A 55877-nucleotide genomic window follows, 5' to 3' on the forward strand; every position below is an offset into this window, starting at 1 on the left:
GACGGCGGGCCGCCACATCATCCTTAAGGAAAGGTTAACCGGCCGCGCCCGGCGAGGCGTTTGCGCATGGCCATTCGCTGCGGGATTCCATTGGAATCGTACGGAAATTCCGCGTCACGTGGCATATTCGGCAGGTGATTCGGCCACTCCCGGCCTGCTCTTTGCCTCGCTCATGACGCTACTCTCGACCGCCCAGCATCTCGCCCGCGACACCCGGCGCAATCCGCGCGCGCATCTCGTTCCGATCATCGCCTCGGCAGTCATCGCGGCCGGTGCGATTGCGCTCGTCGCCTATCTGCTGTGGCCGACCTATACGACCGTCCCGCCGAGCGATCCGTCGCGGCTGCCGGTGAGCGTCGGCGGCACGCTGTTCAACGTGCCGACCATGGCCGTGCGAATGAAGATCCAGCGCCACTCCGGGCCGCAGGAGCGCGTCGATCTGAGCTTCCTCTATCCGTCGCTGGCGGCGCCTGCCGCGCCGAAGCACTACAGCGCCGATACGGTCGAGGACAAGGTGCAGCCGATCGACAGGATCTTCGTGTCGATCGCGGCACATCACGATTCACTCGCGCCGGACATGCGGCTGCGCACGATCTATCCGCGCTATCTCGACGAGCGTGCGAACACCGATGACGGCCTGACGGCACGCGCGTTCCGCGACGGCACGCCCTATGGCGGCGAGGACCTGTTCACCGCGAGCGAGCCGCAGCTGATCGCACGCTGCACGCGCGATACCTCGACGCCCGGCATGTGCCTGAGTGAGCAGCGCATCGAGGGCGCCGACCTGACCTTCCGCTTTCCACGCAGCTGGCTTGCGCAATGGCGCGACATCGCCACCGCGATGAACCGCCTCTCCGCGCAGATGCACAGCGCGAAGGGGTAACGCCGTCATTGCGCCGGAGCGACGCCCGCTCCGCGGGTTCCTCGCAATGACGGCCTTAAGGCCGTTCAGCCCTGCTCGCCCAGATCTTCTTCCAGGATCGCCATCTGGAACTGGAACGAGCGATCATCGTCCTCGTCGTCGACGAACAGCACGCCGATGAACTCCTCGCCGATATAGACCTCGGCCGAGTCGTCCTTCTTGGGCCGCGGCACCACGCGGATCTTGGGATTGCTGAACACGCGTTTGAGATACGCGTCGAGCTTCCTGACTTCCTGTACGTCCACAGCCGTCTCCAATCGGGTCGATGATTTTCGGGGGAGTTTTAGGACGAGACGGCAAAGATCGCCAGAGCCTTTTCAGGCTTTGGCGACGTGATGTTGCGCACACGCTAAAGCGCGGTACCGATCAGAAAGCGAGTGAAATCAAAGCCCGATCGCATTGAGCATCTGGTCCATGGTGCGCGACGGCTCGGCACAGCCGGCCTCGCCGACGATTTTCGCCGGCACGCCCGCGACCGTGACGTTGTGCGGCACGGGCTTGACCACGACTGAGCCCGCCGCGATCCGCGCGCAATGACCGATCTCGATATTGCCGAGGATCTTGGCGCCGGCGCCGATCAGCACGCCGTGGCGGATCTTCGGATGGCGATCCTCGTTCTCCTTGCCGGTGCCGCCGAGCGTAACGCCATGCAGGATCGAGACATCGTCGTCGATGACGGCGGTCTCGCCGCAGACGAAACCGGTGGCGTGATCGAGGAAGATGCCGCGGCCGATCCTGGCCGCCGGATTGATGTCGGTCTGGAACACCGCCGACGAGCGGCTCTGCAGGTAGAAGGCAAAATCCTTGCGGCCCTTCTGATAGAGCCAGTGCGCGAGACGATGGGTCTGCAGCGCGTGGAAGCCCTTGAAGTAGAGCAAGGGATCGATGAAGCGCGAGGTCGCGGGATCGCGGTCATAGACGGCGACGAGATCGGCGCGGAAGGCGTTGCCGATATCGGGCTCATCGCGCAATGCCTCACCATAAGTCTGGCGGATCAGGTCGCCCGACAGCGCGGCGTGGTCGAGCCGATCGGCAATGCGATGGACCACGGAATCTTCCAGGCGCTCATGATGCAACACGGTCGCATAGATGAAGGATGCGAGCTCCGGCTCGCGGCGCAGGATGTCTTCCGCCTCGCCGCGGATTCGATCCCAGATCGGATCGAGTGCCGCGAGCTTCGCCCCCTGCGGATTGACCTGATGAACTGCCATAGCTGCTCTCGCAATTCGGTTGTTCTGATGTGCGTTATAGCACGGTGAACCCAGCGCGTCCCGGGAAGGCTCGGTACGGTAAACCCCAGCCGAACGCCCCCGGGCCGACGTCTAGGGGAGTTGGTCGGGATTTTGCCGAAATCAAGCCGTGCTTCTGCAACTATTGGCGGATTTCGTCCCGAGTGTGGTTTTGGGCATGGTCGGCCCCAATAAAAGGGGGAAATACCATCAATACCCGGACGTTACGTGGGCGCCTGACCGATGCACGGTCGGTCTGGATCGCCACCATTGCCATTCCCCTCCTGCTGCTCGCGCCTGCCATCTGGAACGGCTATCCACTGCTCCAATGGGATACCGGCGGCTATCTGGCACGCTGGTACGAGGGCTACCTGGTGCCGAGCCGGTCCACGGTGTTCGGCATCTACCTCCATGTCGGTGAGACATCGGGCTTCTGGCTCAACCTCGGCATCCAGACCCTGGCGACGCTGTGGATCCTGCAACTGACCCTACGCATGCTCGAGCTCGCCCGGCCGGCCCGGCTGATCGCGATCAGCCTCGCACTGATCGCCACCACCGCCCTGCCCTGGCTCGCCAGCATGCTGCTGACCGACATCTTTGCCGGCCTCTCGGTGCTCGCGCTCTTTATCCTCGTCCTGCACGGCGAGCGGATTTCGACGCTCGAGAAGGCGGTGCTGTTCGGTTTCATCGCGTTTTCCGCCGCCACGCACAGCGCGACGCTCGCGGTGCTGCTCGGTCTGTGCTGCGTCGGCTGGATGCTGCGTCCGTGGCTCGGCCGCCGCGTCCCGGTCGCGGGGCTCATGCAAGGCAGCCTGACCATCGTCACCGCCGCCGTGATGCTGCTGGCGGCGAACTTCGCGCTGTCGGGTCAGCTTGCCTGGACACCCGGCGGCTATGGCGTCGCCTTCGGCCGCATGCTGCAGGATGGCATCGTCGCGCAATATCTGCGCGATCATTGCGCCAAGGAGAACCTGAAGCTGTGTCCCTATCGCGACAAGTTGCCGCCGACCGCCGACGACTTCCTGTGGGGTCACAGCATGTTCAACACGCTCGGCCGCTTTCAGGGACTGAATGACGAGATGGGCCACATCGTGGTGCGTTCGCTGGCCGAATATCCGACATGGCAGGCCAGGGCGGCGCTGACGGCAACCGCCGACCAGCTGTTGGATGTCGCGACCGGCGAAGGCTCCTCGGGCTGGATCCCGCATACCTACGGCATCATCGAGCGCTATATTCCCAAGCAGGTCGCGCCGATGCGCGCCGCGCGGCAACAACAATGGGCCCTCGACTTCACCGCGATCAATCGCATCCACGTGCCGGTCGCGCTGGCCTCGATGCTCCTGGTCGTGATCCTGTTCGGCCGCGGACTGTGGCAGCGGCGGCTCGACGATTTGACGCTGCTGGCGGGCACGGTGACGCTCGCTTTGCTCGGCAATGCCGCCGTCTGTGGCGTGATCTCGGGGCCGCACGACCGCTATGGCGCGCGCATGGTGTGGGTCGCGACCTTCGTGGTGCTGATCGCGGCGGCGCGCGCCTTCGCCAAGGACGATGCCGAGAACGATGCCGACGAGCTATTTTCGCCGCGACAGGAAGTCGATGACGCCGGTCTTGTAGACCTTGTCACCGACCGCCCGCATGTGGTCGCGGTTCGGAATGTCGAGCACCTGCGAACCCGGAATGATCCGGCCAAGCGCTGACGCCGAGCCTGCGATCTCATCGTTGGTGCCGACCGCGATCAGGACCGGCACGCGGATCCCGGCGGCCTCCTCGCGCGTCATCAGGCGGCGCGAGCCGCGCAGGCAGGCGGCGAGCGCGCGGCGGTCGGAACGGGTCTGATCGGCGAAGGCGCGGAAGGTGCGGCCGACCGGATCGGTGACATCGTCGAGCGACGGCGCCTCCAGCGCCAGCGCGACGGCCTCGCCGGGGCCGCCGCCCTCGATCAGCCCGATACCGATGCCGCCGAGGATCGCCGAACGCACCCGATCGGAATTTTCACGCGCCAGGATCGCCGTCATCCGCGAGCCCAGCGAATAGCCCATGATGTCGGCGCGCGCGATTCCGAGATGATCCATCAGCGCGATCACGTCGCTTGCCATGGTCGCGATCTCGTACTGCGCGACATCGTAGAGCTTGGCGGATTCACCGTGGCCGCGATTGTCGAGCGCGATGACGCGGCGGCCGGCCTTGACGAGCTCCGACACCCAGGTCGGATAGATCCAGTTGACGTTCTTGCTCGACGCAAAGCCGTGCACGAGCACGATCGGCTCGCCCGCGCCTTCGTCGATATAGGCAATCTCAACATCGCCGTGATGGAAACTCGGCATCTTCGATTCCGTTTTTTCTTGGGACTTAGGATTTGGGATTTGCGATCGACCGGCGACCGCAAGCTTAGCGTGAAACCTGGCCTTGGGCGGGCATACTCGCCAGCGCGGCCTGCGCGGTCATCTGCCGCTTCAGCCGCAGCGCCTTGCTGCGTCTGAGCCACCACGCCGTGGTTCGCTCGGTGGTGGCCTTGATCGACGACAGGAAGCCGAACAGTGCGAACAGCGCGCCAAACAGCCACATGGTGAGATTGAATGTGCCGGCCACGAGCAGCAGCGCGCCGCGGCCGAGCAGTTTGATGATCGCGCGGGTCTGGCCGCCCTTCACGTCCGCGAGGCGGGCCGCGCGCGCGATCTCCTGCGGGTTTTCCGCGACCTTCAGCGTGTCCCGCGCGGCACGAACCCCGGCCGCCTCGCCGATGCGCCCGACGTCCTTGGCGACGCGCACCAGCGCGCCGGCCTTCTCGGCGCGGAATGCCGCGCGGATCGCGGTTGCAGTTTCCGCCGGCCGCAGCACCGAGCCGGACGCGACCGCCTCACGCAGCGCCGGCTGATCGACCACCTCGCGGGTCGAGCGCCCGGCCCATTCGATCATCCCCTCACTCAGCCGTCCGGCCTTGCGCGTATCCTTGACCAGCGTCAATCCGGCGCGCAGCGGCGCGGCGCCGCCGACCGACACATAGGTAGCCGCAGTCACGGCGAGCCCGGCGGCCGCGAGGCCAAGCACCAATCGGTCGGTGTCCTCGCCCATCACGAGATGCTTGCCCTCGCGCACGACGTCCCTGACGTCACCGAACACGAACAGATCGCCCGCGACCGTGCCGGACAGGCTTGCGACATCGTCGGCATTGCCGGTCACGAGGCCGGTGGCAAATCCCTTGGCGAAATGTGCGGTGGACGATTGCTCGGCGCGCGCGTCGTCGACGCGCTTTGTGAGTTCATCACTGAGCGCGATGTTCTTCTCGCTTGCGAGCGCGACAAAGCTCGCCGCAAGATCGGCATCTCCGGAGGCGAGCGCCGCCTCGATATTGTCCGATATCAACGCCGGGTTGTTGCGCAGGACGGAATTGAGCCTGAGATCGACAAGCACAGCCGGATCGTTCCGCGCTGACAGCACCGTTCCGGCGTCGCGGGCGTGCGGCCAAATGGCCGCACCCACGGCAGCGCTCGCTGCCAGGCCGGCCACCGCCAAACTGAGGCGCACCCCGTTCATTCCGCTTGAAACCTCAAGTTTAATTCGCCTTGTTCAGCTCGCCTTGGAAATAGTGTGCCGTTTTTGCGACACAACGGCTCCGACCAAAGAAGGGCTTCTCTGGGACGACAAGATTGTGTCGAATTTGCATGAGCAAATGAGCCATCGGGGCTCTAGGAATCAACTGTTCCCGCCAGTATGGTGCGCGGCATTTCGCGATGTCGCATGCTGTTGATTGCGTCTGCCCATCGTTGCCACCAAGGTGAGAATATGTCCGACCACGTCGTCCCGCACTTCCATAACGATGCCGGTGTCTCGGTGATCGAGATCGGGTCGCAGGAGTTCATGTGCGTGGGCGCCAACCCTCCGTTCGACCATCCGCACGTGTTCCTCGACCTCGGCAACGACAGCGAGATCATCTGCCCGTACTGTTCGACACTCTATCGCTTCGCGTCCGACCTCGCTGCCGGCGAAGCACGGCCGCCGGAATGCGTGCTGAAAGACAAGGTCGCCTGACCGCTCCGTGGCGCTGACGCGAACCGTCATCGTTGCCGGCGCCGGGATCGGAGGACTGACGGCGTCGCTGACCCTGGCGGCACAGGGCTTTCGCGTCGTCGTGCTGGAAAAGGCCGAGCGGCTCGAGGAAGCCGGCGCCGGCATCCAGCTCTCTCCCAATGCCAGCCGCATCCTGGTCGAGCTCGGGCTCAAGGAACCGCTGGCGCGGCGCGCGGTCACGCCGGAATCCGTCAACATCCTGAGCGCGCGGGCCGGTAGCGAGATTGCGCGGATGCCGCTCGGCCGGGCCGCCGAGTTCCGCGCCGGTGCCCCCTATTGGGTGATCCACCGCGCGGATCTGCAGGCCGCGTTGCAGGCCGCCGTCAACGACCATCCCGATATCGATCTGCGGCTCGGCTGCCAGTTCGAGGACGTGACCAAGCACGCCAAGGGGCTGACGGTGGTGCAGCGCCGCGACAACGCACGGCATGAGGAATTGGCGGTTGCGCTGATCGGCGCGGACGGCATCTGGTCGTCGGTCCGCGGACATTTGTTTCCGGATGTACAACCGCAATTCTCCGGCCTGATCGCCTGGCGCGGCACGCTGGACGCGACCGCCCTGCCGCGTGAATACACCGCGCCGCGCGTGCAGCTGTGGATGGGGCCGGACGCGCATCTCGTGGCCTATCCGATCTCGGCCGGCCGTCAGGTCAACGTGGTCGCGATCGTGTCGGGCACCTGGAACCGGCCGGGCTGGAGCGCGCCCGGCGACATCAACGAGATCAAGGGCGCGTTCGCTACCGCGCGCTGGCCCGCCACGGCGCGGATGCTGATCGGCGCGGTCGACGGCTGGCGCAAGTGGGCGCTGTTCACCCTGCCCGACATCGGCCGCTGGAGCGAAGGCGCAGTGACGCTGCTCGGCGACGCCGCGCATGCGATGCTGCCGTTTGCCGCGCAAGGCGCCGGCATGGCGATCGAGGATGCGGCTGTGCTCGCCAAGGCGTTGGCCGACTGCACCGGCGAAAACACCGCAGGCATTCCCGCCGCGTTGAAGCGCTACGCCGAGATGCGGCGCGGGCGCGTGCTGAAGGTGCAGCGCATGGCGCGGCAGCAGGGCCGCATCTATCATTTGAGCGGACCCTTAGCGATCGCGCGCGATCTTGCGATCCGCGCCATCGGTCCGCAGCGCATGCTGGCGCGGCAGGACTGGATCTACGACTGGCGCGCCTGAGCCGAGCGCGCCTGCCCGCACACCGCTACCGGCTCTTCCGGAAACGCTGACTTTAGTGAACGAGGCCTCGCGGCGCGCGCGGGCCGTTTGCCCCCGCCGCAGGCGCCACAGGTGCGGCCGCCGCCGGCGTGTCTGGCGGGCTCTCATGGCACTTGTTGGCGCGCCAGGCCTGATCCGCAAGCCTCTGCTGGGCGTGGATCGAGATCAGCTCGTTGCGATAGACCATCTCGGAGACCACGGTACCGCCGACGCCGGTCTCCGCCTTGGCCATCAACTTTTCCTGATCCGTCGCGCGAGACGTGAGATTCTTGCGCTCGGTTTCGAGCTGCTTGCAATCATACAAATCGTATTTGGCGGGATCGGCGAATGCCGACGGCACGCTGTCGCCGATCTGCGCGCAGCCGGAAACGCCCGCAGCCGAGGCGAGCAGCGCAACGATGGCTGCCGCGCGCGACAGATTTGGGCGGCGTGGGAGACGAACAGACATTCAGCTTTCTTAGTCCGACAGTGTTGAGATTGCCTAAAGCAGCCGCCGGTGTCCGGATTGAGGCTCAATCGCGGCGGCGCGCTGCTTATCCCAATGCTCGGCTGCCGAGGCAAATGGAATTGCAAGCCGCAGGTTAAGCCTTTGAAAGCGCGCGTGGTAGTAGCGGATAGCGGAGCTAGGCCAAGAAGACGAGCGCCCCGTATTTTCGAAAGTTGCTCGCGCGCGGATCGGCACTAACGTCGTTCACTCAGCCGGCCCGCGACCGAAGGCGAGATCGCCGACGTGCTCCTCGACAGAAGGAAGCCCGCGCGGCGCAAGCTTGATGACCTGCCCGGCCGAAAGCAGCCGGCAGATCTCTAGGCCGCCGGTTGCGTGGATTTCCTGACGACCAGCTCAGGAGGAAGTACGACGTGCCGGATCTCGGCCGACCCGCTCTGGAGCATTTCGATCAGCATTCTGGCGGCGATCCGCCCCATCTCGCGGTGCTCGATGCGCACGGTGGTGAGGGGGGGCGAGACGACATCCATGAGTGGCATGTCGTTGTGACCGACGAGCGAGAGATCCTCCGGGCACCGCAGGAGCCGCTCCTTCAGGGCGTCGAGGGCACCGATCGCCAGCAGGTCGTTCGCGGCAACGATCGCAGTCACCTGATGCGGCCCGCCGACGAGACGCGTCGCCGCCAGCGCGCCCCCTTCGCGCGTGTATCCCGCGGCTTCACGTATGACACCGGTCAATCCGTGCCGTGCCATCGCGCGCTCAAAGCCATCACGCCGCAGCGCGCCGGTTGATGTCGACAGCGGCCCTGCGATATGCGCAATGCGGCGGTGTCCGATATCGACGAGATGATCGACAGCGAGGCGCATTCCCATTTCGTCGTCCGAGACGACTGAGGAGACGCGATCGCGCGCTTCGGATCGGTTGACGAGGATCACGGGAACGCCGCGCCGGATACAGAAACCGACGAGTTCGTCATCCTGCGAAACCGTCGCTAGGATCAGGCCGTCGACCCGCTGGCTGAGCAGTCTCTCGGCAAAGAAGATCTGCTGCGACGATACATTGCCGGCGTCCGCAACGATCGGTGCGTAGCCTTCCGTAGAGAGAACCTCCGTAATGCCGCCAAGGATCGGAGCGAACACCGGATTGGTGATGTCGGGCAGCAGCACACCGACGAGATCGGATCGACCCAGTCGCAGGTTGGCGGCCAGCCGGTTCGGTTGATAGCCCAGCGCCTCCGCCTGGGCGGAGATCCTGTTGGCGACGTCGTCCGCGACCAAATGCCGTTTCTTGGGATCGAGGGCCCGCGACACGGTCGAAGGATGAACGCCGGCGGCGGCCGCGATCTGCTTGATTGTCGTGACAGGTCGATTCACCCAGCGATTCCTGTTGCTTAGCTCATTCGCGCGAAATGAGCATAGCGCGTCCCTTGACTTATTGCAATCGATTGCAATATCAACTGCAAACGATTGCATTCATGAGCGCAACCGTTTGCACAGGAGCACACCGATGTCTCACGGCATTATCGAGAAGCTCGAGGACGTAACGCCGACCGTGTTGCGGGCGATGGCGTCGACCGACAACGCGCGGCTCCGAACGGTGATGGAAGCCTTCGTCAGGCACCTCCACGCCTTCGCCCGCGAGGTGAAACTCACCGAAGCGGAATATGATCTCGGCATCGATTTCCTGAACCGGATCGGACAGGCCACCCACGACAGCCACAACGAGGGCATCCTCTTCGCGGATGCGACCGGCTTCTCGACGCTGGTCTGCCTGCTGAACAACGGCAACGCCGGTGCGACCGAAACCGCGGCAGCATTGCTGGGCCCATTCTGGCGGGCCAATTCTCCCCGAACGCAGAACGGAGCATCGATCGTTCGTTCTGCGACACCCGGCCCCGAACTCTTCGTCGCGTGCGAGGTCGTCGACATCGCGGGCAAGCCCCTCGCCAATGTCGAGGTCGACGTCTGGCAATCCTCACCGGTCGGCCTCTACGAGAACCAGGACGAAACGCAGGCAGACATGAACCTGCGCGGCAAGTTCACCACCGACGCCTCGGGTCGGTTTTCATTCAGATCGGTCAAGCCCGCCGGCTATCCCGTGCCGACCGATGGCCCGGTCGGCGACATGCTGCGCGCCCAGAACAGGCATCCCTACCGGCCGGCACACATGCACTTCCTGGGCTTCAAGCCCGGCTACAAGACGCTGATCACGCAGGTCTTCGTCGACCACGACAAACACCTGGACAGCGACGTGGTGTTCGGAGTGACGCGCGCGCTGGTCGGCGATTATCGCCGGCATGACGACGGCGACCCACCGGCGCCCGGGGTCCGCGCGCCCTGGTACACGCTGAACTATCGTTTCACCATGGAAAACGGTGAAGCGATCCTCCCCAAGCCGCCGATCAAGTGAGGCACACGATGAATCAATCCGTGAAGGACAAGGTCGTGCTCGTCGTAGGTGGCGCCGGCAGCATCGGGGCCGTGTCCGCCAAGCGCTTCGCCGAACTCGGTGCCCGCATCGCAATCAGCCACCGCGACGTTCCGGACGAAGCGGCCGCCGCGGCAACGGTGGTGCAATCCCTGCATGGAGACGGCCACGCCGCGTTGATCGCCGACGTCGCGCAGACGGCAACCCTGAAAGCACTGCGCGCCGAGATCGAGCGGCGCTTCGGCCGGCTCGATATCCTCGTCAACGCCGCCGGCTTTACCAAGCCGGTGCCTCACGCCGATCTCGACGCGCTGGACGACGACCTGATTGACCGGATGTTCGCGGTCAACTGGCGCGGACAATTTGCGGCGATCCGCACCTTCGCTCCGCTCCTGAAGGCATCCGGCGACGGCCTCGTCGTTTCGATATCATCGATCGCGGGCACCAACGGGATCGGGTCCTCGATTGCCTATTGTGCCGTCAAGGCCGGCATCGACGTCATGACGAAATCGCTCGCCCGCGTGCTGGCCCCCGAGGTGCGGGTGCTCGCGGTCGCACCCGGCGTGGTCGACACCGGCTTCGTTCCGGGGCGCGGCGCGGACTTCAACGCCAAGACCGCGACGACGACACCGCTGAAGCGGATCGCGACTGCAGAGGACATCGCCTCGGCCATTCTCGCCTGCGCAACCCAACTCGGCTTCGCGACCGGAACGACTTTCGTGGTCGACGGCGGCCGCTCGCTTTGAAAGAACAAGTCTATGCGATCCCCCCGCGAAAAGGTCATCATCACCTGCGCCGTGACCGGCAACCTGACGACACCCGAGCAGACCCCCCATCTTCCCATCACGCCGGCGCAGATCGCTGACGCCTGTCTCTACGCCGCCGATGCGGGCGCCGCCATCGTCCACATCCACGTTCGGGACCCGCTTACCGGCCGTCCCTCGATGCTGCTCGACCACTATGTCGACGTCGTCGAGCGCATTCGCGCGCGCAACCCCGCGTTGATCCTCAACATTACGACAGGACCGGGCGGACGCTTTGTTCCATCCAGGGACGATCCGAAGGTGGCCGCCGAGGGCACGACCCTGATGGCGCCGGAGAAGCGGGTCGAGCACGTCACCGTGCTGCGACCGGACATTTGCACGCTCGATCTCAACACCATGAACTCCGGAGGCGAGGTCGTGATCAATACGCCGGCGAACGTTCGCCGGATGGCGAAAGTGATCGCGGACGCCGGCGTCAAACCGGAGATCGAGCTGTTCGATTCCGGCGATATCGCGCTGATGCGCGATCTGCTGGCCGACGGCTCTCTGCAAGGGCCAGTCCTGTGTTCCTTCGTGATGGGCGTTCGTTACGGCTTTCAGCCTGCCCCGGAAACCGTATTGTACGCGCGCGGCCTGCTGCCGTCGGACGCGGAGTTCACCGCGGTCGGCATCGGCAAGGCCGCATTCACGACGGTCGCACAATCCTATCTTGCGGGCGGTCACGTGCGGATCGGCCTGGAAGATGCGGTCTATCTCACGCGCGGCCAGTTCGCGACCTCCAACGCGGAAATGGTCACAAAGGCGCGCCGCATCGTCGAGGATCTCGGAGGCGCCGTCGCGACGATCGAGGACAGCCGGCGGATCGTCGGCCTGCCCTCGCCCACGAAGACAATCAAGGCTTAGGAGCGAACTATGAATGCCATCACCAGATCGGGGACCGATGTCGTCGTCGAGGCGACCTGCGTGCGGCTCAATGCCAAAGCCGCCGATGCGGCGGCGATCGCGCCGTCCATCGAGAAACACTCGCTCACGCGGCAACCACACGAAGTCGTGGTTGCGATCGAAGCCGCGGGCGTCAACCCGTCGGACGTCAAGGCCGCCACGGGATTGATGCCCTATGCGGTGTTCCCAAGAACCCCGGGCCGTGATTTTTCCGGGCGGGTGGTCGAAGGGCCGGACGCATTGATCGGAAAAGCCGTGTTCGGTTCGTCGGGCGACCTCGGAATCCGCCGCGACGGTACGCACGCCAGCCATGTCGTCGTCGAGGCCGCGGCCCTGGTCGAAAAGCCGGACGGCATTTCCATGGATGAGGCTGCAGGGATCGGCGTACCGTTCGTGACAGCCATCGAAGGCTTTCGGCGAGCCGGCGCGCCGAAACCCGGTGAACATGTCCTCATCATGGGCGTCAACGGCAAGGTCGGGCAGGCTGCGGTCCAGCTTGCGACCTGGCAAGGCGCCAGGGTGATCGGCGTGGTGCGCAAGGACGAACCCTACGAAGGCCACGCCAACGCCCCGATCCAAATCATCAATTCCTCGACGGCCGACGTCGCGGAGCGTGTGCGCGAACTGACCGACGGCCACGGAGCCGATATCGTCTTCAACACGGTCGGTGACCCCTATTTCGACGATGCGCATCATTCGCTTGCAAGGGCCGGGCGGCAGATCCTGATTGCCACGACCAACCAGACGGTCAAATTCAACATCCTGGAATTCTATCGCGGACGGCACACTTACCTCGGCGTCGACACGCTTGCGTTTTCCACGATCGAGAGCGCAGAGCTGCTGCGCAGCGTGCTACCAGGGTTTTCCGGCGGCTTCCTGCGCCCCTATCCGATCATCCCGTCCTCGATCTACCCGCTCACTGAGACGAAGGCGGCCTACACCGCAGTGATCGGATCATCGCGCAACCGCGTCGTACTGCGACCGGGAGCCTGATCATGAATGTCGTTCGCTTCGTCAGGGAATGCGGCGCTCGTGCTGGTCGACCACCAGGTCGGGCTCATTGACGCAATCCGAAACGTATTGCGATCATGATCGCCGATCATCCACAGTTCGGAACGCATAGTCGGCCACTACACCCGCGATGTCGCCCGGGAGGACGACGTCATCCGGACGTTTGCTCGGCTGACGACGAAGAGCTAGAAGGTGCGCCGCCGGGGTTTTGCCGGAGCAGAACGAAGCCAGATTGGAAAACCGCCAAGGGATCTTGGAAAACTCCTTGGTCTAGACTACGAAAAGATCAACAAAATCAATATGCGGACGTGGCGGAACTGGTAGACGCAAGGGACTTAAAATCCCTCGACGGCAACGTCATGTGGGTTCGAGTCCCACCGCCCGCACCAGTCTGTTGCGCACCGCTCTTACTTCTTGGCCTTGGCCTTTTTTGGCTTGGCCTTCTTCGTCGTCCTGGCCTTGGTTTTCTTTGCCTCTGCGGCCTTAGCCGGCTTCCTCGCCTTCTTCGCCGATTTCTTGGCTGACGTCTTGGCGACTTTCTTGGCCGATGTCTTCGTGGCTTTCTTCGTGGCTTTCTTGGGCACTTTCTTGACGGCTGTCTTCGTCGACACCCCGCCAGCCACACTGGACTGTTGCGCCGCGCCGCCACCGCCTCCGCTGCCCGTCGGACGGGGCGGCACCGGCTCCTCCATCCAGAAATCCAGCTCCTGCTCCTTGCCGCCGCCGGGCTTCCAGCCGTCGAGCGAATAAATCTGATCCGGATTGCCGCCGCTGCCGAGATAGCCGCGCCAGGAATAGTGGTCGTAGACGCCGTTGATGTGCAGCGCATAGGCTTGGGCAAGCTGCTTGTTGCCGCGGATGATCACGAGATTCTCGTCGTTCTTCTCCGAAGCGGCGACCGAGAAATTGTGCGATCCGGTGATGACGGCGCAATTGTCGGAGAACGGATCGATCACGATGGTCTTGGAGTGAACGATCGCGATCATCCCGGCGTTGCGGATCTGCTGGACGCTGAACTCGACGTCGGCCCATGAGGGTTCGTTGGTCGCGCTCACACCATGCGGCAGCTGGACGTCGTCATGGAAGGATTGCTTCGGTGCGCCCGATTTGACGACCTCCCCTCCGACCGAAACGATGTCGCCGTTCTTGCTGGCCATCATGGTCGACACCACGCCACGGACATAGATGTCGTTCTGCTGTGCGCGGACCAGCAGGGCATCCAGCAACGGCGATTGACCCGGCATGAACATCAGGAAGAGCGCGCCGTCCTTGGCGTTCTTGATGAGGTCCAGCACCGGCTTGAACTCCGCCTCGCCGTTGGTCGCGGCGAAGAAGACCGAAATGTTGCTGTCGCTGGTCGGACTGGAATTCGACGTCTTGAGCGCGGGCGGCATGGCATTGCCCGCGGCGACCAGCTTGCCCCACTGATCGAGGTAGCGCTTGGCGATCACCGCATTCTCGATGATCAGCACGTTGTTGAGCTGCGTGCACAGCCCGGTGGTGGTCCAGTTGGTGCTGCCGGTGAGCACGCGGATCGCGTTGCCATGCGCGTCGCTCTCGACCACGAACTTGTTGTGGACGCTCGGTGACGACCTGCCCGCATTCGACAGATCGCGATGCTTGACCGTCAGGCCGGCGCCACTGAGCTCGCCCGCGATGTTCGGCTTGGTCGCACTGCCATTGCCGAGCAGAACGTTGCCGCGGCTGCCGAACGGTTTCAGCGCGCCGACCAACTCCTCGTCATTCATCTCGTAGATGGCGGCATGGATCTGGCTGCCGCGGAGATCGGCATCGTGCAAGAAGGCCAGGATCTCGTGCAGGGCGTCGCCTGAAAGGTAGCGGCGCGCCTGGTTGGCCGGGTCGGACAGGCCCTTGACGAAATTGCGCAGCGCGTCGTCGGACGTATCGCCCTGCACGAAGCGGCTGACGATCTGCGACATCAGGGTGCCGCGGTTGAAATAAGCCGACAAGCCGCCGCCCGCATCGCCCGAAGCAACCGTCGGCGTCGTCCAGGCCGTCACCGTGGCCGCATCGGGCGTGAAAGTCCCGTTCGCGCCGCCCTTCATTGCGGTGACGCGATACGAGACATTCTCCGTATCGACGACGCTGTGATCGGCCCAGATGCAGCGCCGGAACGGCGATTGCGTCGAGGATATGCCGGCGTCCGCGACCGGTTTCTCGCCGGGCTTCGGCGGAATGCGGTTGGACAGCACGGTCGTCTGTTGCGTGATGTTGTTGCGCCGCTCGAGCTGGAAGCCGACCCAGTCGTTGGACCAGGTGTCCGGCTGCCAGGCGATCAGGATATCATCGGCGTTCGCGTAGGCCTTGACATTGATGGTCATCGCAATTTCCCCGAGGCTGGGTATCGGCCCGGCGGACAATACTCCGCAAACCTTGGGTAGTTTGTGAAATAGACGACAACTGTTCGTGCAAATCGGCGCGGCGCGGCGCGCCGGGCGTCGAGCCTTACTCGAACGCCAGTCCCAGCCGCTTCTGCTTCTTCCATACGATGCGGGACGGCCACCGCTGGCCGTCGACGCCGAGGGTGAAGCGGTCGGGAAACCACAGCGGCGAGTTCACTTCGATGCAGGCGCCCTGAGGCGAGAGATTCCGCACCGTGCAGGCGATCACTTCATTGCCGAACTCGATCGCTCCCGACTTGAGGACGCGGCGGCGTGCGCCGGAACGGCGCTTCTCGGTCGGCATTGGCTGTTGCGCGCTGGCCGGTGCGGGCCCGCTATGGTCGTCGGCCATGGGCCCGTCGCGGTAGGTACACAAGTCGGCGGTCAGACTACGACACAATACTGACGGGAACCTTAAGGCCGCCGCTATCCAAATTGGTATGCCACCCACGGCCTGAGCAGGCGGCGTCACGATGCCTGCATCACCTGATCGTGTTTTGAGGGTGTGGCAGGGTTCACATGCCGCGATCGCCACGTGATGTAGTGTCGGCGCATTGGAAATTCCGGCCGCACATTTCGCGGCCCTCAGATTTCGAGATCAATGTGTTGGAGATAGGCGATGACGATTGCGGATCGCAATCAGATTGTCGGCAATGCCGCGCCCGATCACGGTGCTTCCATCCTCGAACACGGCGACGACGCGGCTCACTGCAGCAACGGGCTTAACGCACAGAGATTCCTCGATGCGACGCCCAACGAGCGCGCGATCTACCGGCGATGGATTCGCAGCGCGATCGCGGCGTGCGGATTGTTGGCGTTCGCCGCGGGCGTAATGGTCTGGATGAACGGCGCCGGCGTCGGACAGACCCAGCTCACGAGCCTGTCGAGCACGAGCAACGCTAAATCGGGCCACTAGATTAGCCGCCGTCGCGGCGCGGCTGCGCGAAACGAAAACGGCCGGGACAAGTCCCGGCCGTTTGTATTGCGTCAAGCCGCAAGCCTACTCGGACTTGTCGATATTCCAGAAGATCGGCGTTGCCGGACCATCGAGCACACCGGACAGCGACTTCCGCCATGCGCTCGGACCCTGATACTGACCGAGCGGAATATAGATGACCTGCTCGTAGGCTTCCTTCTGGATATCGGCCGCGATCTTCTTCTGCTCGTCGAGCGACGGCGCGCGAACGAAGGCGTCCTTCAGCTGTTCGATCTTCGGATCGTCGGCCCAGCCGAACCATCCGCCATTCTTGCCCTGGCCGCCGATCGAGAGGTTGGCGATCGGGTTGGAGACGTCGGCACTGACCCAGTTGGTGAAGAACATGTTCCAGCCGCCATCCTTCGGCGCCTTCTGGCTGGCGCGGCGGGTCACCACTGTCTGCCAGTCGGTGGCCTGCAGGTCGACCTTGAAGCCGGCGTCGCGCAGTTGCTGGGCGACAACAACCGGCTGCGCCTTGAGCGTGGTGACGTCGCCCGGCGCCATGATGACGACGGGCGTGCCATCATAGCCCGACTCGGCAAGCGCCTTCTTGGCCGCCGCCATGTCGCCGCCCTTCAACAAGGTCTCGCCGCCGACTTCGGACGCGAACGGCGTGTCGCAGATGAAGAAGGCGACGCAGGTCTTGTAGTATTTCGGATTGCCGACCAGCGCGTCGAGCACCTGCTTCTGGTTGATCGCCATCAGCGCCGCCTGGCGAACCTTGATGTTGTCGAACGGCGGATAGAGGAAGTTCATGCGGCCGAGCGTCTGGAAGCCGAACTTGTTCAGCGTCTCGACCTTCAGGTCCTTGTCGCCTTCCAGGATCGACAACGTGTCGAACGACGGGTTCTCCAGGAAATCGATGTCGCCGGACTGCAGCGCGTTCATCGCAGTCTGCGCGTCGGCCATCGTGACCCACTCGACGCGGTCAACCTTCACGACCTTGCCGCCCGCGGTCCAGCTCGCCGGCTCCTTGCGCGGCACGTAGTCGTTGTTCTTGACATAGACCGCCTTCACGCCCGGCTGGAATTCGGCCTGGACGAACTTGAACGGGCCCGAACCGATCTGCTCCGGGATCGGCTTGTCCGGCGGGGTTTCGGCCAGCCGCTTCGGCATCATGAAGGCAACGCGCGACGACGGCTTGCCGATCGAATCCAGCACCAGGCCGTAGGGCTCCTTCAGCTTCAGCGTGATCGTCTTCGCGTCGGTGGCCTCTAAGCTCGCCGTGAAATCCATCAGCTTCTGGCCCATGCCGTCGACCTTGGCCCAGCGCTTCAGCGAAGCGACGCAGTCTTCCGCGGTCACCGGCGTTCCGTCGTGCCACTTCAGGCCATCGCGCAGCGTGAATGTGTAAGTGAGCTTGTCGTCAGACACCTTCCAGTCGGCCATCTGCGGCTGGATCTTGAAGTTGGAGTCGGTCGCGACCAGCGTGTCGTAGACCATGTAGCCATGGTCTCGCGTGATATAGGCCGTGGTCAGGATCGGATCGATGACGCGCAGATCCGAATGCATCACCGCGGTGATGGTCTTGCCCGCGGCCATCGCCTGCGGCGCAAAGGACAATTCCTGCGGCGCGAACGACAGCGCGAGCGCCGTCAACGCAGCCGCTAGCGTGCGGTGCTTCCAACGCGAGATAGGGAACATGCAATTTCTCCTGACGTGTAACTGGTCAAAGCCGGCTTATTCGTTATGCATGCGGTTCGTTATTTAGGCGAACTAACATGCTGTATGGCTTGTGAAATCGAGACTTGCATCAAGCGCAATGCGCGTCAATCGGTTTCCGGCAGGATCGAACGTATACGAACGAATGAACCGCTGGTGCAGCGCATTTGACTTTACAAACTCGTCTTCCGAGCTTTTCGTACGGCACGCGAACGCGTATCGGCGCGCACAAACAACAAGAGAGAAAAGACATGAACCCCGCCAATCTTCCTTTTGATTCCGAAGCGATGCTGCAGGGGCTGCGCAGCTGGGTGGAATGCGAGAGCCCGACATGGGATGCGGCCGCAGTCGAGCGCATGCTCGACCTCGCCGCGCGCGAGATGGCGGTGATGGGTGCGACGATCGAACGCATCGCGGGACGCCAGGGCTTCGCCGGCTGCGTCCGCGCCCGTTTTCCCCATCCGAAACAAGGCCAGCCCGGCATCCTGATTGCCGGTCATGTGGACACCGTGCACCCGGTCGGCACCATCGAAAAGCTGGCGTGGCGACGCGAAGGCAACAAGTGCTTCGGGCCCGGTATCTTCGACATGAAGGGCGGCAACTATCTGTCGATCGAGGCGATCCGGCAGTTGGCGCGCGCGTCCTTTACGACGCCGCTGCCGATAACGGTGCTGTTCACGCCCGATGAAGAGGTCGGCACGCCGTCGACGCGCGACATCATCGAGGCCGAAGCCGCGCGCAACAAATACGTGCTGGTGCCCGAGCCCGGTCGGCCGAACAACGGCGTCGTCACCGGCCGCTACGCAATCGCACGCTTCAATCTGGAAGCTGTCGGCAAGCCAAGCCATGCCGGCGCGACACTCTCCTCGGGCCGTTCCGCGATCCGCGAAATGGCCCGGCAAATCATTGCCATCGACGGCATGACCACCGAAGACTGCACCTTCTCGGTCGGCATCGTGCATGGCGGGCAATGGGTCAATTGCGTCGCAACGACCTGCACCGGCGAAGCGCTCAGCATGGCCAAGCGCCAGGCCGATCTCGACCGCGGCGTCGAGCGCATGCTGGCGCTGTCGGGCACCGCCAACGACGTGACCTTCAAGGTGACGCGCGGCGTCACCCGCCCGGTGTGGGAGCCGGATGCCGGCACCATGGCGCTCTATGAAAAGGCCAAGGGCCTTGCAGCGGCGATGGGCCTCGATCTGCCGCACGGCAGCGCCGGTGGCGGATCGGACGGCAACTTCACCGGTGCGATGGGCATCCCGACCCTCGACGGCCTCGGCGTTCGCGGCGCCGATGCACATACGCTCAACGAACATATCGAAGTCGAGAGCCTCGCCGAGCGCGGCCGCCTGATGGCGGCACTGCTGGCGACGCTGGACTGACATCGATTTGCACTGCACAACACGTTGGCACTGTCGGACCGAAATTTAGCCTTGTCCAATTTTAAGGCTTCGCCTACGGTCCGGCCGTCCAACGCGACGATGCGGGAGAGATCGAAGCCACAACATTCATGTTGTTGCTTCGGCGCCGACGGAGCAACCGCCCCGGAAACTCTCAGGCAAAAGGACTGTATCGTCAGGACGATCTGGAGAGAGACGAACATGGCCGCACATCAAGGGCCGTGACGTCCACCGAAGGGGATAGTCTGCCATCGGGCCCAGGCCCGATGCGGATCAAGCTCTCAGGTACCGTGACAGATGGGGCGCCGACGCCGGTTTCACCGGTGGTTCGGCGACTCTAACCCACGGGAGCCTGAAGACCACTATGCCTCACATCGCAATCATTGGCGCCGGCATCACCGGCGTGACGACGGCCTATGCCCTGCTCGAACGCGGTTACCGGGTGACTGTCCTCGACAGGCATCGCTACGCCGCGATGGAAACCTCATTCGCCAACGGCGGACAGCTTTCCGCCAGCAATGCGGAGGTGTGGAACAGCGCCGCGACCATCCTCAAGGGGTTGCGCTGGATGCTTCGAAGCGACGCGCCGCTCTTGATGAATCCGAAGCCGAGCTGGCACAAATATTCCTGGATCGGCGAGTTCGTCGGCCACATCGGCCGCTATCGCACCAACACCATCGAGACCACGCGGCTCGCAATCGAAGCGCGCAAGCATCTGTTCTCGATCGCCCAGCGCGAGAACATCGCCTTCGATCTCGAACGCCGCGGCATCCTGCACGTCTATCACGACAAGGCCGGATTCGAGGCGGGCCTGCGCGTCAACACGCTGCTGCAACAGGGCGGGCTCGACCGCCGGCCGGTGACGGCGGACGAAATCCGCAGCATCGAACCCGCGCTGCAGACGACCTGCTATGGCGGCTTCTTCACGCCGTCGGACGCGACCGGCGATATCCACAAGTTCACGCGCGGGCTCGCCGACGCCTGCATCCGCCGCGGTGCGAGCTTCGTCCATGAAGCCGATGTCGATGCGATCGCGCGCGGCGACGACGGCTTCCGCATCGGCTGGAACGAAGCCGCTTCGCACGATGCTGGCGTCGCGACGCGACATGAGTTGCAGGCGGACGGCATCGTCATTTGCGCTGGCGTCGCGAGCCGCCACTTCGCAGGCCTGCTCAACGACCGCGTCAACGTCTATCCGGTGAAGGGCTATTCGATCACCGTGCAGCTCGATGCGCCGCAAAGCCGGGACGCTGCGCCAACCGTCAGCCTGCTCGATGAGGCGGCGAAAATCGTCACCAGCCGGCTCGGCGCGGACCGCTTCCGCGTCGCCGGCACGGCCGAGTTCAACGGCTTCAACCGCGACATCCGCGCCGACCGCATCCAGCCGCTGGTGGACTGGGTGCGGCAGCATTTTCCCGGCATCGACACGTCGAGGGTCGTGCCGTGGGCGGGCCTGCGCCCGATGATGCCGAACATGATGCCGGCGGTGCGCGCCGGACGGTTTCCGGGCGTGTTCTACAACACCGGCCACGGTCATCTCGGCTGGACGCTGTCGGCTGCGACGGCGCAGATGGTGGCAGGCGCGATCGATGACTGGCGCGACCTCGACACGCCTTCAATGGTGCCGTCGCAGGTCGATGTGACCGAGACCGCCCGCGCAGCTTTCCCCTAATTATCCGGCCGACGAGGAAGAATATGAGCGTATTTGCGTGTGGCCAAGTCGGAATTCGCTGAGAAACACCGCATGACAACGACTAGCGTCACATTGGGGAAAAGCGCTTCAGCGCGGGAGGGGACAATGCGCATTGGGGTGGCGGACACGCACGAGACGTTGACCAAGCCGGATCAGATTGCCGCAGAGCTGTGCGCGGCCGTCGATCGAAACTTCGACGATCAGATCGCGTTCCTGTCGCGCATGGTGCAGTTCCGCAGCTTGCGCGGACAGGAAGCGCCGCAACAACGTTGGCTGGCCGAGCAATTCGCAAAGCGCCGCTACGACGTCGATACGTTCAGTCTTGCGGACGTCAACCTGATGAGTCATCCGAAGGCTGCACCGATGGACGGCATCGATCTTGCCGGATCGCAGCAGGTCGTTGCGACGCTCGACAGCACAGGCAGCGGACGCAGCCTGATCCTGCAAGGTCATATCGACGTGGTGCCGGAGGGGCCCGCCGATCTTTGGGAACAACCGCCGTTCTCGGGCGCCGTGCACGACGGCTGGATGTTCGGGCGCGGCGCGCAAGACATGAAGGCCGGTGTCTCGGCAATGATCTTCGCGCTCGATGCTTTCAGAGACGCCGGCTATGCCCCGGGCGGACGCGTCCATCTGCAAACCGTGACCGAGGAAGAGAGCACCGGCAACGGCGCGCTGTCGACCTTGATGCGCGGCTATCGCGCCGACGCCTGCCTGATTCCCGAACCGACCGGACACACGCTCACGCGCGCCCAGGTCGGCGCCGTCTGGTTTCGACTGCGCGTCCGCGGCACGCCGGTGCATGTCGCCTATTCGGAAGCCGGTACGAGCGCCATCCTGTCGGCGATGCATCTGGTGCGCGCATTCCAGGATTACACCAGGGCGCTCAATGCCCGGGCGCTCGACAACAGCTGGTTCCGCAGCGTCAAGAATCCGATCAAGTTCAACGTCGGGATCATCAAGGGCGGCGATTGGGCCAGTTCGACCGCGGCCTGGTGCGAACTGGATTGCCGGCTTGGTCTCTTGCCGGGCGAAACACCCCAGCAGGCGATGCGCGGCATCGAGGAATGCCTGACGGAGGCGCACAAGGCCGACGACTTCCTGTCCGATAATCCGGCCGAGCTCGTGTGGAGCGGTTTTCAGGCAGACGCAGCGGTGTGCGAGCCTGGCAGCGAAGCGGAAGCAGCCCTGTCGGCAGCACATCATTCCATCTTCCAGGCTCCGATGCAGGAGCGCCTGTCCACCGCCGTCAACGACACCCGCTACTATTGCGTCGACTACGGCATCCCTGCCCTTTGCTATGGTCCGTACGGTATCGGCCCGCATGCGTTCAACGAACGTGTCGAGCTCGACAGCCTTCGCAAGACAACGCAGAGCATCGCACTGTTCGTCGCCAATTGGTGCGGCGTGGTGAAAGCGTGAATGGACTTGCCGTTTCAGGTCGGTGGCACATGGCGACATGTGCAATTCGAAATAGCAACTTCAGACCAAAGGAGGCCGCCAACGGCCTGAACCGCGCCTTGATATGACGTCTCCATTGGCACAGTATTTGCCTGCAAATTCATCACGTTCGCGCTAGTCTTGAGACAAGACGCAGAAGCGCATGAGACACATCACGGGGACACCATGAGTATGATGCGGCCCAGCCTTCGCTTCGCACCATCTGACGGCAGGAGATAGCAGCGATGATCGGCTATCTCCTCCGCCGCATCCTCGCCGCCATTCCCGTGATGGGCGTGGTGGCTCTGTTCGTGTTCCTGTTGCTGCGGCTGACGCCGGGCGACCCGGCCGCCATTCTCGCCGGCGACAATGCGACGCCGGAACAGCTCGACCGCATCCGCACCTCGCTTGGTCTCAACGAGCCGATCTACATCCAGTTTTATACCTGGGTCGCCAAGCTGCTGCACGGCGACCTCGGCGTCTCCCTGATCTCGAACAAGCCGATCCTCGAGATGATCGGCCCGCGCCTCGAGCCTTCGATTTCGGTCGCGCTGGCCACCATCGTCCTGTCGATCCTGGTGGCGGTGCCGCTCGGCGTGATCGCGGCGTGGAAGCACGGCACCTGGATCGATCGCTGCGTGATGGGGCTTTCGGTGCTCGGCTTCTCGGTGCCGGTGTTCGTGATCGGCTATGTGCTGATCCAGGTGTTTGCGATCGATCTGCGCTGGGTGCCGGTGCAGGGCTTCAAGAGCATCTCGGCCGGCTTCGGTCCGTTCTTCGAGCGCATCATCCTGCCGACCTGCACGCTCTCCTTCATCTATGTCGCGTTGATCGCACGCATGACACGGGCCTCGATGCTCGATGTGCTGGGTGAGGATTACGTGCGCACCGCGCGGGCCAAGGGCATCGGCGAGACCGGTGTGCTGCTGCGCCATGCGCTGCGCAACGCCGCGGTTCCGGTCATCACCGTGATCGGTTCCGGTTTCGCGCTGCTGATCTCGGGCGTGGTCGTCACCGAGAGCGTGTTCAACCTGCCCGGCATCGGCCGCCTCACCGTCGATGCGGTGCTGGCGCGCGACTATCCGGTGATCCAGGCCATGATCCTTTTGACATCGGGTATCTATGTCGCGGTCAATCTCTTGATCGACCTCGCTTACACCCTGCTCGATCCTCGTATCCGGTACTGAGCAATGGCGATCGAAACCCTTCCCGAATCCTCCATCCCCGTCACCCGGCCGTTCCGCGTCAAGTTCGGCTTCCTCGCGTCGACGCCGATCATCGCGGTTGCAACGATCTGCCTCGTCCTGATCATCCTGATGGCGATCTTCGCGCCGCTGCTCGCGCCGCACGATCCGCTGTTGCTGACGCCATCGCAGCGGCTGAAGCCGTCGAGCGCGCAATACCTGCTCGGCACCGACGCCTATGGACGCGACCTGCTGTCGCGCGTCATCTATGGCGCACGGATCTCGCTGTTGATCGGGCTCGGCGCCGCCGTCTGCTCGATCGCCATCGGGCTCCTGATCGGCCTCGTCGCCGGCTTCTTCCGCTGGGTCGATGCGGTGATGATGCGCGTGATGGACGGCTTGATGGCGATCCCCGCTATCCTGCTCGCGATCGCCGTGGTGTCGCTGTCCGGCGCCAGCATCTGGACCGTGATGGTCGCGATCACCATCCCCGAGATCCCGCGCGTGGCGCGGCTGGTGCGCTCGGTGGTGCTGACCGCGCGCGAGGAGCCCTATGTCGAGGCCGCGATCTCGCTCGGCTCGAGCCTGCCGAAGATCATGTGGCGGCATTTGATGCCGAACACGATCGCGCCGCTGATCGTGCAAGGCACTTACGTCTGCGCATCCGCGATCCTGACCGAGGCGATCCTGTCGTTCCTCGGCGCCGGCATCTCGCCGGAAACGCCGACCTGGGGCAACATCATGGCCGAGGGCCGTGCCTATTTCCAGGTCAAGCCGTCGCTGATCTTCTGGCCGGGGCTGCTGCTCTCGATCGCCATTCTCAGCGTCAACCTGATCGGCGACGCCGCGCGCGACGCGCTCGATCCCCGCATGAAACAGCGTGAGGGCAAGTGACGGCTTCAATACCAATTGAAGCCGTCATTCCGGGATGGTGCGTTAGCACCAGACCCGGAATCTCGAGATTCCGGGTTCGATGCCTCGCATCGCCCCGGAATGACGCAAGACGAAATCTGTCGCTATCACTCGCAACGCCGGTGGAACCAGCCTGATGACCAACGTCGTCCTCGACATCAACAATCTCGTCGTCGGTCTCGGCCGCAAGGCGGACGCGCACCGCATCATCGACGACCTGTCGCTGCAGGTGCGCGAGGGCGAGACGCTCTGCCTTGTCGGCGAAAGCGGCTCGGGCAAGTCGGTGACCTCTTTGACCACGATGGGCCTGCTGCAGAAGGGCACGCTGGTGCCGTCCGGCGGCAGCGTCAAACTGGTCGGCGAGGAACTGCTCACCGCGACCGACCGGCGGCTGCGCCAGCTGCGCGCGACGCGGATGGCGATGATCTTCCAGGAGCCAATGACCGCGCTCAATCCGGTGGTGCCAGTCGGCCGCCAGATCGACGAGGTGCTGCGCGCCCATACCGATCTCGACTCCCGCGCGCGGCGTCAGAAGATCCTGGCGATGATGGAGCATGTGCGGCTGCCCGATGTGGAGCGCATCTTCTCCTCCTACCCTCACCGCCTCTCGGGCGGACAGCGCCAGCGCATCATGATCGCGATGGCGCTGGTGCTGGAACCAAAGCTCCTGATCGCGGACGAGCCGACCACCGCGCTCGACGTCACCACCCAGAAGCAGATCCTCACGCTAATCCGCGACCTGCAACGCGACCACGGCACGGCGGTTCTGTTCATCACCCACGACATGGGCGTGGTGGCCGAGATCGCCGACCGCGTCGCGGTGATGCGGCACGGCCGGCTGGTCGAGACCGGCCAGCTGCAAGATGTGCTGCGCAACCCGACGATGGAATATACCCGCAACCTGCTGTCCGCGGTGCCGAGCCTCGTGCCGCGCGCGCCGCGGCCGGAGACGAAGGAGCCGGTGGTGCTGGAAGCCAACGAACTCAGCAAGGTCTACCGGGAGCGGTCGCTGTACGGCAAAGCCCGCGAGGTCGCCGCCGCCAGCAACGTCACCCTCACCCTGCGCAAGGGCCGTACGCTCGGCATCGTCGGCGAAAGCGGTTCCGGCAAGTCGACGGTCGCACGCTGCATCGTCCGCCTGATCGATCCGACCTCGGGCGGGGTGCGGCTCGCCGGCCGCGAGATCTCCGACCTGTCGCGCAGGCTGTTGCAGCCGCATCGCCAGAAGATCCAGATCATCTTCCAGGACCCCTACCGCTCGCTCAATCCGCGCGTCACCGTCGGCGAGAGCATCGCGGAAGGCCCGGTCAACTACGGCATGCCGCGCAAGGATGCGCTGGCGCGGGCCCGCGAGCTGCTTGAGCTCGTCCATCTGCCGCCCGACGCGATTTCGCGCTATCCGCACCAGTTCTCCGGCGGTCAGCGCCAGCGCATCGCGATCGCGCGCGCGCTGGCGCTCGATCCCGACGTGCTGGTGGCGGATGAGGCGGTGTCCGCGCTCGACGTCTCGGTGCAGGCGCAGGTTCTCAATCTGCTCGACGAAATCCAGCGGCGGCTCGGCATCGCGCTGTTGTTCATCACGCACGATCTGCGCGTCGCCGCACAGATCTGCGACGACGTCGCCGTGATGCAACATGGCCGCGTCGTGGAACAGGGACCGGCGGCCGAGGTGCTGACCAATCCGCAACAGGCCTACACCCGTGCGCTGCTCGAAGCAGCACCGGGGCGCGGGTGGGATTTTGCGAATTTCCGCCCGGTTTCGGAAGGCCTCGTGGCAACGGCCTAGGTCTTTAGACTTAACCTGACGACGTACCTTTGGGCCTTTCAATACGCCCATAGGGCATGCAAATCCGGAGGTGCTCCCCGGCTTGCGCTTGGCGCGACGACACGCTTAACGTCGCGCGCTAGGGCATGGCCTGGAAGGTGGACGCCGGTCTTCCCGAAAGAACACGCTCAAACCAACGAGATCGTGGCGCGAACCGTTCCGTTCGCATCGTGATCGAAGAAACGTATCGAGACCAACTTGATGACCCGCATTGCCGTTGGCGGCTTCCTGCACGAGACCAACACCTTCGCACCGACGAAGGCAACCTATGACGACTTCGTGCACGGCGGCGGCTGGCCGTCGATGACGCATGGCAGCGACGTGCTCAGGGTGATGCGCAAGATCAATGCCGGCCTCGCCGGCTTTGTCGAGGCGGCGGAAGCCAACGGCTGGGAGCTCGCTCCGACTGTTGCGGCCGGCGCGACTCCATCGGCCCATGTCACGAAAGATGCCTTCGAGCGGATCGTCAGGGAGATTGTCGACGGCATTGCCGCTGCGGGGCCGATTGATGGCGTCTATCTCGACCTGCACGGCGCCATGGTGACCGAGCACTATGACGACGGCGAGGGCGAGATCCTCGCCCGCGTGCGCAAGGTGGTCGGCAAGGACATTCCACTGGTCGCGAGCCTCGACCTGCACGCGAACGTCTCGCCCGAAATGATCGCGCATGCCGATGCGCTGATCGCCTACCGCACCTACCCGCATGTCGACATGGCCGACACCGGCCGGGCCTGCGCCAGGCATCTGGCCTTGCTGCTCAAGTCCGGTGAACGACTGGCAAAGGCGTTCCGGCAGCTGCCGTTCCTGATCCCGATCAGCTGGCAATGCACCAACGATCAGCCGGCGAAGAACATCTATCAGCAGCTTGCGTCGCTCGAGAGCGACGCGGTACCGACGCTGTCGTTTGCGTTCGGCTTCCCGGCTGCCGACTTCAGGGACTGCGGCCCGAGCGTGTTTACCTATGGCCGGACGCAGGCCGATGCGGATGCGGCCGCCGACCGGCTCGTCGCATTGGTCGAGGGCCATGAAAACGATTTCGACGGCCGTATCTATTCGCCCGACGACGGCGTGCGGTTGGCGATGGAACTGGCAGCATCGGCGACAAGGCCGATCGTGATCGCCGACACCCAGGACAATCCCGGCGCTGGCGGCACGTCCGACACTACGGGCATGCTGCGGGCGCTGGTGCGCAACAAGGCCAGCGCCGCCACCGGCGTGATCTTCGATCCGCAGTCGGCGAAGGCAGCGCATGAAGCCGGTGTCGGCGCTACCGTCACGCTCGATCTCGGCGGCAAATCCGGCATCGCCGGCGACGCGCCGTACCGCGAGACCTTCGTCGTCGAAAAGCTCTCGGACGGCAGGTTTGTCGCGCCTGGGCCATTCTACGGCGGCCGCGACATGGATATGGGACCCTCGGCTTGCCTGCGGGTCGGCGACGTCCGCGTCGTCGTCGGCTCCTACAAGGCGCAGCTTGCCGACCAGTCGATGTACCGTTATGTCGGCATCGAGCCGACCGCGCAGAAGATCCTGGTCAACAAGAGCTCGGTGCATTTCCGCGCCGATTTCGAGCCGATCGCCGAGAAGCTGCTGATCTGCGCCGCGCCCGGCGCAATGCCGGCCGATACCGCCACACTGCCGTGGAAACATTTGCGTCCCGGCATTCGTATCAAGCCTAACGGCCCCACTTTCACCCCCTCCTCCCCATCACGCACAAACGGATAGAGAGATCATGCCGACCATTGAGCGCATCGACAGTTTTGCCGACGAACTCACCGCCATCAGACGGGATCTGCATGCGCATCCCGAGATCGGCTTCGAGGAGGTCCGCACCTCAGGCATCGTCGCCGACAAGCTGACGAGCTGGGGCATCGAGGTACATCGCGGCCTCGGCGGCACCGGCGTGGTCGGCGTGCTCAAGGGCAAGGGCAACAGCAGCAAGAAGATCGGCCTGCGCGCCGACATGGATGCGCTGCCGATGGAAGAGAACACCAATCTGAAGTGGCGCTCCACCATCCCCGGCCGCTTCCACGGCTGCGGCCATGACGGCCACACCACGATGCTGCTCGGCTCGGCGCGCTATCTCGCCGAGACCCGCAATTTCGACGGCACGGTGCACTTCATCTTCCAGCCGGCCGAGGAAGGCCTTGGCGGCGCCCGCGCCATGATCAAGGACGGCCTGTTCAAGCAGTTCCCCTGCGACGAGGTCTACGGCCTGCACAACGCGCCCGACCTCAACCATGGCGAGATCGCGATCCTGCCGGGCCCGGCAATGGCCGCAGCCGACTTCTTCGACATCAGGATCCAGGGCTACGGCGCGCATGGCGCGATGCCGGAGCGCTCCAAGGACGCGGTCGTGATCGCAATGACGCTCGGACAGGCGTTGCAGTCGATCGTCAGCCGCAACGTCGATCCGCTACAGGCTGCGGTGCTGTCGATCACGCAGATCCATTCCGGGTCGGCGTACAACGTCATTCCCGGCGAAGCCTGGATGTGCGGCACGGTGCGCTGCTTCTCCGACGAGATCCGTGAGCTGATCCGCAAGCGGATGCGCGAAATCGCAGCCGGCTTTGCGGTGGCATATGGCGCCGAAATCTCGGTCGAGATCCGCGACGGCTTCAGCGTACTGGTGAATCAGGAAGAGCAGTCCCGCGTCGTCGAGGAAGTCGCGCGCACCGTTGTCGATCCGGCCAAGGTGATCACCCGCTCGACGCCCAAGATGGGCAGCGAGGATTTCGCCGACATGATGCAGGCCATTCCCGGTGCGTATTTCTGGGTCGGCCATGACGGTTCGGTGCCCGTGCACAATCCCGGTTACGTTCTCGACGACAAGATCCTGCCGATCGGCGCCAGCATGTTCGCCCGCATCATCGAGAAGCGTATGCCGGCAGGTGCGCATGCATAGGCCGAAAGAGGACGCCATCACGTCGCTGCACGATCTCTCCGCCGTTGACCTGCTGGCCGGCTACCGTGCCAAGCAGTTCTCGCCGTCCGAGGTGCTGGAAGACATCATCTCCCAGGTCGCGACCTGGGAGCCGCACATCAAGGCGCTGTATCTGTACGACCCTGACGGCGCGCGGAAGGTCGCCAAAGCTGCGACCGAGCGCTGGCAGCAGAGCGAGCCGGTCGGCACGCTCGACGGCGTGCCCGTCACCATCAAGGACAACGTCGCGACCAAGGGCCAGCCGGTGCCGCTGGGTGCCGCCAGCGTCAAGCTTGTGCCTGCGGAAAAGGATGCGCCGCCTGCCGCGCGGCTGCGTGAAGCCGGCTGCGTGATCTTCTCCAAGACCACGATGCCGGATTACGGCATGCTGTCGTCGGGGCTGTCGTCGTTCCATCCCCTCACCCGCAATCCCTGGGACATCAGCAAGAATCCCGGCGGCTCGAGCGCAGGCGCCGGTGCGGCCGGCGCGGCCGGCTACGGCCCGCTGCATCTCGGCACCGACATCGGCGGCTCGGTGCGGCTGCCGGCCTCCTGGTGCGGCCTCGTCGCCCTGAAGCCGAGCCTCGGCCGCGTGCCGATCGACCCGCCCTATGTCGGCCGCGTCGCCGGGCCGATGACCCGAACGGTCGACGACGCCGCGTTGATGATGAGCGTGCTGTCGCGTCCCGACCGCCGCGACGGCATGAGCCTGCCGGCACTCGAGGTGAACTGGAAGGCGCTGGAGAAGTCGCCGCGCAAGCTGCGCATCGGGCTGATGCTCGATGCCGGATCCGGCCAGAAGGTCGAGAAGGAGGTTCGCGAGGTCGCCGTCAAGGCAGCGAAGGCGTTCGAATCCGCCGGTGCCGTCATCACCGAGATCGACGGCATCCTGACGCCTGAGATGCTCGAGGGGCTCGACAATTTCTGGCGTGCGCGGACCTGGGACGAGTTGTCGAAGCTGTCGCAGGCCGACCGCGGCAAGACGCTGCCCTACATCCTCGACTGGGCCGAGGCCGGCGCAAAGCTCTCCGGCGTCGACGTGGTGCGCGGCTTCAACCAGACGATGGCGATCCGCGCGGCCGCGGCAAAGCTGTTCTGCGAGGTCGACTATGTGATCTCGCCGGTGTCGCCGGTCGTGAACTTCCCGGCGGAGTTCGCAGCACCCCTCAACGACCCCGCAAAGCCGTTCGAGCACATCTGCTTTACCGTGCCGTGGAATATGTCGGAGAACCCCGCGCTGTCGATCAACGCCGGCTACGACAAGAAGGGCTTTCCGATCGGCGTCCAGATCATCGGCCGGCGCTTCGATGACATCGGCGTGCTCGGCATCGGCAAGGCGTTCGAAGGCCTGCGCGGCCCGCAGAAGCCGTGGCCGACGCCACCGAAGAAGTAGCGCCTCAACGCAATCAGGATGCGCGGAACCACGCCGCGCATCCCTCTTCTTCACAAGGGATGATTGCCGGGTTAACTGAATGGAGACGCGCGCCAGCGCCGTTCATTCAAGAAAACCGAGAGGAAATCATCCCCATGGCGTATGAGACGATCAAGTACGAGGTCGCCGAGCAGATCCTGACCATCACGCTGAACCGGCCCGACAAGCTCAACGCCTTCAACGCCACGATGCAGCAGGAGCTGATCGACGCGTTCGACCAAGCCGACAAGGACGACGACGTCAGGGCGATCATCGTGACCGGGGAAGGCCGCGGCTTCTGCGCCGGCGCGGATCTATCCTCCGGCGCCAACACCTTCGACCGCGATGCGCGGCGCGGTCCGGTCAAGCGCAATGCCGACGGCAGCGTCGACTACAGCGATCCGCAGGTGCGCGACGGCGGCGGCCAGGTGACGCTGCGTATCTTCAAGTGCCTGAAGCCTGTGATCGCCGCGGTGAACGGCCCGGCGGTCGGTATCGGCGTCACCATGCAGCTTGCGATGGATATCCGCATTGCCTCCGAAGCCGCGCGCTTCGGCTTCGTGTTCTCCCAGCGCGGCATCGTGCCGGAGGCCGCCTCGAGCTGGTTCCTGCCGCGCATCGTCGGCATCTCGCAGGCACTGGAGTGGTGCTACTCGGGCCGCGTCTTCCCGGCACAGGAAGCGCTCGCCGGCCGCCTCGTCAGCAAGGTGGTGCCGCCGGAGGATCTGCTGCCGACCGCGCGCGCGCTCGCCAAGGAGTTCGCGGCCAAGACCGCGCCGGTATCGGTGGCGCTGATCCGCCAGATGATGTGGCGCATGATGGGCGCCGACGATCCGATGGAGGCGCACAAGGTCGACAGCCGCGGCATCTATGCCCGCGGCCGCTCCGAGGATGTCAAGGAAGGCGTGGTATCGTTCCTGGAAAAGCGTCCCGCGCAGTTCAAGAACAAGGTGTCGTCGGATATGCCCGACTATTTCCCATGGTGGCAAGAGCGCGACTATAAGTGAGCGAACGGCGTCCCGCGGCGTCCACACCTGACGGCGTCGTCCTGCTGCACGGCATCAGCAGGACGGCGCGCTCGTTTCGCAGGATGGAGCTGGCGCTCAGGGATGCCGGTTTTGCCGCGCTCAATCTCGACTATGACAGCCGGCGCAAGGGGCTCGATGCGCTGGCCGAGGACATCCACCCTTCGCTCGATCGCTTCGCGCAAAGCCTCGACGGCTCCGTGCATTTCGTCTGCCATTCGATGGGTGGCCTGCTCGCCCGCGTCTACCTCGCACGACATCGCCCCGCGCGGCTCGGCCGCATCGTGATGCTGGGCACGCCGAATGGCGGCAGCGAGATCGCCGACCGCCTGAAACACCTCGCGGCCTATCGCGCTTTCTTCGGTCCGGCCGGCCAGCAGCTCGTCACCCGCCGCGATGCCGCGACCAGCGCATTGCTGCCGGCGATCGACTATTGCGCCGGCATCATCGCCGGCAACCGCTCGGTCTATCCGATCACCTCCATGGCCCTGCCCCGGCCGCATGACGGCCGGGTGTCGGTCGCCAACACCCGGCTTGACGGCATGGCCGATCATATCGTGATCCGCACCTCGCATCCCTGGCTGGTGCGCAACCGGGAGGCGATCGCACAAACGCTTGTGTTTTTGCGGGAGGGAAGATTTGCGAAGGCGTAGGGTGGATTAGCGAAGCGTAATCCACCATTACTTGGCAAGACGTGGCGGGTTACGCCTTCGGCTAACCCGCCCTACGCACTTCACCTGGTCAACAGCGCCACACGCCCGATCGCCTTGCGTTCGATCAACAGCCGCATCGCCTTCGCATAGTCCTCCAGCGGCAGCCGATGTGAGATATTCGGTCGCACCCGGCCGGCCTCGGCCCATTCGCTCAGCGCCTTGACCCTGACCTCGCCGAGCGCGGGGTTCTTCCGCACCGCCTCGCCGGCACGAACGCCGAGCACGCTCGCGCCCTTGATCATCAACAGATTGGTGCGGGCAAGACCGATGCCGCCGGTGAAGCCGACGACGAGAATGCGCGCGCCCCAGTTGATGCAGCGCATCGAGTTCTCGAACACCTCGCCGCCGACGGGATCGAACACCACGTCGGCGCCGCGGCCATCGGTGATGCGCTTGACCGCGTCACGAAACGGCTCGCGCGTGTAGAGCACGAGATGATCCGCGCCGCGTGCTTTCGCGATCGCGAGCTTCTCCTCGCTCGAGGCCGCCGCGATCACGGTGGCGCCGAGCAGCTTGCCGATCTCGACCGCAGCAAGCCCGACGCCGCCGCCGGCGCCATGCACCAGCAGCACCTCGCCCGGCTTGATCTGCCCGCGATCGATCAGCGCGTGATGCGCCGTGCCATGCGCGGCAAGGAAGGTCGCACCTTCCGCATAGTCGAAGGTCGACGGCACCGGCACGAGCTGCGACGGTGTCGCGACCGTCTCGTCGCAATAAGCGCCAAAACGCATCTTGACGATCACCTTGTCGCCAATAGCGACGCCGGCCGCGTCATTGACCTCGACGACATCGCCGGCAGCCTCCGAGCCCGGCGTGAACGGCAGCGGCGGCTTGAGCTGGTACTCGCCCGCGGCCATCAGGATGTCGGGGAAATTGATCCCGGCGGCACGGATCGCAACACGCACCTCCCCCGGCTGCAAGGGCACCGAGGCAAAATTCTCGAGCTGAAGGCGCTCGGGCGAACCGAGCTCACGGCAAACGACAGCTTTCGGCATCAGGCGGCTCGTGCCTTGAGGCGGGCCAGCGCCTCGCGGATCAGCGGCAGGCGGTCGTTGCCGAAATACATGTCGGTCTTGTCGAGATAGATCGTGGGCGAGCCGAAGCCGCCGCGCGCCATCACCTCCTCGGTGTTGGCCTTGAGCTGATCCTTGATCGCCTGGTCGCCGATACCGGCCAGGAATTGCGCCGGATCGATCCCGAGCTTGGTGCAGATCCCGGTCAGCACCGCATCCTGCGAGATGTCCTTGTCGTCACCCCAATAGGCCTCGAACACCGCGCGCGCGAACGGCACCATCTTCTCGTTGCCGAGCCAGATGCAGCCGCGCATCGCCTTGACGCTGTTCACCGGGAACACGGTCGGCGGCATCTTGATCGCTAGCCCAGCCGAGCGCGCCCAGTCGCCGAGATCCTTTTTCATATAGCGGGCCTTCAGCGGCACCGGCTTCTCGCGCTGCGCGTAGACCGACGGATTGACGGTGTTGAAGATGCCGCCGACCAGGATCGGCCGCCAGGTGATCGGCGCGTCGAACTCCTTCGCAATCGGCTGAATGTTGTGCCAGGCGAGATAGGTCCACGGGCTGGAACAGTCGAAGAAGAATTCGATCATTGGCGTTTCCCTTTGTCTTTTCCATAGTCATTGTCGTCATTCCGGGATGCGCTGCAAGGCGCGGACCTCGCGACTGTGTCGCGCCGCGGAATAACTGACATTATTTCTTCTCGACCAGCTCCTTCGCACGCTGGCCGAACATGTTCTTGCGTGATTCCTCGTCAAACGGCTCCTTGACGAATTTTCCGATCGCAAGGCCGGCCTGCACCTGCGGGCGGGCACGCACGGCCGCGTACCAGCGCTTGATGTTCGGGTAATCGTCGAGGGTGAAGCCCTGCGCCTTGTGGGTCATGGTCCAGGGAAAGCAGGCGATGTCGGCGATCGAATAATCGTCGCCGGCGATATAGGCACCGGTCTTGCCGAGCTGGCGGTCGAGCACGCCATAGAGCCGCGCGGTCTCGTCGCGGTAGCGTTCGATCGCGTAGGGAATCTTCTCGGCCGCATAGAGCGCGAAATGGCCGTGCTGGCCGAGCATCGGCCCGAGGCCACCCATCTGCCACATCACCCATTGGATGACGTTCGACCGCGCACGCAGCTCCCTGGACAGGAAGCGGCCGGCCTTGTCGGCGAGATAGATCAGGATCGCGCCGGTCTCGAACACCGAGAACGGCCCGCCGCCGTCGGCAGGCGCATGATCGACAATCGCAGGGATGCGGTTGTTCGGGCTGATGGCCAGGAATTCCGGCCGGAACTGCTCGCCGGCCCGGATGTTCACCGGGACCACCTGATAGGGCAGCCCCAGTTCCTCAAGCATGATCGAGATCTTCCAGCCGTTCGGCGTCGGCGCGTAGTGCAGGTCGATCATCGGCGTCCTTATTCCCCGTCACAAAGACTTTTGTTGTTCTGTACCTCCACTCTAGGACATGGCACACAGGCGCTCAATCAGAACCCAGCGGGAGGCACCCATGCTGTTTCCAACCACGATCGCAGGCTCCCTGCCGAAGCCGGAATGGCTCGCCGAGCCGAACATGCTGTGGGCGCCCTGGAAATCGGAAGGCGCCGAACTCGCCCGCGCCAAGCGCGACGCCACGGTGCTTGCGGTCAAGCTGCAGGAGGATGCCGGCGTCGACATCGTCACCGAGGGCGAGCAGGCGCGCCAGCACTTCGTGCACGGTTTCCTGGAGCGGATCGAGGGCATCGATTTCGCCCACAAGGTCGAGATGGGCATCCGCAAGGACCGCTACAAAGCCATGGTCCCGCAGGTGGTCGCGCCGCTGCAGCTCAAGGGACGCGTCCATGAAAGCGAGGCGCGTGCCGCGCGCGCCCACACCAGGAACAGGCTGAAGTTCACCCTGCCCGGTCCGATGACGATCATCGACACCATCGCCGACCAATATTACGGCGACCGCGTGAAGATGGCCTTCGCCTTCGCCGAGCTGTTGAACCAGGAGGCCAAGGCACTGCAGGCCGACGGCGTCGACATGATCCAGTTCGACGAGCCGGCCTTCAACGTCTACATGGACGAAGTCCGCGACTGGGGCATCAAGGCGCTCGAGCGCGCCGCCGAGGGCCTGACCTGCGCCACCGCCGTTCACATTTGCTACGGCTACGGCATCAAGGCCAACACCGACTGGAAGCAGACGCTCGGTGGCGAGTGGCGGCAATATGAAGAGACCTTCCCGGTCATCGACAAGAGCACGATCCAGCAGGTCGCGATCGAATGCCGCAACTCGAAGGTGCCGATCGAACTGCTCGCGGCACTCCCCGGCAAGATCGTCCAGGCCGGCGTGATCGACGTCGCCAGCGACGACGTCGAGACTGCGGAGGATGTCGTCAAGGTGATCGAAGCCGTCGCAAAGCATGTCCCGAAGGGCAACATCATCGCGACCACCAATTGCGGCATGGCCCCGATGCGGCGTGACATCGCCGAAGCCAAGCTGATCGCGCTCGGCGCCGGCGCGAAACTGGCAAGGCAGCGGCTGGCGTAAGGGCCGCGCCGGCGGCTCAGCCCAAGGCAGCCGCCGCGCTCGGATGCAGCACCGGCCGATAGCCGGCCTGAAGCGCACGGACGGTCGACGGCGGCGTCAGCAGCATGGCGGGAGCGATCACGTCGGCCCGCTCGTAGCCGGCGAACGACCAGCGCAATGTCCTGCCACCGGCAACGAGATAGCTCTCGCCGTTCGCCTGCATCATCGCGCCGTCAGGTAGCGCGGCGAGCGGCATCGGCAGTGGATGCAGCCGCTTCTTGCCGCGGTCGAGCCGCTCGGCATGCAACACCGCATCCATCGCCTTGGCGCTGAGATCGCTGACGCCGTTACCTTGCTCCCACGCGGCACGAAACCGCTTGGCGTCGTCGCGGCGGCAGTAGAAGCAGGGCCGGTGGCCGGCTGCGAATGCGGTCGCTTCATCGAGGAAGAACAGCTCGGTCCAGCTCTGCCGGCTCATCACCTCGCGTCGCCGTCCCCTGAACTCGCAGACGCAGGTGAGCCAGGCCGGACTCGACCAGCGCTTGTTCAAAAGCGTCCGCGCCGCGGGATCGTGGATGATGCCGCGATTGCCGGTGAAGGTGCCGCGATGTTTTGACGCGACGATGTCGCCTGTCGGGGTGACGCGGTTTTGCAGGGGCATGCTTCTGACTTCCCCTCGCCCCGCTCTTGCGGGGTCGAGATGAGCGGAGCTCCCTCTTAGAGGGTCGGGGTGAGGGGCTGTGTCCGCAAAGATAGTAGGAGATGAACTCGCGGTGAGTCCCCCTCACCCGGATCGCATCTAGCGACGCGATCCGACCTCTCCCCGCAAGCGGGGCGAGGTGACTCTTTACGCCGCCCCGTCGCGGATCGGCGGCTGGAACGACAGCGCGGTGTCCCAAGGAAAGAAGATCCAGGTGTCCTGCGACACCTCGGTGATGTAGGTGTCGACCAGCGGGCGGCCCTTGGGCTTTGCGTACACCGTTGCGAAATGCGCGTCGGGCAGCATCTCGCGCACCAGCTTTCCGGTCTTGCCGGTATCGACGAGGTCGTCGACGATCAGAAGCCCCTTGCCGGTGCCGCCACCGAGCTTGGCGGTCTGCTCCGAAATGCCCTTGAGCACTTTCAGGTCACCCTGCTTGTCGTGGTCGTAGCTTGCGACGCAGACCGTATCGATCACCCGCAAGCCGAGCTCGCGCGCCACGATCGCCGCCGGCACCAGCCCGCCGCGGGTGATCGCGATCACCGCGTGGAACGGGCCGACCTCGTTGAGACGCCAGGTCAGCGCCCGGCAATCCCGATGGAATTGATCCCAAGAGACCGGGAACGGCCTGCCGGCCCGATCCTGCGCATTCTGTTCAGAATTTCGTTCAACCATGTCGCCTCAACCCGCCGGCTTCTTCTGCGCGGCCTGCACCTGCTTCAACATCTCCTTCACCGCGGCCATCGCCGCGGCGAGCTTCTCCGGATCGCGCGAGCGCACCACCAGATTGGTGTTCGGCTTCTGGTTCTCGTCCTGGAACGGATAGCTGCCGATGATGGTGTCGGGATTGGCTTCCGCGATCGCCCGCAGCGGGCCGCCGATGTCGCCTTCCCTTGCGTCGGCGCGGACCGAGTCCGACAGCATCCGCACGCCGGATTTCAGCGTCGGCGCCACGATGTCCATCATCGCCTGCATGATGGTGGGGATGCCGGCCATCACGATGACGTTGCCGAGCTTGAAGCCCGGCGCCAGGATGGTCGCACTCTGGATCAGCTCGGCGCCGTCGGGCACCCGGGCCATCCGCAGCCGTGCTTCGTTGAGATCCTGCTCGGTCCAGCGCTCCCTGAACCGCGCCACCACGTCGGGATGATGGTGGATCTCGACCCCGAACGCCTTCGCCACGCTGTCGGCGGTGATGTCGTCATGGGTCGGCCCGATGCCGCCGGTGGTGAACACGTAATTGTACCTATGCCGCAGCGCATCAAGGGCGGACACGATGTCGGTCTCGTTGTCGGCAACGACGCGGACCTCTTTCAGGTCGATGCCGATATTGGTCAGGTATTCGGCGATGAAGCCGATGTTCTTGTCCTTGGTCCGGCCGGACAGGATCTCGTCGCCGATCACCAATATCCCCGCCGTGACGATCTCGCTCATGGTCTCATTTCCTTAAACTTGATCCCCTGACATTGCCGTTCCAATGCCTTGATGTCACGGGGTTTTGCCGCCGAATTAAGCAGACCTCAGCCGGTTTTTCGGGCAGGCCTTCCGCCTCACCCTTAGCAAATGCCAGAAGCCAATGCATATCGCGCTGGCCCGCCCCTTGCTACCATCCCATCAAGTCATGCACTGTGTCACATGGCTTGGGAGGGCAATCGGGATATATGGCAGTCGCGTTCGATGAGATGAACGGCCTCGGCGAGGATCTCCGCCCGGCCTACCAGGAGCTCTCCCGCTGGCTCAAAGAGACGCCGCCGGATGCGCTCGAGTATCGACGCCAGGAAGCGGAGCTGCTGTTCCGCCGGATCGGCATCACCTTCGCGGTCTACGGCGATTCCGAGGCCCAGGAGCGGCTGATCCCGTTCGACGTCATCCCGCGCATCATGTCCGCGACCGAGTGGACGCTGCTGGAGAAGGGCCTCAAGCAGCGCGTGCTCGCGCTCAACATGTTCCTCAAGGACATCTATCACGGCCGCGACATCCTGCGCGCCAACATCATCCCCGAAGACCTGATCTTCCAGAACCCGGTGTTCCGGCCGGAGATGAACGGCCAGGACGTGCCGCACGACATCTACGTCCACATCGCCGGCATCGACATCATCCGCACCGATCCGGACAATTTCATCGTGCTGGAGGACAATGCGCGCACGCCGTCCGGCGTCTCCTACATGCTGGAAAACCGCGAGATCATGATGCGGCTGTTTCCCGACCTGTTCGCGCGGCACCGCGTCGCGCCGGTCGAACGTTATCCGGACGAGCTGCTGTCGGCGCTGCGGTCGGTGGCGCCGCACAGCGCCTCGGCCGAGCCGACGGTCGCGCTGATGACGCCCGGCGTTTACAACTCGGCCTATTACGAGCACTCCTTCCTGGCCGACAAGCTCGGCATCGAGCTGGTCGAGGGGCGCGACCTCATCGTCAAGAACGACGAGGTGTTCATGCGCACCACCGAGGGGCTGAAGCGGGTCGACGTGATCTACCGCCGCGTCGACGATGACTTCCTCGACCCCCTCACCTTCCGACCGGATTCCGCGCTCGGCGTCCCCGGGCTGATGTCGGCCTACGCGGCCGGCAACATCACGCTCGCCAACGCGGTCGGCACCGGCATCGCCGACGACAAGGCGATCTACTCCTACATGCCCGATATCGTGAAATTCTACCTCAGCGAGGAGCCGATCCTGAAGAACGTGCAGACCTGGCGCTGCCGCGAACCGCAGGATCTGTCCTACGTGCTCGACAACCTCGCCGACCTCGTCGTCAAGGAGGTGCACGGCTCGGGCGGCTACGGCATGCTGATCGGCCCGGCCGCCACCAAGGCGACCATCGAGGCGTTCCGCGACAAGCTCAAGCGCGAGCCGGAGGGCTTCATCGCCCAGCCGACACTGGCGCTGTCGACCTGCCCGACCTGCACCGACAAGGGCCTGGCGCCGCGCCATGTCGACCTCCGCCCGTTCGTGCTGACCGGCTCCAGCCACACCACCATCGTGCCGGGCGGGCTGACCCGCGTCGCGCTGAAGGAAGGATCGCTCGTGGTCAATTCGAGCCAGGGCGGCGGTACCAAGGACACCTGGATATTGAGTGAGTGATTTGAAGCCAAACGCGCTGCGCGAGCCCTCCCTCCCCCTGCAAGGGGGAGGGTCGGGGTGGGGGTCGGCCGCATACGCCGAATGGAGAGAGGACCCCCACCCGCCGCTGCGCGTCGACCTCCCCCTTTCAGGGGGAGGTGAAACACGTTTCGTCTTGTAGGGACTATCGCATGCTGTCGCGCACCGCCGAAAACCTGTTCTGGCTGGCCCGTTATGTCGAACGCGCCGAGTATCTCGCGCGCACGATCGACGCCACGCTCCGTGTCACCGCATTGCCCGCGGCCTATATCGGCAAGACCAATGAGTGGGATTCCGCGCTGCTCACCGCCGGTGTCGGCGCGGCCTTCTACGACCATTACGAAGAAGCCAACGAGCGAAACGTCGTCGAGTATCTGTCCTTCTCGTCGGAGAATCCGTCCTCGATCAAGAACTGCATCGAGGCCGCGCGGCTCAATTCGCGTTCGGTGCGCACCGCGCTGACGTCGGAGATGTGGGACACCATCAATTCATCGTGGATCGAGCTGCAGGCAGTCTGGAACAAGGGGCCCGCCAACCGCGAGGAGCTGGCAAAATTCCTGCGCTTCGTGCAGGAGACCTCGCTGCGCTTCGACGGCTCGGCCTACCGCACCATGCTGCGCAACGACGCCTACTGGTTCTCGCGGCTCGGCGTGCATCTCGAGCGCGCCGACAACACCGCCCGCATTCTCGACGTCAAGTATCACATGCTGCTGCCCGAGGAGGAGCATGTCGGCGGCCCGCTGGATTACTACCAGTGGACCTCGATCCTGCGCTCGGTGTCGGCAACGACCGCCTATCACTGGGTGTACCGGGAAACCCTGAAGCCCTGGCTGATCGCCGACCTCCTGATCCTCAACGACACGCTGCCGCGGTCGCTTGCCAGCTGCTACAGCAACCTGGTGCGCAATCTGGACCAGATCGGCGTCGCCTATGGCCGCCAAGGCGCCGCCCAGCGCCACGCCCGCGGCATCAGGAACCGGCTCGAGCACAGCCATATGGACGATATCTTCCAGCACGGCGTGCATGAATTCATCCAGGAATTCCTTGCCGATAATTCGCGGCTGGGTGAGATCGTCGCCAAGCAATATTTGATCTGACCGCGCCGCGGGAAAAGTGCTCAAAATGTCGTCATGACCGGGTCGATCCCGGTCACCCACGTCTTGCTTTCGCGGCCGATTAGGAAGAAAGACGTGGATGCCCGGGGCATGATGTTCCTGCCCCAGAAGACCGACTGAATCCCGGTTGAACCATGCGCCTGCGGATAGCCCACACCACCACCTATCGCTACGAGCCGGCGGCTTCGGGCGTGATCCAGATTCTGCGGATGACGCCGGGCAGCCATGACGGCCAGTATGTCGCCGACTGGCAGATCGATGTCTCGACCGATTCCCGGCTCGACACCCATGAGGACGCGTTCGGCAACGTCACCCATGTGCTGACGCACGGCGCGATCACCGACCTCACGATCCATTGCGAGGGTCTGGTCGAGACCCAGGACACCGGCGGCGTGCTGAAAGGCACCGACGAGCGGTTTCCCCCGAGCCTGTTCCTGCGCCCCACGCCACTGACCGATCTCAACCCGGCGATGACGAGTTTCGTGCGCGAGCTGCGCGCGGAAGCAGGTAGCGACGTGCTCGGCTTCCTGCACGCGGTGATGGTGCATATCTACGAGCACATGACCTTCGACGAGGACCCGACCAACAGTGCCACCTCGGCCTCCGAGGCGTTCGCGCTGAAGCGCGGGGTCTGCCAGGACTACGCGCACATCCTGATCGCCTGCGCGCGCGCCGGCGGCGTTCCGGCGCGGTTCGTCTCCGGCCACTTCCTACGCTCCGACGGCATGGTCAACCAGCAGGCCGGCCACGCCTGGGCCGAGGCCTTCGTGCCCGACCTCGGCTGGGTCGGCTTCGACCCCGCCAACGGCATCTGCACCACCGACGCCCATGCCCGCGTTGCGATCGGCCTCGATTATCTCGGTGCCGCCCCGGTCCGCGGCACCCGCTATGGCGGCGGCAACGAGACGCTGTCGGTCGCGGTCAAGGTCGACCAGGCCGGCCGCCCCGGACAGTGGCAGAGCCAGACGCAGTCGTAAGAAGCCTCCTGGTCGTCATTCCGGGGCGCGCCTTTTGGCGCGAACCCGGAATCCATTCGTCCGCACAACCGGTGGCGCGATGGATTCCGGGCTCTCGCTTCGCGAGCCCTCAGGTGCGCAATTGCGCACCGGGGAATGACGATCGCAAGATGCGAGCATGCTATGATCGCTGCCGCAAACCGGATCAGCGAGAGAAACCATGGCAACTGTGAAACTGATTTCCGACGACGAACTCTCGGCCGACGCACGCGCCGTCTTCGACGACATCCGCAAGACGCGGAACTCGGACTTCATCAACAATTTCTGGCGCGCGCTCGCGCATGATCCGAAGACGCTGCGGCGGACCTGGGAGAGCATCAAGGAGGTGATGGCGCCGGGCGCGCTCGACCCGAAGGTCAAGGAAATGCTCTATGTTGCGGTCTCGGTGGCCCATGGCTGCAGCTACTGCATCCATTCGCACACCGCGAGCGCACGCGCCAAGGGCATGACCGAGGCCGAATATCAGGAAATGCTGGCGATCGTCGGCATGGCCGCCGAAACCAACCGGCTGGTCACTGCGCTCGGCGTGCCGGTCGACGAGGCGTTCCTCGTCGGCGCGGCGGATGCGTAGGCTGGACAGGCTTTGCCTCCCTCATCCTGTCATTCCGGGGCGCGCTAAGCGCGCCCCGGAATGACCGCTATATCGCGGTCACTTGTCCAGCCAGACATCCTCGAAGCGCAGATTGTTGTACTGGCTGTTGTCGTGTGGATGAAAGTTCTTCACGTAAGGCTGCCAGCAATTGCCGGCCGATGAGTGCAGGATGACCGGACGCGCCGCGTCGTCGACCAGCAGGCGCTCGATGTCGAACACGATATTGCGGCGCTTGTCCTTGTCGACCTCGCGCGACTGCGCAGCCAGCAATCTATCGACCTCGGCATTGCAATACTGGGTATAGTTGCGCTCGGAGTTGCAGGAATAATTCTCGACCAGATTGCCGTCGGGATCGTCGACGCTGACGCCGGTGACATTGAGGCCGATCGTGTAATCCTTGCGTTGCAGCCGCGAGTACCAGCGCGGTGTGTCGAGGATATCGAGCTCGGCGACGATGTAGATCTTCTTGAGCTGGTCGGCGAGGATCACCGCCGGATCGCGATAGGTCGGCAGATTGCGGGTCTGGATCTTGATCGACAGCGGCTTGGCGTCGCTGTAGCCGAGCTTCTGCATGATCGCCTGCGCATCCGCGAGGTTCTTCCCGGTATCTGCGCCGTAGCCCATCAGCGTCGACAGGATCTCCGGCGGCATGCCCCATTCGCCTTCCGGCTTGGCCTGCATCGCGCCGCCGAGCCGTCCGGTGCCTTCGAACAGGATGCTGTTGAAGGCCTGGCGCTCCAACGCCAGCGACATCGCCTTGCGGATATCCGGATTGTCGAACGGCGGATTGACGCGGTTGACCAAGAGATTGATCTGCAGATTGGTCGAGGTCATCTCGCAGATCGCGTTCGGCGCGCGCGCCTTCACGTCCTTCATCAGGGGAATGCTGACGTCGGATGGAAAGGTGATGTCATAGTCGCCGGTCGCGAACGCCAGCATGCGCGTGGCCCGGCTGTCGATCGAGCGCACCGTGATCTCGTCGAGATACGGCCGGTCCTTCTTGAAGTAATCCGGGTTGCGGACGAGGCGGATCGAATCGCCGCGCCGGAATTCGACGAATTTGAACGGCCCGGTGCCGATCGGCTTGGTGCGCATCACCTGCTGCGGCACGTGGCAGGGATAGACCACCGAGAAGGCGCTGGCGAGCAGCGCCAGCAGGCCGGGCTGCGGCTCGGTCAGCTCGAAGGTCGCTTCATCGTCGCCATTGACGCTGACGTCCTTGAGCTTCGAATACCAGACCTTGCGCGGATTGCGCTTGAAGTCCTGTGTCTCGCTCTTGCCGATCAGCATTCGCCAGGTGCACTGCACGTCCTTGGCCGTGAACGGCTGGCCGTCATGCCACTTCACGCCATGATGCAGCTTGAAGGTGAGTTTCGTGTTCGTGGAATCCCACGACCAGCTCTCGGCAAGGTCAGGGATCACGGTGTCGATGCTTTCATGCACCTTGGCCGGATCGAACACCACGAGATTGTTGAAGACCGCCGCGAACGGCATCACCGAGGCGATGGTGGATTCCTCGAGCAGCGAGGTCGAGGGCGGGTTGTCGTTGTGATAGAGCCGCAAGGTGCCGCCCTTCTTCTGGGCCGATGCAGGGCTCGCAGCCATCACGGCTGTGCCCAATGCCATGATGCACATGGCCAGCTTGAACGACATTCTCGCCTCCCGGAATTCTTGTTGTTCTTGTCGATTGCAGGCAGTCGACCACAACGCCGGGTGCCTCGCAATGAGACGAGGCGCCGATCATTGCCGGCTGCGTGCAACGCAGAACGAGGCCGGCACGAACCGCGATTTCAGGACGGGTCCTGACACGGACCGTCGCCGGCCCCCTCGTATGTCCCGTCACGGGGAATTGGGGTTGGATGCGACCTCGAAATTGGCTACACGTTTGGCGCCGAGAAACTCGGACCGTTTGAGGGCTGTAAATGACCTATTGCTGCGGAATTCTGGTGCGCGACGGCCTCGTCATGATCGCCGATACCCGCACCAATGCCGGCCTCGACAACGTCTCGACCTTCCGCAAGCTGCACATCTTCGAAAAGCCCGGCGACCGCATCATGGCGATCGCCAGCGCAGGGAATCTCGCAATCAGCCAGTCGGTGCTGTCGACCCTGACCGAGGGCATGGAAGATCCGCACACCGGCGAGCTCGAGACGCTGATGAATGCGCCGACCATGTTCCAGGCGGCGCAGCGGATCGGCCGCGCCATCCGGTCGGTGCATGCGACCGAGGGCGATGCGCTGCGTTCCGAGGACATCTCCTTCGACGTCTCGTTCCTGTTCGGCGGCCAGATCAAGGGCTCGCGGATGCGCCTGTTCATGGTCTACACCGCCGGCAACTTCATCGAATGCACCACCGACACGCCGTATTTGCAGATCGGTGAGCACAAATACGGCAAGCCGGTGCTCGACCGCGCCATGCATTACGACGTCGAGCTCTACGAGGCGCTCAAGACGGGTCTGATCTCGATGGATTCGACGATGCGCTCCAATCTCGGGGTCGGCCTGCCGATCGACGTGCTGGTGGTGCGCACCGACGCCTGCGAGGCCGATCTCAATCACCGCATCGAGGCCGGCGAGCCCTATTTCCACGATTTGCGCTCGCGCTGGTCGGCAGCGCTGCGCGCGGCGCACCAGAACATTCCACGCCCACCCTACAAGAACGAAACCGAAGCAAAAACCAAGTAAGAGGAAACTCGGATGACCGAAGCAACCAGCAAGATCGCGCTCGTCACGGGCGCCGGCACCGGTGTCGGACGCGCGGCATCGCTCGCTTTGATGGACAAGGGCTACACCGTGGTGCTCGCCGGACGCCGCATCGAGATGCTGGAAGAGACCGCCAAGCTCGGCCCTGCCGGCAAGAGCCTGTGCGTCTCGGCCGACATGGCCAACCCGGCCGCGATCGCCGCGCTGTTCGACAAGGTGAAGGCGACCTATGGGCGGCTCGACGTTCTCTTCAACAACGCCGGCATGGGCGCACCGCCGGTGAATTTCGAGGATCTGCCGCTCGAGCAGTGGCAGGCCGTGGTCAACACCAACCTCACCGCGCCGTTCCTGTGCACCCAGCATGCCTTCCGCATCATGAAGGACCAGACGCCGCGCGGCGGCCGCATCATCAACAACGGCTCGATCTCGGCGCATGCACCGCGGCCGTTCTCGGCGGCCTACACCTCGACCAAGCACGCCATCACCGGCCTGACCAAAGCCTCCAACCTCGACGGCCGCATGTATGACATCGCGGTCGGCCAGGTCGATATCGGCAATGCCGCGACCCCGATGACCGATCGCATGGTCAACGGCCCCGGCGTGCTGCAGCCGGACGGCACCACCAAGCACGAGCCGCGCATGGACGCCAAGGCGGTCGGCGACGCCGTCGCCTACATGGCCGGCCTGCCGCTCGACGCCAACGTGCTGTTCATGACGGTCATGGCGACCAAGATGCCGTTCGTGGGGCGGGGCTGATCCTTCTCCCTGCTTGCGGCAGGACTATCACGTTGGGATGGCCGGGCTTGTCCCGGCCATGCCGTTTCCAAGGCCCACTGCCAAAATATCGAAAACAACCCCATGCAAAGTAGCCGGCAGCTACCCGGCGTTCGACACCGCAACTTGACACGTCGGGCAAATCAGCGATATTTTTCCATTATTCCGAAATTGCGCACCGTCATTGCGAGCGAAGCGAAGCAATCCATGCCTCCGCATGTGGCAAGATGGATTGCTTCGTCGCTTCGCTCCTCGCAATGACGGGTGGGGATAGCCCCCCTACTCCAGCTTCTCGACATCCCGCAGCGTCGGGAACAGCTTCATCCAGAGCAGCGCGACCGCAACCGTCGCGACGCCGCCGAGCACGGCTGACGGCACGGCGCCGAGCAGCGCCGCGGTGACGCCGCTCTCGAACTGGCCGAGCTGGTTCGAGGCGTTGATGAACAGGAAGTTCACCGCGCCGACGCGGCCGCGCATCTCGTCGGGGGTGGCGAGCTGCACCAGCGAGAAGCGGATCACGACGCTGATCGTATCGGCGGCGCCGAGCACTGCGAGCACCAGCGCCGACAGCCACATCCAGTGCGACAGCGCGAACACCGCCGTCGCGACGCCGAACACGATCACCGACTGGAACATGCGCATGCCGACGCGGCGGTTGATGGTGTGCCGCGCCAGCACCATCGTCATCAAGAGCGCACCGACCGCGGGCGCGGCGCGCAGGATGCCAAGCCCGAGCGGGCCGGTTTGCAGGATGTCGCGCGCATAGATCGGCAGCAGCGCGGTGACGCCGCCGAACAGCACCGCAAACAGATCGAGCGAGATGGTGCCGAGGATCGCCGGATTGCTGCGAACGAAGGTGACGCCGGCATACAGGTCATCCGACACCTCGCCGTTCTTCGCCGCCGCCTGCTGCAGCCGGCCGATGCCGCCGGTCAGCAGCGCGCCGAACAGCCAGAACACCATCATGATGCCGTAAGGCGCGCTCGGCATCATTGCGTAGGCAAGACCGCCGAGCGCGGGTCCGGTGATGGTCGCGACCTGGGCGGCGCCGCTCGAGATCGCGGTCGCCCGCTGCAGCGCGCCTTGCGGCGCGATCAGCGGCAACAGCGCGGCGGTCGCCGGGCTCTCGAACGCGCCGGCGATTCCGAGCACGAAGGTCGCAGCGAAGATCTGGATCTCGGAGATGGTGCCGGCAAATGTGCTTCCGGCGAGAAATAATGCGGTCAGTGCTTCCGCCACCTGGCAGGCCTGCACCACGCGCTTGCGCTCGAAGCGGTCGGCGGCGTGGCCGGCGACGAACACCAGCAGCGCCGTCGGCAGGAACTGCACCAGTCCAACCATGCCGAGATCGAACGCGCTCCCAGTCAGATCATAGATCTGCCAGCCGATCGCCACCGCGCCGATCTGGCTGGAGAAGCGCGACAGGCTGCGCGACGACAAAAAGAACAGGAACGGTCTGTGGCTGAGCAGATCGCGGGCACCGGCCGGCGTGGCGGAGGACATGCATGATTGCGTGACTGAGCCCCTGCAACTTGTCAATGGATTCGGGATGAACGCGCAACAGCATTGCGCTGCGCGAGGCCCCTGCCCATAATCGCCCGAGGGTTCTTGGGGGCGTGATGCTGCAGTTGCAATCGGCGTTCGGCGTGGTGGCGTTGCTCGTGATCGCCTGGGCGTTGAGCGAGAATCGCCTGAAGGTGTCGCTGCGGCAGGCGGCGATCGGACTCGTCGTCACGATCGTCACCGCGCTGTTGCTGATCAAGGTGCCGCTGGTGACGCAGGCCTTCGGGGCGATCAACGATGCCGTCGGCACCATCGCGGCCGCGACGCGCGCCGGCACCGCCTTCGTGTTCGGTTATGTCGGCGGCGGTCCGGCGCCGTTCGATCCCAAGGCGCCGGGCTCGGATTTCATCCTCGCCTTCCAGGCACTGCCGATCGTGCTGGTGATGAGCGTGCTGACGACGCTGTTGTTCTATTGGCGCGTGCTGCCGCCTGTGGTGCGCGGCATGGCCTGGATTCTGGAGCGCACGCTCGGCGTCGGCGGCGCGGTCGGGCTTTCGACCGCGGCCAATATCTTCCTCGGCATGGTGGAAGCCCCACTCTTCATCCGCCCCTATCTGGCGCAGCTCACGCGCAGCGAATTGTTTCTGGTGATGACCGGCGGCATGGCCGGGATCGCCGGCACCGTGCTGGTGCTGTATGCGACGCTGCTCGCGCCGCTGATATCAGATGCGGCCGCGCATTTCGTTATCGCCTCGGTGCTCGGCGCGCCGGCCGCGATCCTGGTCAGCCTGATCATGGTGCCGGAAACGTCGGACCAGCGCACCGGCGGGTCGCTCGACGATCCCGATGTTCAGGTGTCCTCGACGATGGACGCGATCGTGAAGGGCACCGCCGCCGGGCTCGAGCTGCTGATGAACATCATCGCGATGCTGCTGGTGCTGGTCGCGCTGGTGTATCTCGTGAACGCGATCATCGGCCTGCTTCCGGAAATCGGCGGCGCCAAGATCTCGCTGCAACGCTTGCTCGGCTACGTCATGGCGCCGGTGTGCTGGCTGATGGGCCTGCCATGGTCGCAGGCGATCACGGCGGGAAGCCTGATGGGCACCAAGACCGTGCTGAACGAGCTGATCGCCTATGTCGACCTTTCGAAGCTCGGCCCCGACGCGCTCGATCCGCGCTCGCGGCTGATCATGCTCTACGCGATGTGCGGTTTTGCCAACTTCGCGAGCCTCGGCATCATGATCGGCGGCCTCGGCATCATGGCGCCGGAGCGGCGCGACGAGATCAACGCGCTCGGGCTGAAGTCGGTCGTCTCCGGCACGCTGACGACGTGCCTGATGGGCGCGATCGTGGGGATGATGACAGCGCCGTAGCCCGGATGAAGCGCAGCGCGATCCGGGGCAGTGCTGACCGTGTGCGCGAATCCCGGATTTCGCTTGCTCTATCCGGGCTACAAAACCGGCGTGACGACGGTTTCCTACGCCTTCAGCTCCACCGTCTTGAACTCGGCCGGCAGGATCACTTCCAGCAGTTCGACGTCGTCGGAGTAATCCAAAATCATGTGCCGGATGCGCGGCGGCTGGGTCCAGGCGCTGCCTTCCCTCATCAGCGTCTCGCCCTCGCCTTCCATGTAGGTCTTCACCCAGCCCTTGAGCACATAGACCATCTGGAACTCGACGTCGTGGAAATGCAGTTTCGACACTTCATCCGGATTGCACGGTCCCCGCAGCCGGATGACATGCGCCTGCGCGAGACCATGGGATGCTGCTGATATGCCGAGGTCGCGGTACTTGGCGTAGGCACGCAGCCCGTCGGCCTTGAAATCCTCTTCGCGGTGATGGCTGATGGCGACGCGCTGTTTCGGCCGCGCCTTGCTTGCTGCCTTGGTCGCTGCCTTCGGCACGCTCTTCTTGGCCGCGGTGACGCGGCCCTTGGACTTGATGGTCTTGCGCGCGGACGATTTCGCGGACGATTTCTTGGCGCCGGCGCCAAGCCCCGACCATTTCTTCTTCACCGCGGTCTTGGCTGCGGATCTCGATGCCGTCTTCTTGGCCATTGTTCGCCTCCCGTCTTTTTGTGACGGGCGAAGGCTAACACAAGTCGCGCCGCGCGAGGTGGGCAAAGGCGCAGGCCGCGCCTCGCCCGCTTTGCGGATCAATGCAGCCGGAACACGCCGTCGACGGCGCGCAGTTCGGCCGGCTTGACCAGCTTGGAATGCGCCACCGTCACCGAGAACAGCGGGCCTTCGAGCTTTTCCTCCCAGAAGGCGAGGAAATCCCGCAGCGCCGGAAATTTCGGAAACAGGTCGTAGTTCTGCCAGACATAGGTTTGCAGCAACGAGGGATGGTCCGGCATCCGATACAGGATTTGCGCCGTCGTCAGTCCATACCCCAGCAACTGCTTCCGGAAATCGTCGGAAACAACCCCACCAACTCGCGAGACCATGCCAACCTCCTGTGACGGAGCGCATTCACATGGCGGCCGACCCCCGCCGGACCACCGGCAATGGATGCGCTCACATGATACAAATGTGACGCACGCGACTAACCCATCTCAAGCCTAAATGTTTAATAGGTTGTTGAAATTTCTTACGTTAGCAGCAGCTTACCGCATCTGCTAATAGCCCCGGCGACCCCTGCCGGGCGGCATTAAGGATGCCGAAATGATCTCGAAATGAACCTGGCAGCCGCCATTCGCGAGTGCCAATTTTTCTGCTAGAGCCACTTGCCCGCCGCCCAGGCTTGGCCTATCTCCTGCGCAGTCGGCCTGGCACTCGCCGGGCTGGACTGCTAACGCTCCAAAAATCTATAGCATCCGCAAACGTTTAGGAGGACTGCATGAAATTCCGTCCGCTTCACGACCGCGTCGTGGTCAAGCGTATCGACGCCGAAGAGAAGACTGCTGGCGGCATCATCATTCCGGACAGTGCCAAGGAAAAGCCCTCGCAGGGCGAAGTCATCGCCGTCGGCCCGGGCGGCCGCGACGAAGCTGGCAAGCTGATCCCCATCGACATCAAGGTCGGCGACCGCGTCCTGTTCGGCAAGTGGTCCGGCACCGAGGTCAAGATCGACGGTGAAGACCTGCTGATCATGAAGGAAAGCGACATCATGGGCGTGCTCGACGTCCCCGCTTCCAAGAAGAAGGCGGCCTAAGCGCCTCCTCGCTCCCCAAGATTCCTCCAGGGTAAAACCATTCCAAGGAAAAATTCAGATGGCAGCTAAAGAAGTCAAATTCTCCGTCGATGCGCGCGACAAGATGCTGCGCGGCGTCGACATCCTCGCCAATGCGGTGAAGGTCACTCTCGGCCCGAAGGGCCGCAACGTCGTGCTCGAGAAGTCGTTCGGCGCTCCCCGCATCACCAAGGACGGCGTCACCGTCGCCAAGGAGATCGAGCTCGAGGACAAGTTCGAGAACATGGGCGCGCAGATGGTGCGCGAAGTCGCCTCCAAGTCCGCTGACGCGGCCGGCGACGGCACCACCACCGCCACCGTGCTCGCCCAGGCGATCGTGCGTGAAGGCGCCAAGTCGGTTGCCGCCGGCATGAACCCGATGGACCTGAAGCGCGGTATCGACCTCGCGGTCGAAGCCGTCGTTGCGGACCTCCAGAAGAACTCGAAGAAGGTCACCTCGAACGAGGAGATCGCCCAGGTCGGCACCATTTCGGCCAACGGCGATGCCGAGATCGGCAAGTTCCTCGCCGACGCCATGAAGAAGGTCGGCAACGAGGGCGTGATCACGGTCGAGGAAGCCAAGTCGCTCGAGACCGAGCTCGACGTCGTCGAGGGCATGCAGTTCGACCGCGGCTACATCTCGCCCTACTTCGTCACCAACGCCGACAAGATGCGCGTTGAGATGGACGACGCCTACATCCTCATCAACGAGAAGAAGCTCTCCTCGCTGAACGAGCTGCTGCCGCTGCTCGAGGCTGTGGTGCAGACCGGCAAGCCGCTGGTCATCGTCGCTGAAGACGTCGAGGGCGAGGCGCTTGCCACCCTGGTCGTCAACCGCCTGCGTGGCGGCCTGAAGGTCGCGGCCGTCAAGGCTCCGGGCTTCGGCGATCGCCGCAAGGCCATGCTGCAGGACATCGCGATCCTGACCGGCGGCCAGGCCATCTCGGAAGACCTCGGCATCAAGCTCGAGAACGTCACGCTGCAGATGCTCGGTCGCGCCAAGAAGGTGATGATCGACAAGGAGAACACCACGATCGTCAACGGCGCCGGCAAGAAGGCCGACATCGACGCCCGCGTTGCCCAGATCAAGGCGCAGATCGAGGAAACCACCTCGGACTACGACCGTGAGAAGCTGCAGGAGCGTCTCGCCAAGCTCGCAGGCGGCGTCGCGGTGATCCGCGTCGGCGGCGCAACCGAAGTCGAGGTGAAGGAGCGCAAGGATCGCGTTGATGACGCGATGCATGCGACCCGCGCGGCTGTCGAGGAAGGCATCGTCCCGGGCGGCGGCGTCGCCCTGCTCCGTGCTTCCGAGCAGCTCAAGGGCCTGCGCACCAAGAACGACGACCAGAAGACCGGCGTCGAGATCGTGCGCAAGGCGCTGTCGGCTCCGGCTCGCCAGATCGCGATCAACGCCGGTGAAGACGGTTCGGTCATCGTCGGCAAGATCCTGGAGAACAAGGCCTACAATTACGGCTTCGACTCCCAGACCGGCGACTATGCCGACCTCGTCAAGAAGGGCATCATCGACCCGACCAAGGTCGTCCGTACCGCGATCCAGAACGCTGCCTCGGTTGCCGCGCTGCTGATCACCACTGAAGCGATGGTTGCCGAGCTGCCGAAGAAGAACTCCGGCGGCCCCGCAATGCCTCCGGGCGGCGGCATGGGCGGCATGGACTTCTGAGTCCGGCCTCTCAGGCAAACTACGAAATGCAAAACCCCGGCAGCGATGCCGGGGTTTTTGTTTTGGGGGTTGTCCTAGAACTAAATGAGGATGTCACTCGATTGGCAATCGGGCCTGATTCGCTATACTAACGCTGTAGTTGCATGCATTTCATCAGACGATTTTATTCGCGGGGCAGACTTGGCAATTGGCTTCTCCAAACTACTGAGTGCAGTGAAGCCGCGAGATCGCACGGATCAGTATTTAATTTTAGCGGCGATGCACTCACTAGGTGCAGCCGTCACATCGGTAACTGTCAAAGAGATTAATCAAGTTCTCAAGCTACACCTCGGTAGCAAAATTCCGCAGAACGTAAGCGCTGCCCTCCGAAAATATACCGCTTACGTGGAACCATCTGAACCGGGGCCCCCCTTCCGGTGGCGATTGAAGCAAGAGGGGACCGTACGCCTTAGAGCGCTAAGCGACCTCGAACTTGTCGAAGTAGAACTCGACAATGCATTTAAGACAGACATCGGCATCATCTGTGCCCTTGAACAACCTGAACTAGAAGCTGTGCAAGAGGCTTTGGGGGGAAGTAATCGCTGGAGAGAGATCGGCGACTCCCGTTACGCTCACGTCTATAGGGAAACAGAACTCGTAACACTGTCCGGAAAATCCCTTCGTGTCGTTGCAACAGCATCAACTTCTATGGGATTGACTGCCGCGGCCATCGCGACCACGCAGCTGATTGTTCAATTTAGACCGCGCCTTGTCGCAATGGTTGGAATTGCTGCTGGTACGAGGTCTGGCAACAAGGAGTTTGGCGACGTTCTCGTCGCAGATCCGAGCGTAGACTACAATTCCGGAAAAGTAGTCGATGTTGGAGGTATCCGGGAGTTTCTGCCCGACCCTTATCCGATCGGAATAAATGCGCGCCTTAGAAGCGTTCTTCGGCGTTACGCAAGCCGAAAGGGCGTCTTTGACGATATCCGTAAACGATGGCGCGGGCCGACTCCTCGAAATGCCAATCGACTACACATGGGTCCGCTGGGAGCTGCCGACCAGGTCATTGATGATCCCAATCGAATACTGGAGATAACCAGGAACTGGAGAAAGCTTGTTGGCGTGGAGATGGAGACGTACGCGGTTTATCGCGCTTGTCACGAGTCCCCAACGCCGCGGCCCCGAATGGTTTCCTTCAAGTCGGTATGTGATTTTGCTGCTGAGAAAACAGATTCTTGGCAAGCCTATGCAGCATTCTTTGCCGCACACTTCACGATCGATTTTTTCCGAAGCGAGTGGGATGCCCTCTGGCCGACAATGCCCGTTGAAGAGGAGAGTTAAGTGAAAACGAAAATGCCAGATAATAACCCTGAAATCACCGCGATGGGGAATGTCTACGCCGCACTGAGGACTCTTGATGCTGAGGCTCAACTTCGTGTCCTTAGATATTGCGCAGAAATGCTGGGGTTGAACCGTGAGATCAACCTCACGCGCCATCCGGTCGCCGACGATCACGACGAGCCCGTCTCGGACGACTCATCAACGATTGAACCTAAGGCCATGCCAGCCGATACCGCGTCCGCCGACAATGGAGAGAGCATCAATACCGTCGCATTCAAGTGGATGAGACGTTCCGCGTTTTCAGAAAAGGACCTCGAGCAATTCTTCAGCCTCGGCATCGATGAAATCGATTTGGTTGCCAAATCCGTTCCGGGGAATGGGAAAAAGGAGCGGATGAGAAGTGTCCTTTTGTTGAAGGGAATTGCTGCTTATTTAGGTACTGGAACGCCGCGCATCTCGTATGAACAACTAAAGGAAGCTTGCCTCCACTACGACGCCTACGATGGAACCAACTACGCAAAGCACATAAAATCCTTTGCCGCCGAAGCTGGTGGCTCCAAAGCGGCCGGCTACACACTAACAGCACGAGGACTGACGTCAGCGACAGAGCTACTCAAGAGTATGATGGGCAACAAGAGCAAAACATAACGATACATTGTTGGCCCCAAGCCCCGTATGTCGTCGGGGTTCACTCCACCTTCGCCGCAACCGGTCCCTTGTCGGTCCAATCCGGCGGCACGCCGGCGCTGTCGCCGACCATGCCGACGAGGCCCGGTGCGCGTCCGAACGCCTCGCAGGCCGGATATTTCGGCGCACCGCCGAGCAAGAAACCCAGCCGCTGCATCGAGGGCATCGATGGCACGCCGCCGAAGGGCGTCACGCCGGTGACCAGCATCTGGCTGAAATCGCCGCCGAACGATGCCGCAAGGCCGTACGCATCGCCCTCCTCCGACATCCGCCCGTTGTCGAAGGCATTGGCCGCGCGGCCCCAGACCATCGCCGCCTTCTGCTGTCCGGCCGGATCGCGCGCCTCGGCTTCAAGCGACAGGCTGCCGAGCCCCACCGGAATGCGCGGAACGGGTACCGGCACACCGGGCAGCAGAATCGTCTTCGCCACCGACACACCCTTGGAGACGCCGACCGCGGTCGGATCGGTCGGCACCACATGCGTGATGACGGCGTGAACGGTCAGGTCGGCGGGCTCCGACGCAACCACGTAGAAGCGTTCGCTGAGGCCCGCACACAATGCACGGTCGGCGGCGTTGGTGACGAGCCTGCGCTGTGCAGCCGTGAAGGGCACTGCCGTTCCGTCAGAGAACACGGTGGGCACGATCCTGATCGTCTTCGCCGCCAGCACCTCGTCCTTGCTCACCCGCAGCTTCGAACGGGTCAACATCCCGTCCGATTGCTCCATGTTGTCGTAGGAGCGGAGTGAACCGGCCTGATCCAGCGTCGCCGTCGCGCAGCCCGAGACCAAAAGGCCGAGCAGGCTCGCCGCCGCCCAGCCGCGGAAGAGTGCCCCCCGCCCGCTGACGAACCCATTTGCCGCCGGAATCCGTTTGATCCGGCATACGCGCGAACAGGTTGTCATTGCGGCCCCACTGACTTACACTAAGTGTAAATATTACACTCGGTGTAATTATCGTGTTGGGCGGTTTTATGGCGTGACCGCGGGCTGCGACCGGAAGACGCATACCCAACGGCGCCGCTTCGCGCGTTGACGCCGACGGCCGCGCGAACCCGAGGCCACCAAGTGATTTTGCCCTGATTGCCTGTTGATGAGAGAAGCGGCCGATGCCGGAGACACTGACGAAAACCCAGCGGCCTGCAAAAACCGAAGGCCTGCGCGAGCGAAATCGTCGAGAGACGCTGCAACGCATCACCGATGTCGGCATGGAGCTGTTTCTGGCTAACGGCTTTGATGCGACGACGCTGGATGAGATCGCGGCGGCTGCCGGCATCTCGCGCAGGACCTTTTTCTACTATTTCAGGAGCAAGGACGACATCCTGCTCGCGCATGTCGCCGGCTATGACGACGCGCTCAGGGCATCGATCCGCGACCACGCCTCCGCCGGTACGCCGATCGACGTCGTCCGCGAGGCCTTGCTG

The 55877-nt window shown here is 63.9% G+C and carries 52 protein-coding genes, 1 tRNA gene, 1 pseudogene and 2 riboswitches (1 of these 56 only partly in view); of the genes and pseudogenes, 34 read left to right on the plus strand and 20 right to left on the minus strand.

The genetic code is table 11. The features are described from left to right. Positions 1 to 172: 172 nt before the first annotated feature. Positions 173 to 883: a hypothetical protein gene (locus AAFG13_RS10050; RefSeq protein WP_212309872.1), complete on the plus strand. Its 711-nt coding sequence runs from the start codon at positions 173 to 175 to the stop codon at positions 881 to 883. 65 nt (positions 884 to 948) lie between these two features. On the opposite strand, the gene AAFG13_RS10055 is transcribed toward AAFG13_RS10050, so the two are convergent. Continuing rightward, positions 949 to 1167 (minus strand): DUF3126 family protein, encoded by a 219-nt coding sequence (locus AAFG13_RS10055; protein ID WP_050406403.1) that lies wholly within the window; start codon positions 1165 to 1167, stop codon positions 949 to 951. Between the two features lie 138 nt (positions 1168 to 1305). Then, a complete protein-coding gene (cysE, locus tag AAFG13_RS10060; protein ID WP_092115182.1) occupies positions 1306 to 2133 on the minus strand; it encodes a serine O-acetyltransferase in 828 nt (275 codons plus the stop codon). Between the two features lie 182 nt (positions 2134 to 2315). Here cysE and AAFG13_RS10065 point away from each other — a divergent pair. Continuing rightward, positions 2316 to 3689 (plus strand): annotated as a pseudogene (locus AAFG13_RS10065) (hypothetical protein); the annotation flags it as partial. Between the two features lie 33 nt (positions 3690 to 3722). On the opposite strand, the gene AAFG13_RS10070 reads toward AAFG13_RS10065, so the two are convergent. Next, positions 3723 to 4475 carry an alpha/beta fold hydrolase gene (locus AAFG13_RS10070; RefSeq protein WP_212309874.1) on the minus strand — a complete coding sequence of 251 codons (753 nt, stop codon included), beginning with the start codon at positions 4473 to 4475 and terminating at the stop codon, positions 3723 to 3725. 64 nt (positions 4476 to 4539) lie between these two features. Beyond that, complete coding sequence (locus tag AAFG13_RS10075) at positions 4540 to 5685, minus strand: hypothetical protein (protein ID WP_342711911.1); 1146 nt, start codon at positions 5683 to 5685, stop codon at positions 4540 to 4542. Between the two features lie 249 nt (positions 5686 to 5934). On the opposite strand from AAFG13_RS10075, the gene AAFG13_RS10080 reads away from it, so the two are divergent. Both AAFG13_RS10080 and AAFG13_RS10085 read left to right on the plus strand, forming a co-directional pair. Continuing rightward, positions 5935 to 6180, plus strand: coding sequence for a zinc-finger domain-containing protein (locus tag AAFG13_RS10080; RefSeq protein ID WP_092115185.1), 246 nt, complete (start codon positions 5935 to 5937; stop codon positions 6178 to 6180). Between the two features lie 7 nt (positions 6181 to 6187). Beyond that, positions 6188 to 7390 carry an FAD-dependent monooxygenase gene (locus tag AAFG13_RS10085; protein WP_342711912.1) on the plus strand — a complete coding sequence of 401 codons (1203 nt, stop codon included), beginning with the start codon at positions 6188 to 6190 and terminating at the stop codon, positions 7388 to 7390. A 52-nt stretch (positions 7391 to 7442) separates the two neighbouring features. Here the strand turns inward: AAFG13_RS10085 and AAFG13_RS10090 are convergent, their stop codons facing one another. Together AAFG13_RS10090 and AAFG13_RS10095 are read right to left on the minus strand one after the other, a co-directional pair. Continuing rightward, on the minus strand, positions 7443 to 7877 hold the full coding sequence (locus tag AAFG13_RS10090) for a twin-arginine translocation pathway signal (RefSeq protein ID WP_342711913.1): 435 nt from the start codon (positions 7875 to 7877) through the stop codon (positions 7443 to 7445). A gap of 356 nt (positions 7878 to 8233) precedes the next feature. Continuing rightward, on the minus strand, positions 8234 to 9247 hold the full coding sequence (locus AAFG13_RS10095) for a LacI family DNA-binding transcriptional regulator (protein WP_342711914.1): 1014 nt from the start codon (positions 9245 to 9247) through the stop codon (positions 8234 to 8236). 133 nt (positions 9248 to 9380) lie between these two features. On the opposite strand from AAFG13_RS10095, the gene AAFG13_RS10100 reads away from it, so the two are divergent. The 5 genes from AAFG13_RS10100 to AAFG13_RS10120 all read left to right on the plus strand — a co-directional run bounded on the left by AAFG13_RS10100 (position 9381) and on the right by AAFG13_RS10120 (position 13407). Beyond that, positions 9381 to 10283, plus strand: coding sequence for a dioxygenase (locus AAFG13_RS10100; protein WP_342711915.1), 903 nt, complete (start codon positions 9381 to 9383; stop codon positions 10281 to 10283). 8 nt (positions 10284 to 10291) lie between these two features. Further along, entirely contained in the window at positions 10292 to 11047 is a 756-nt protein-coding gene (locus AAFG13_RS10105) for an SDR family oxidoreductase (RefSeq protein ID WP_342711916.1), read from the plus strand. Between the two features lie 12 nt (positions 11048 to 11059). Next, entirely contained in the window at positions 11060 to 11968 is a 909-nt protein-coding gene (locus tag AAFG13_RS10110) for a 3-keto-5-aminohexanoate cleavage protein (protein WP_342711917.1), read from the plus strand. A gap of 9 nt (positions 11969 to 11977) precedes the next feature. Beyond that, positions 11978 to 13000 (plus strand): zinc-binding alcohol dehydrogenase family protein, encoded by a 1023-nt coding sequence (locus tag AAFG13_RS10115; RefSeq protein WP_342711918.1) that lies wholly within the window; start codon positions 11978 to 11980, stop codon positions 12998 to 13000. Between the two features lie 320 nt (positions 13001 to 13320). After that, positions 13321 to 13407: transfer RNA gene (locus AAFG13_RS10120), tRNA-Leu, on the plus strand. 18 nt (positions 13408 to 13425) lie between these two features. On the opposite strand, the gene AAFG13_RS10125 is transcribed toward AAFG13_RS10120, so the two are convergent. Together AAFG13_RS10125 and AAFG13_RS10130 are read right to left on the minus strand one after the other, a co-directional pair. Continuing rightward, complete coding sequence (locus AAFG13_RS10125) at positions 13426 to 15360, minus strand: phospholipase D-like domain-containing protein (RefSeq protein WP_342711919.1); 1935 nt, start codon at positions 15358 to 15360, stop codon at positions 13426 to 13428. Between the two features lie 124 nt (positions 15361 to 15484). After that, positions 15485 to 15772, minus strand: coding sequence for a PilZ domain-containing protein (locus tag AAFG13_RS10130; protein ID WP_249131597.1), 288 nt, complete (start codon positions 15770 to 15772; stop codon positions 15485 to 15487). 267 nt (positions 15773 to 16039) lie between these two features. On the opposite strand from AAFG13_RS10130, the gene AAFG13_RS10135 reads away from it, so the two are divergent. Then, positions 16040 to 16336, plus strand: a complete 297-nt coding sequence (locus AAFG13_RS10135; protein ID WP_342711921.1) for a hypothetical protein — start codon at positions 16040 to 16042, stop codon at positions 16334 to 16336. Positions 16337 to 16420: 84 nt separating this feature from the next. Here the strand turns inward: AAFG13_RS10135 and AAFG13_RS10140 are convergent, their stop codons facing one another. Then, the gene (locus AAFG13_RS10140) at positions 16421 to 18040 is read right to left on the minus strand and encodes an ABC transporter substrate-binding protein (RefSeq protein WP_342711922.1); all 1620 of its coding nucleotides are present in this window, start codon (positions 18038 to 18040) and stop codon (positions 16421 to 16423) included. 269 nt (positions 18041 to 18309) lie between these two features. Between AAFG13_RS10140 and AAFG13_RS10145 the strand changes: the two genes are divergently transcribed. The 11 genes from AAFG13_RS10145 to AAFG13_RS10195 all read left to right on the plus strand — a co-directional run bounded on the left by AAFG13_RS10145 (position 18310) and on the right by AAFG13_RS10195 (position 32521). After that, positions 18310 to 19440 (plus strand): M20/M25/M40 family metallo-hydrolase, encoded by a 1131-nt coding sequence (locus tag AAFG13_RS10145; protein WP_342711923.1) that lies wholly within the window; start codon positions 18310 to 18312, stop codon positions 19438 to 19440. A gap of 92 nt (positions 19441 to 19532) precedes the next feature. Then, a riboswitch (glycine riboswitch) is annotated at positions 19533 to 19638 on the plus strand. Positions 19639 to 19641: 3 nt separating this feature from the next. Beyond that, positions 19642 to 19757: riboswitch (glycine riboswitch) on the plus strand. A 65-nt stretch (positions 19758 to 19822) separates the two neighbouring features. Further along, the gene (locus tag AAFG13_RS10150) at positions 19823 to 21130 is read left to right on the plus strand and encodes a D-amino acid dehydrogenase (protein WP_342711924.1); all 1308 of its coding nucleotides are present in this window, start codon (positions 19823 to 19825) and stop codon (positions 21128 to 21130) included. A 126-nt stretch (positions 21131 to 21256) separates the two neighbouring features. Continuing rightward, positions 21257 to 22573, plus strand: a complete 1317-nt coding sequence (locus tag AAFG13_RS10155) for an ArgE/DapE family deacylase (RefSeq protein WP_342711925.1) — start codon at positions 21257 to 21259, stop codon at positions 22571 to 22573. Between the two features lie 263 nt (positions 22574 to 22836). After that, positions 22837 to 23778, plus strand: coding sequence for an ABC transporter permease (locus AAFG13_RS10160; protein ID WP_212309890.1), 942 nt, complete (start codon positions 22837 to 22839; stop codon positions 23776 to 23778). Between the two features lie 3 nt (positions 23779 to 23781). Continuing rightward, entirely contained in the window at positions 23782 to 24669 is an 888-nt protein-coding gene (locus AAFG13_RS10165) for an ABC transporter permease (protein WP_176530408.1), read from the plus strand. Positions 24670 to 24823: 154 nt separating this feature from the next. Further along, positions 24824 to 26473, plus strand: a complete 1650-nt coding sequence (locus tag AAFG13_RS10170) for an ABC transporter ATP-binding protein (RefSeq protein WP_342711926.1) — start codon at positions 24824 to 24826, stop codon at positions 26471 to 26473. 240 nt (positions 26474 to 26713) lie between these two features. Next, positions 26714 to 28234 (plus strand): M81 family metallopeptidase, encoded by a 1521-nt coding sequence (locus tag AAFG13_RS10175; protein ID WP_212309892.1) that lies wholly within the window; start codon positions 26714 to 26716, stop codon positions 28232 to 28234. A gap of 7 nt (positions 28235 to 28241) precedes the next feature. Next, entirely contained in the window at positions 28242 to 29414 is a 1173-nt protein-coding gene (locus AAFG13_RS10180) for a M20 aminoacylase family protein (RefSeq protein ID WP_342711927.1), read from the plus strand. Further along, positions 29407 to 30825, plus strand: coding sequence for an amidase (locus AAFG13_RS10185; protein WP_342711928.1), 1419 nt, complete (start codon positions 29407 to 29409; stop codon positions 30823 to 30825). Before AAFG13_RS10180 ends, AAFG13_RS10185 begins: the two co-directional genes overlap by 8 nt. 134 nt (positions 30826 to 30959) lie before the next feature. After that, positions 30960 to 31850, plus strand: coding sequence for a crotonase/enoyl-CoA hydratase family protein (locus tag AAFG13_RS10190; protein ID WP_342711929.1), 891 nt, complete (start codon positions 30960 to 30962; stop codon positions 31848 to 31850). Continuing rightward, entirely contained in the window at positions 31847 to 32521 is a 675-nt protein-coding gene (locus AAFG13_RS10195; protein ID WP_342711930.1) for an alpha/beta fold hydrolase, read from the plus strand. Before AAFG13_RS10190 ends, AAFG13_RS10195 begins: the two co-directional genes overlap by 4 nt. An 80-nt stretch (positions 32522 to 32601) precedes the next feature. Here AAFG13_RS10195 and AAFG13_RS10200 read toward each other — a convergent pair whose 3' ends face one another. The 3 genes from AAFG13_RS10200 to AAFG13_RS10210 all read right to left on the minus strand — a co-directional run bounded on the left by AAFG13_RS10200 (position 32602) and on the right by AAFG13_RS10210 (position 34992). After that, positions 32602 to 33576, minus strand: coding sequence for an NADPH:quinone oxidoreductase family protein (locus AAFG13_RS10200; RefSeq protein WP_342711931.1), 975 nt, complete (start codon positions 33574 to 33576; stop codon positions 32602 to 32604). After that, a complete protein-coding gene (locus AAFG13_RS10205; RefSeq protein ID WP_212309898.1) occupies positions 33576 to 34187 on the minus strand; it encodes a 2-hydroxychromene-2-carboxylate isomerase in 612 nt (203 codons plus the stop codon). Before AAFG13_RS10205 ends, AAFG13_RS10200 begins: the two co-directional genes overlap by 1 nt. Before the next feature lie 100 nt (positions 34188 to 34287). After that, the gene (locus tag AAFG13_RS10210) at positions 34288 to 34992 is read right to left on the minus strand and encodes a glutathione binding-like protein (RefSeq protein ID WP_212309899.1); all 705 of its coding nucleotides are present in this window, start codon (positions 34990 to 34992) and stop codon (positions 34288 to 34290) included. A 100-nt stretch (positions 34993 to 35092) separates the two neighbouring features. Here AAFG13_RS10210 and AAFG13_RS10215 point away from each other — a divergent pair, with 100 nt between their 5' ends. After that, positions 35093 to 36115, plus strand: coding sequence for a methionine synthase (locus AAFG13_RS10215; protein WP_342711932.1), 1023 nt, complete (start codon positions 35093 to 35095; stop codon positions 36113 to 36115). A gap of 16 nt (positions 36116 to 36131) precedes the next feature. Here the strand turns inward: AAFG13_RS10215 and AAFG13_RS10220 are convergent, their stop codons facing one another. The 3 genes from AAFG13_RS10220 to AAFG13_RS10230 form a co-directional block, all read right to left on the minus strand. After that, entirely contained in the window at positions 36132 to 36755 is a 624-nt protein-coding gene (locus AAFG13_RS10220) for a hypothetical protein (protein ID WP_342711933.1), read from the minus strand. A 186-nt stretch (positions 36756 to 36941) separates the two neighbouring features. After that, complete coding sequence (gene gpt / locus AAFG13_RS10225; protein ID WP_092115219.1) at positions 36942 to 37469, minus strand: xanthine phosphoribosyltransferase; 528 nt, start codon at positions 37467 to 37469, stop codon at positions 36942 to 36944. A gap of 6 nt (positions 37470 to 37475) precedes the next feature. Continuing rightward, positions 37476 to 38228 carry a molybdopterin-binding protein gene (locus tag AAFG13_RS10230; protein ID WP_342711934.1) on the minus strand — a complete coding sequence of 251 codons (753 nt, stop codon included), beginning with the start codon at positions 38226 to 38228 and terminating at the stop codon, positions 37476 to 37478. A 227-nt stretch (positions 38229 to 38455) separates the two neighbouring features. On the opposite strand from AAFG13_RS10230, the gene AAFG13_RS10235 reads away from it, so the two are divergent. The 4 genes from AAFG13_RS10235 to AAFG13_RS10250 all read left to right on the plus strand — a co-directional run bounded on the left by AAFG13_RS10235 (position 38456) and on the right by AAFG13_RS10250 (position 42594). Continuing rightward, entirely contained in the window at positions 38456 to 39874 is a 1419-nt protein-coding gene (locus AAFG13_RS10235; protein WP_163161604.1) for a circularly permuted type 2 ATP-grasp protein, read from the plus strand. Positions 39875 to 40044: 170 nt separating this feature from the next. Further along, the gene (locus AAFG13_RS10240) at positions 40045 to 40989 is read left to right on the plus strand and encodes an alpha-E domain-containing protein (protein ID WP_092115222.1); all 945 of its coding nucleotides are present in this window, start codon (positions 40045 to 40047) and stop codon (positions 40987 to 40989) included. Positions 40990 to 41141: 152 nt separating this feature from the next. Continuing rightward, positions 41142 to 41984 (plus strand): transglutaminase family protein, encoded by an 843-nt coding sequence (locus AAFG13_RS10245; RefSeq protein WP_342711935.1) that lies wholly within the window; start codon positions 41142 to 41144, stop codon positions 41982 to 41984. Between the two features lie 199 nt (positions 41985 to 42183). Next, on the plus strand, positions 42184 to 42594 hold the full coding sequence (locus AAFG13_RS10250; protein ID WP_212309904.1) for a carboxymuconolactone decarboxylase family protein: 411 nt from the start codon (positions 42184 to 42186) through the stop codon (positions 42592 to 42594). 78 nt (positions 42595 to 42672) lie between these two features. On the opposite strand, the gene AAFG13_RS10255 is transcribed toward AAFG13_RS10250, so the two are convergent. Further along, positions 42673 to 44268, minus strand: coding sequence for an ABC transporter substrate-binding protein (locus AAFG13_RS10255; protein ID WP_342711936.1), 1596 nt, complete (start codon positions 44266 to 44268; stop codon positions 42673 to 42675). A gap of 269 nt (positions 44269 to 44537) precedes the next feature. On the opposite strand from AAFG13_RS10255, the gene AAFG13_RS10260 reads away from it, so the two are divergent. Beyond that, the gene (locus AAFG13_RS10260) at positions 44538 to 45299 is read left to right on the plus strand and encodes a proteasome-type protease (protein ID WP_050406373.1); all 762 of its coding nucleotides are present in this window, start codon (positions 44538 to 44540) and stop codon (positions 45297 to 45299) included. 12 nt (positions 45300 to 45311) lie between these two features. After that, complete coding sequence (locus AAFG13_RS10265) at positions 45312 to 46073, plus strand: SDR family oxidoreductase (protein WP_021077765.1); 762 nt, start codon at positions 45312 to 45314, stop codon at positions 46071 to 46073. Positions 46074 to 46370: 297 nt separating this feature from the next. Here the strand turns inward: AAFG13_RS10265 and AAFG13_RS10270 are convergent, their stop codons facing one another. Next, the gene (locus AAFG13_RS10270; RefSeq protein ID WP_342711937.1) at positions 46371 to 47594 is read right to left on the minus strand and encodes an MFS transporter; all 1224 of its coding nucleotides are present in this window, start codon (positions 47592 to 47594) and stop codon (positions 46371 to 46373) included. A gap of 116 nt (positions 47595 to 47710) precedes the next feature. Between AAFG13_RS10270 and AAFG13_RS10275 the strand changes: the two genes are divergently transcribed. Further along, positions 47711 to 48967, plus strand: a complete 1257-nt coding sequence (locus tag AAFG13_RS10275) for a nucleoside transporter C-terminal domain-containing protein (RefSeq protein WP_342711938.1) — start codon at positions 47711 to 47713, stop codon at positions 48965 to 48967. A gap of 104 nt (positions 48968 to 49071) precedes the next feature. Here the strand turns inward: AAFG13_RS10275 and AAFG13_RS10280 are convergent, their stop codons facing one another. Continuing rightward, positions 49072 to 49650 carry a cupin domain-containing protein gene (locus AAFG13_RS10280; protein WP_342711939.1) on the minus strand — a complete coding sequence of 193 codons (579 nt, stop codon included), beginning with the start codon at positions 49648 to 49650 and terminating at the stop codon, positions 49072 to 49074. A 98-nt stretch (positions 49651 to 49748) separates the two neighbouring features. Then, complete coding sequence (locus AAFG13_RS10285) at positions 49749 to 50039, minus strand: usg protein (protein WP_212309910.1); 291 nt, start codon at positions 50037 to 50039, stop codon at positions 49749 to 49751. Positions 50040 to 50431: 392 nt separating this feature from the next. Between AAFG13_RS10285 and groES the strand changes: the two genes are divergently transcribed. The 4 genes from groES (at position 50432) to AAFG13_RS10305 (ending at position 54416) form a co-directional block, all read left to right on the plus strand. Then, positions 50432 to 50746, plus strand: a complete 315-nt coding sequence (gene groES / locus AAFG13_RS10290) for a co-chaperone GroES (RefSeq protein WP_097674118.1) — start codon at positions 50432 to 50434, stop codon at positions 50744 to 50746. Between the two features lie 58 nt (positions 50747 to 50804). Beyond that, a complete protein-coding gene (groL, locus tag AAFG13_RS10295) occupies positions 50805 to 52445 on the plus strand; it encodes a chaperonin GroEL (protein WP_092115232.1) in 1641 nt (546 codons plus the stop codon). Positions 52446 to 52535: 90 nt separating this feature from the next. Next, complete coding sequence (locus AAFG13_RS10300; RefSeq protein ID WP_342711940.1) at positions 52536 to 53768, plus strand: hypothetical protein; 1233 nt, start codon at positions 52536 to 52538, stop codon at positions 53766 to 53768. Further along, positions 53769 to 54416, plus strand: a complete 648-nt coding sequence (locus AAFG13_RS10305; RefSeq protein WP_342711941.1) for a hypothetical protein — start codon at positions 53769 to 53771, stop codon at positions 54414 to 54416. It abuts the gene before it with no gap. Positions 54417 to 54456: 40 nt separating this feature from the next. On the opposite strand, the gene AAFG13_RS10310 is transcribed toward AAFG13_RS10305, so the two are convergent. Then, positions 54457 to 55359, minus strand: a complete 903-nt coding sequence (locus tag AAFG13_RS10310; protein ID WP_342711942.1) for a DUF3313 domain-containing protein — start codon at positions 55357 to 55359, stop codon at positions 54457 to 54459. Between the two features lie 203 nt (positions 55360 to 55562). On the opposite strand from AAFG13_RS10310, the gene AAFG13_RS10315 reads away from it, so the two are divergent. Next, on the plus strand, positions 55563 to 55877 hold the 5' portion of the coding sequence (locus tag AAFG13_RS10315) for a TetR family transcriptional regulator (protein ID WP_342711943.1). Its footprint extends 297 nt past the window's final position; only the first 315 of its 612 coding nucleotides appear in the window; the start codon lies at positions 55563 to 55565; the stop codon falls past the right edge of the window.

It is taken from the genome of Bradyrhizobium sp. B124 (genome assembly GCF_038967635.1).
Taxonomy (GTDB): Bacteria; Pseudomonadota; Alphaproteobacteria; order Rhizobiales; family Xanthobacteraceae; genus Bradyrhizobium.

What these genes read in the sequence shown, in the direction of transcription:
- AAFG13_RS10050 (WP_212309872.1), top strand. Translation starts at nt 173, where the DNA reads ATGACGCTACTCTCGACCGCCCAGCATCTCGCCCGCGACACCCGGCGC.
- cysE (WP_092115182.1), bottom strand. Translation starts at nt 2,133, where the DNA reads ATGGCAGTTCATCAGGTCAATCCGCAGGGGGCGAAGCTCGCGGCACTC.
- AAFG13_RS10070 (WP_212309874.1), bottom strand. Translation starts at nt 4,475, where the DNA reads ATGCCGAGTTTCCATCACGGCGATGTTGAGATTGCCTATATCGACGAA.
- AAFG13_RS10075 (WP_342711911.1), bottom strand. Translation starts at nt 5,685, where the DNA reads ATGAACGGGGTGCGCCTCAGTTTGGCGGTGGCCGGCCTGGCAGCGAGC.
- AAFG13_RS10080 (WP_092115185.1), top strand. Translation starts at nt 5,935, where the DNA reads ATGTCCGACCACGTCGTCCCGCACTTCCATAACGATGCCGGTGTCTCG.
- AAFG13_RS10090 (WP_342711913.1), bottom strand. Translation starts at nt 7,877, where the DNA reads ATGTCTGTTCGTCTCCCACGCCGCCCAAATCTGTCGCGCGCGGCAGCC.
- AAFG13_RS10100 (WP_342711915.1), top strand. Translation starts at nt 9,381, where the DNA reads ATGTCTCACGGCATTATCGAGAAGCTCGAGGACGTAACGCCGACCGTG.
- AAFG13_RS10105 (WP_342711916.1), top strand. Translation starts at nt 10,292, where the DNA reads ATGAATCAATCCGTGAAGGACAAGGTCGTGCTCGTCGTAGGTGGCGCC.
- AAFG13_RS10110 (WP_342711917.1), top strand. Translation starts at nt 11,060, where the DNA reads ATGCGATCCCCCCGCGAAAAGGTCATCATCACCTGCGCCGTGACCGGC.
- AAFG13_RS10115 (WP_342711918.1), top strand. Translation starts at nt 11,978, where the DNA reads ATGAATGCCATCACCAGATCGGGGACCGATGTCGTCGTCGAGGCGACC.
- AAFG13_RS10125 (WP_342711919.1), bottom strand. Translation starts at nt 15,360, where the DNA reads ATGACCATCAATGTCAAGGCCTACGCGAACGCCGATGATATCCTGATC.
- AAFG13_RS10130 (WP_249131597.1), bottom strand. Translation starts at nt 15,772, where the DNA reads ATGGCCGACGACCATAGCGGGCCCGCACCGGCCAGCGCGCAACAGCCA.
- AAFG13_RS10135 (WP_342711921.1), top strand. Translation starts at nt 16,040, where the DNA reads ATGACGATTGCGGATCGCAATCAGATTGTCGGCAATGCCGCGCCCGAT.
- AAFG13_RS10140 (WP_342711922.1), bottom strand. Translation starts at nt 18,040, where the DNA reads ATGTTCCCTATCTCGCGTTGGAAGCACCGCACGCTAGCGGCTGCGTTG.
- AAFG13_RS10145 (WP_342711923.1), top strand. Translation starts at nt 18,310, where the DNA reads ATGAACCCCGCCAATCTTCCTTTTGATTCCGAAGCGATGCTGCAGGGG.
- AAFG13_RS10150 (WP_342711924.1), top strand. Translation starts at nt 19,823, where the DNA reads ATGCCTCACATCGCAATCATTGGCGCCGGCATCACCGGCGTGACGACG.
- AAFG13_RS10155 (WP_342711925.1), top strand. Translation starts at nt 21,257, where the DNA reads ATGCGCATTGGGGTGGCGGACACGCACGAGACGTTGACCAAGCCGGAT.
- AAFG13_RS10160 (WP_212309890.1), top strand. Translation starts at nt 22,837, where the DNA reads ATGATCGGCTATCTCCTCCGCCGCATCCTCGCCGCCATTCCCGTGATG.
- AAFG13_RS10165 (WP_176530408.1), top strand. Translation starts at nt 23,782, where the DNA reads ATGGCGATCGAAACCCTTCCCGAATCCTCCATCCCCGTCACCCGGCCG.
- AAFG13_RS10170 (WP_342711926.1), top strand. Translation starts at nt 24,824, where the DNA reads ATGACCAACGTCGTCCTCGACATCAACAATCTCGTCGTCGGTCTCGGC.
- AAFG13_RS10175 (WP_212309892.1), top strand. Translation starts at nt 26,714, where the DNA reads ATGACCCGCATTGCCGTTGGCGGCTTCCTGCACGAGACCAACACCTTC.
- AAFG13_RS10180 (WP_342711927.1), top strand. Translation starts at nt 28,242, where the DNA reads ATGCCGACCATTGAGCGCATCGACAGTTTTGCCGACGAACTCACCGCC.
- AAFG13_RS10185 (WP_342711928.1), top strand. Translation starts at nt 29,407, where the DNA reads ATGCATAGGCCGAAAGAGGACGCCATCACGTCGCTGCACGATCTCTCC.
- AAFG13_RS10190 (WP_342711929.1), top strand. Translation starts at nt 30,960, where the DNA reads ATGGCGTATGAGACGATCAAGTACGAGGTCGCCGAGCAGATCCTGACC.
- AAFG13_RS10200 (WP_342711931.1), bottom strand. Translation starts at nt 33,576, where the DNA reads ATGCCGAAAGCTGTCGTTTGCCGTGAGCTCGGTTCGCCCGAGCGCCTT.
- AAFG13_RS10205 (WP_212309898.1), bottom strand. Translation starts at nt 34,187, where the DNA reads ATGATCGAATTCTTCTTCGACTGTTCCAGCCCGTGGACCTATCTCGCC.
- AAFG13_RS10210 (WP_212309899.1), bottom strand. Translation starts at nt 34,992, where the DNA reads ATGATCGACCTGCACTACGCGCCGACGCCGAACGGCTGGAAGATCTCG.
- AAFG13_RS10215 (WP_342711932.1), top strand. Translation starts at nt 35,093, where the DNA reads ATGCTGTTTCCAACCACGATCGCAGGCTCCCTGCCGAAGCCGGAATGG.
- AAFG13_RS10220 (WP_342711933.1), bottom strand. Translation starts at nt 36,755, where the DNA reads ATGCCCCTGCAAAACCGCGTCACCCCGACAGGCGACATCGTCGCGTCA.
- gpt (WP_092115219.1), bottom strand. Translation starts at nt 37,469, where the DNA reads ATGGTTGAACGAAATTCTGAACAGAATGCGCAGGATCGGGCCGGCAGG.
- AAFG13_RS10230 (WP_342711934.1), bottom strand. Translation starts at nt 38,228, where the DNA reads ATGAGCGAGATCGTCACGGCGGGGATATTGGTGATCGGCGACGAGATC.
- AAFG13_RS10235 (WP_163161604.1), top strand. Translation starts at nt 38,456, where the DNA reads ATGGCAGTCGCGTTCGATGAGATGAACGGCCTCGGCGAGGATCTCCGC.
- AAFG13_RS10240 (WP_092115222.1), top strand. Translation starts at nt 40,045, where the DNA reads ATGCTGTCGCGCACCGCCGAAAACCTGTTCTGGCTGGCCCGTTATGTC.
- AAFG13_RS10245 (WP_342711935.1), top strand. Translation starts at nt 41,142, where the DNA reads ATGCGCCTGCGGATAGCCCACACCACCACCTATCGCTACGAGCCGGCG.
- AAFG13_RS10250 (WP_212309904.1), top strand. Translation starts at nt 42,184, where the DNA reads ATGGCAACTGTGAAACTGATTTCCGACGACGAACTCTCGGCCGACGCA.
- AAFG13_RS10255 (WP_342711936.1), bottom strand. Translation starts at nt 44,268, where the DNA reads ATGTCGTTCAAGCTGGCCATGTGCATCATGGCATTGGGCACAGCCGTG.
- AAFG13_RS10260 (WP_050406373.1), top strand. Translation starts at nt 44,538, where the DNA reads ATGACCTATTGCTGCGGAATTCTGGTGCGCGACGGCCTCGTCATGATC.
- AAFG13_RS10265 (WP_021077765.1), top strand. Translation starts at nt 45,312, where the DNA reads ATGACCGAAGCAACCAGCAAGATCGCGCTCGTCACGGGCGCCGGCACC.
- AAFG13_RS10270 (WP_342711937.1), bottom strand. Translation starts at nt 47,594, where the DNA reads ATGTCCTCCGCCACGCCGGCCGGTGCCCGCGATCTGCTCAGCCACAGA.
- AAFG13_RS10275 (WP_342711938.1), top strand. Translation starts at nt 47,711, where the DNA reads ATGCTGCAGTTGCAATCGGCGTTCGGCGTGGTGGCGTTGCTCGTGATC.
- AAFG13_RS10280 (WP_342711939.1), bottom strand. Translation starts at nt 49,650, where the DNA reads ATGGCCAAGAAGACGGCATCGAGATCCGCAGCCAAGACCGCGGTGAAG.
- AAFG13_RS10285 (WP_212309910.1), bottom strand. Translation starts at nt 50,039, where the DNA reads ATGGTCTCGCGAGTTGGTGGGGTTGTTTCCGACGATTTCCGGAAGCAG.
- groES (WP_097674118.1), top strand. Translation starts at nt 50,432, where the DNA reads ATGAAATTCCGTCCGCTTCACGACCGCGTCGTGGTCAAGCGTATCGAC.
- groL (WP_092115232.1), top strand. Translation starts at nt 50,805, where the DNA reads ATGGCAGCTAAAGAAGTCAAATTCTCCGTCGATGCGCGCGACAAGATG.
- AAFG13_RS10300 (WP_342711940.1), top strand. Translation starts at nt 52,536, where the DNA reads ATGTCACTCGATTGGCAATCGGGCCTGATTCGCTATACTAACGCTGTA.
- AAFG13_RS10310 (WP_342711942.1), bottom strand. Translation starts at nt 55,359, where the DNA reads ATGACAACCTGTTCGCGCGTATGCCGGATCAAACGGATTCCGGCGGCA.